Origin of the sequence: Mordavella massiliensis, from assembly GCF_016901695.1 — a bacterium.
GTDB lineage: Bacteria > Bacillota > Clostridia > Lachnospirales > Lachnospiraceae > Claveliimonas > Claveliimonas massiliensis_A.
The window spans coordinates 1-57,671 of record NZ_JACJKS010000013.1 but is presented as its reverse complement, the minus strand read 5'-3'; the positions used below and the strand labels follow the sequence as shown (position 1 = coordinate 57,671).

General features: G+C 52.5%; 53 protein-coding genes and 1 pseudogene (1 of these 54 running past the window's edge). 49 read left to right on the top strand and 5 right to left on the bottom strand.

Translation table 11 applies throughout. The features are described from left to right. From H6A20_RS09590 to H6A20_RS09505, 18 genes are all read left to right on the top strand, one after another. Window positions 1-827 carry the 3' portion of an amidohydrolase gene (locus H6A20_RS09590; RefSeq protein ID WP_204906905.1) on the top strand. It extends 823 nt beyond the left edge of the window, so 827 of the gene's 1,650 nt are visible here — the last part of the coding sequence; the start codon falls outside the window, past its left edge; its stop codon occupies window positions 825-827. 132 nt (window positions 828-959) lie between these two features. Beyond that, window positions 960-2,471, top strand: coding sequence for a polyphosphate:AMP phosphotransferase (gene pap, locus H6A20_RS09585; protein ID WP_204906904.1), 1,512 nt, complete (start codon window positions 960-962; stop codon window positions 2,469-2,471). 2 nt (window positions 2,472-2,473) lie between these two features. Then, window positions 2,474-3,481, top strand: a complete 1,008-nt coding sequence (locus H6A20_RS09580) for a deoxyguanosinetriphosphate triphosphohydrolase (protein WP_204906903.1) — start codon at window positions 2,474-2,476, stop codon at window positions 3,479-3,481. 123 nt (window positions 3,482-3,604) lie between these two features. Beyond that, entirely contained in the window at window positions 3,605-5,380 is a 1,776-nt protein-coding gene (gene dnaG / locus H6A20_RS09575) for a DNA primase (RefSeq protein WP_204906902.1), read from the top strand. 39 nt (window positions 5,381-5,419) lie between these two features. Further along, the gene (rpoD, locus tag H6A20_RS09570) at window positions 5,420-6,532 is read left to right on the top strand and encodes an RNA polymerase sigma factor RpoD (RefSeq protein ID WP_204906901.1); all 1,113 of its coding nucleotides are present in this window, start codon (window positions 5,420-5,422) and stop codon (window positions 6,530-6,532) included. A 13-nt stretch (window positions 6,533-6,545) separates the two neighbouring features. Beyond that, entirely contained in the window at window positions 6,546-7,250 is a 705-nt protein-coding gene (locus tag H6A20_RS09565; protein WP_204906900.1) for a tRNA (adenine(22)-N(1))-methyltransferase, read from the top strand. A gap of 6 nt (window positions 7,251-7,256) precedes the next feature. Further along, entirely contained in the window at window positions 7,257-8,045 is a 789-nt protein-coding gene (locus H6A20_RS09560) for a Nif3-like dinuclear metal center hexameric protein (protein WP_204906899.1), read from the top strand. Window positions 8,046-8,056: 11 nt separating this feature from the next. After that, a complete protein-coding gene (locus H6A20_RS09555; protein WP_204906898.1) occupies window positions 8,057-9,727 on the top strand; it encodes a nucleoside kinase in 1,671 nt (556 codons plus the stop codon). 143 nt (window positions 9,728-9,870) lie between these two features. Next, window positions 9,871-11,538, top strand: a complete 1,668-nt coding sequence (locus H6A20_RS09550; RefSeq protein ID WP_204906897.1) for a L,D-transpeptidase family protein — start codon at window positions 9,871-9,873, stop codon at window positions 11,536-11,538. 24 nt (window positions 11,539-11,562) lie between these two features. Then, window positions 11,563-12,711 (top strand): tRNA guanosine(34) transglycosylase Tgt, encoded by a 1,149-nt coding sequence (tgt, locus tag H6A20_RS09545; RefSeq protein ID WP_204906896.1) that lies wholly within the window; start codon window positions 11,563-11,565, stop codon window positions 12,709-12,711. A 77-nt stretch (window positions 12,712-12,788) separates the two neighbouring features. After that, window positions 12,789-13,094, top strand: coding sequence for a preprotein translocase subunit YajC (gene yajC / locus H6A20_RS09540; RefSeq protein WP_204906895.1), 306 nt, complete (start codon window positions 12,789-12,791; stop codon window positions 13,092-13,094). 172 nt (window positions 13,095-13,266) lie between these two features. Then, on the top strand, window positions 13,267-16,329 hold the full coding sequence (locus H6A20_RS09535; protein WP_204906894.1) for a glucosaminidase domain-containing protein: 3,063 nt from the start codon (window positions 13,267-13,269) through the stop codon (window positions 16,327-16,329). A 179-nt stretch (window positions 16,330-16,508) separates the two neighbouring features. Continuing rightward, entirely contained in the window at window positions 16,509-17,591 is a 1,083-nt protein-coding gene (gene leuB / locus H6A20_RS09530; protein ID WP_204906893.1) for a 3-isopropylmalate dehydrogenase, read from the top strand. Window positions 17,592-17,728: 137 nt separating this feature from the next. Beyond that, window positions 17,729-19,402 (top strand): dihydroxy-acid dehydratase, encoded by a 1,674-nt coding sequence (gene ilvD / locus H6A20_RS09525; protein WP_204906892.1) that lies wholly within the window; start codon window positions 17,729-17,731, stop codon window positions 19,400-19,402. 27 nt (window positions 19,403-19,429) lie between these two features. Then, window positions 19,430-21,112, top strand: coding sequence for a biosynthetic-type acetolactate synthase large subunit (ilvB, locus tag H6A20_RS09520; protein ID WP_204906891.1), 1,683 nt, complete (start codon window positions 19,430-19,432; stop codon window positions 21,110-21,112). Window positions 21,113-21,137: 25 nt separating this feature from the next. Beyond that, a complete protein-coding gene (gene serC, locus H6A20_RS09515) occupies window positions 21,138-22,220 on the top strand; it encodes a 3-phosphoserine/phosphohydroxythreonine transaminase (RefSeq protein WP_204906890.1) in 1,083 nt (360 codons plus the stop codon). Between the two features lie 2 nt (window positions 22,221-22,222). Then, complete coding sequence (locus tag H6A20_RS09510) at window positions 22,223-23,386, top strand: phosphoglycerate dehydrogenase (RefSeq protein ID WP_204906889.1); 1,164 nt, start codon at window positions 22,223-22,225, stop codon at window positions 23,384-23,386. Window positions 23,387-23,576: 190 nt separating this feature from the next. After that, window positions 23,577-25,067: a polysaccharide deacetylase family protein gene (locus tag H6A20_RS09505; protein ID WP_204906888.1), complete on the top strand. Its 1,491-nt coding sequence runs from the start codon at window positions 23,577-23,579 to the stop codon at window positions 25,065-25,067. 62 nt (window positions 25,068-25,129) lie between these two features. On the opposite strand, the gene H6A20_RS09500 is transcribed toward H6A20_RS09505, so the two are convergent. Beyond that, window positions 25,130-26,764: an ABC-F family ATP-binding cassette domain-containing protein gene (locus tag H6A20_RS09500; RefSeq protein WP_204906887.1), complete on the bottom strand. Its 1,635-nt coding sequence runs from the start codon at window positions 26,762-26,764 to the stop codon at window positions 25,130-25,132. Window positions 26,765-26,927: 163 nt separating this feature from the next. Between H6A20_RS09500 and H6A20_RS09495 the strand changes: the two genes are divergently transcribed. From H6A20_RS09495 to H6A20_RS09485, 3 genes are read left to right on the top strand one after another with little or no spacing between them, the layout of a single operon-like run. After that, window positions 26,928-27,785, top strand: a complete 858-nt coding sequence (locus H6A20_RS09495; RefSeq protein WP_204906886.1) for a patatin-like phospholipase family protein — start codon at window positions 26,928-26,930, stop codon at window positions 27,783-27,785. A gap of 16 nt (window positions 27,786-27,801) precedes the next feature. Next, entirely contained in the window at window positions 27,802-28,206 is a 405-nt protein-coding gene (locus H6A20_RS09490; protein ID WP_204906885.1) for a secondary thiamine-phosphate synthase enzyme YjbQ, read from the top strand. A 6-nt stretch (window positions 28,207-28,212) separates the two neighbouring features. Beyond that, window positions 28,213-28,779, top strand: coding sequence for an HD domain-containing protein (locus H6A20_RS09485; protein WP_204906884.1), 567 nt, complete (start codon window positions 28,213-28,215; stop codon window positions 28,777-28,779). Here H6A20_RS09485 and H6A20_RS09480 read toward each other — a convergent pair. Further along, entirely contained in the window at window positions 28,776-29,420 is a 645-nt protein-coding gene (locus tag H6A20_RS09480) for a GntR family transcriptional regulator (RefSeq protein WP_204906883.1), read from the bottom strand. The genes H6A20_RS09485 and H6A20_RS09480 overlap by 4 nt on opposite strands. 342 nt (window positions 29,421-29,762) lie before the next feature. Here H6A20_RS09480 and garR point away from each other — a divergent pair. The 6 genes and pseudogenes from garR to H6A20_RS09450 all read left to right on the top strand — a co-directional run. Next, window positions 29,763-30,683 (top strand): annotated as a pseudogene (garR, locus tag H6A20_RS09475) (2-hydroxy-3-oxopropionate reductase); the annotation flags it as partial. A 15-nt stretch (window positions 30,684-30,698) separates the two neighbouring features. Further along, on the top strand, window positions 30,699-32,123 hold the full coding sequence (locus H6A20_RS09470) for a four-carbon acid sugar kinase family protein (protein WP_204906881.1): 1,425 nt from the start codon (window positions 30,699-30,701) through the stop codon (window positions 32,121-32,123). 223 nt (window positions 32,124-32,346) lie between these two features. After that, complete coding sequence (locus tag H6A20_RS09465; protein WP_204906880.1) at window positions 32,347-33,651, top strand: four-carbon acid sugar kinase family protein; 1,305 nt, start codon at window positions 32,347-32,349, stop codon at window positions 33,649-33,651. A gap of 23 nt (window positions 33,652-33,674) precedes the next feature. Next, window positions 33,675-34,673 carry a 4-hydroxythreonine-4-phosphate dehydrogenase PdxA gene (gene pdxA / locus H6A20_RS09460; RefSeq protein ID WP_204906879.1) on the top strand — a complete coding sequence of 333 codons (999 nt, stop codon included), beginning with the start codon at window positions 33,675-33,677 and terminating at the stop codon, window positions 34,671-34,673. A gap of 40 nt (window positions 34,674-34,713) precedes the next feature. After that, a complete protein-coding gene (locus H6A20_RS09455) occupies window positions 34,714-36,117 on the top strand; it encodes a GntP family permease (protein WP_204906878.1) in 1,404 nt (467 codons plus the stop codon). A gap of 37 nt (window positions 36,118-36,154) precedes the next feature. After that, window positions 36,155-36,904, top strand: coding sequence for a DeoR/GlpR family DNA-binding transcription regulator (locus tag H6A20_RS09450; RefSeq protein WP_204906877.1), 750 nt, complete (start codon window positions 36,155-36,157; stop codon window positions 36,902-36,904). A 75-nt stretch (window positions 36,905-36,979) separates the two neighbouring features. Here H6A20_RS09450 and truA read toward each other — a convergent pair whose 3' ends face one another. Beyond that, window positions 36,980-37,717, bottom strand: coding sequence for a tRNA pseudouridine(38-40) synthase TruA (gene truA / locus H6A20_RS09445; RefSeq protein WP_204906876.1), 738 nt, complete (start codon window positions 37,715-37,717; stop codon window positions 36,980-36,982). A 129-nt stretch (window positions 37,718-37,846) separates the two neighbouring features. On the opposite strand from truA, the gene H6A20_RS09440 reads away from it, so the two are divergent. Beyond that, the gene (locus tag H6A20_RS09440) at window positions 37,847-38,311 is read left to right on the top strand and encodes an acyl-CoA thioesterase (RefSeq protein ID WP_204906875.1); all 465 of its coding nucleotides are present in this window, start codon (window positions 37,847-37,849) and stop codon (window positions 38,309-38,311) included. 39 nt (window positions 38,312-38,350) lie between these two features. Here H6A20_RS09440 and H6A20_RS09435 read toward each other — a convergent pair whose 3' ends face one another. Beyond that, on the bottom strand, window positions 38,351-38,644 hold the full coding sequence (locus H6A20_RS09435; protein WP_243426195.1) for a hypothetical protein: 294 nt from the start codon (window positions 38,642-38,644) through the stop codon (window positions 38,351-38,353). Between the two features lie 98 nt (window positions 38,645-38,742). Between H6A20_RS09435 and H6A20_RS09430 the strand changes: the two genes are divergently transcribed. After that, entirely contained in the window at window positions 38,743-38,907 is a 165-nt protein-coding gene (locus H6A20_RS09430; protein WP_204906874.1) for a hypothetical protein, read from the top strand. A 385-nt stretch (window positions 38,908-39,292) separates the two neighbouring features. On the opposite strand, the gene H6A20_RS09425 is transcribed toward H6A20_RS09430, so the two are convergent. Further along, entirely contained in the window at window positions 39,293-39,538 is a 246-nt protein-coding gene (locus tag H6A20_RS09425; protein ID WP_204906873.1) for a chorion class high-cysteine HCB protein 13, read from the bottom strand. A gap of 135 nt (window positions 39,539-39,673) precedes the next feature. On the opposite strand from H6A20_RS09425, the gene ylxM reads away from it, so the two are divergent. From ylxM to H6A20_RS09325, 20 genes are all read left to right on the top strand, one after another. Then, window positions 39,674-40,018 carry a YlxM family DNA-binding protein gene (ylxM, locus tag H6A20_RS09420; RefSeq protein WP_204906872.1) on the top strand — a complete coding sequence of 115 codons (345 nt, stop codon included), beginning with the start codon at window positions 39,674-39,676 and terminating at the stop codon, window positions 40,016-40,018. 49 nt (window positions 40,019-40,067) lie between these two features. Continuing rightward, window positions 40,068-41,429 carry a signal recognition particle protein gene (ffh, locus tag H6A20_RS09415; protein WP_204906871.1) on the top strand — a complete coding sequence of 454 codons (1,362 nt, stop codon included), beginning with the start codon at window positions 40,068-40,070 and terminating at the stop codon, window positions 41,427-41,429. Between the two features lie 59 nt (window positions 41,430-41,488). Further along, window positions 41,489-41,734 (top strand): 30S ribosomal protein S16, encoded by a 246-nt coding sequence (gene rpsP, locus H6A20_RS09410; protein ID WP_204906870.1) that lies wholly within the window; start codon window positions 41,489-41,491, stop codon window positions 41,732-41,734. A gap of 17 nt (window positions 41,735-41,751) precedes the next feature. Further along, window positions 41,752-41,982, top strand: coding sequence for a KH domain-containing protein (locus tag H6A20_RS09405; RefSeq protein WP_204906869.1), 231 nt, complete (start codon window positions 41,752-41,754; stop codon window positions 41,980-41,982). 128 nt (window positions 41,983-42,110) lie between these two features. Further along, complete coding sequence (rimM, locus tag H6A20_RS09400; protein WP_204906868.1) at window positions 42,111-42,623, top strand: ribosome maturation factor RimM; 513 nt, start codon at window positions 42,111-42,113, stop codon at window positions 42,621-42,623. Continuing rightward, window positions 42,623-43,387 (top strand): tRNA (guanosine(37)-N1)-methyltransferase TrmD, encoded by a 765-nt coding sequence (trmD, locus tag H6A20_RS09395; protein WP_204906867.1) that lies wholly within the window; start codon window positions 42,623-42,625, stop codon window positions 43,385-43,387. The genes rimM and trmD overlap by 1 nt, the downstream gene beginning before the upstream one ends. After that, on the top strand, window positions 43,380-44,030 hold the full coding sequence (locus tag H6A20_RS09390) for an SGNH/GDSL hydrolase family protein (protein WP_204906866.1): 651 nt from the start codon (window positions 43,380-43,382) through the stop codon (window positions 44,028-44,030). Before trmD ends, H6A20_RS09390 begins: the two co-directional genes overlap by 8 nt. A gap of 249 nt (window positions 44,031-44,279) precedes the next feature. Further along, window positions 44,280-44,786 (top strand): transcription termination/antitermination NusG family protein, encoded by a 507-nt coding sequence (locus H6A20_RS09385; protein WP_204906865.1) that lies wholly within the window; start codon window positions 44,280-44,282, stop codon window positions 44,784-44,786. 168 nt (window positions 44,787-44,954) lie between these two features. Next, on the top strand, window positions 44,955-45,479 hold the full coding sequence (locus H6A20_RS09380) for a transcription termination/antitermination NusG family protein (RefSeq protein WP_204906864.1): 525 nt from the start codon (window positions 44,955-44,957) through the stop codon (window positions 45,477-45,479). Window positions 45,480-45,713: 234 nt separating this feature from the next. Next, window positions 45,714-46,583 (top strand): sugar transferase, encoded by an 870-nt coding sequence (locus H6A20_RS09375; RefSeq protein ID WP_243426194.1) that lies wholly within the window; start codon window positions 45,714-45,716, stop codon window positions 46,581-46,583. Continuing rightward, a complete protein-coding gene (locus H6A20_RS09370) occupies window positions 46,580-47,473 on the top strand; it encodes an NAD-dependent epimerase/dehydratase family protein (protein WP_204906863.1) in 894 nt (297 codons plus the stop codon). Before H6A20_RS09375 ends, H6A20_RS09370 begins: the two co-directional genes overlap by 4 nt. A gap of 3 nt (window positions 47,474-47,476) precedes the next feature. After that, the gene (locus tag H6A20_RS09365; protein WP_204906862.1) at window positions 47,477-48,688 is read left to right on the top strand and encodes a glycosyltransferase family 4 protein; all 1,212 of its coding nucleotides are present in this window, start codon (window positions 47,477-47,479) and stop codon (window positions 48,686-48,688) included. A 1-nt stretch (window position 48,689) separates the two neighbouring features. Continuing rightward, complete coding sequence (locus H6A20_RS09360; RefSeq protein WP_204906861.1) at window positions 48,690-49,820, top strand: N-acetyl sugar amidotransferase; 1,131 nt, start codon at window positions 48,690-48,692, stop codon at window positions 49,818-49,820. Window positions 49,821-49,830: 10 nt separating this feature from the next. Next, a complete protein-coding gene (gene hisH, locus H6A20_RS09355) occupies window positions 49,831-50,445 on the top strand; it encodes an imidazole glycerol phosphate synthase subunit HisH (RefSeq protein WP_204906860.1) in 615 nt (204 codons plus the stop codon). A 2-nt stretch (window positions 50,446-50,447) separates the two neighbouring features. Continuing rightward, on the top strand, window positions 50,448-51,224 hold the full coding sequence (locus H6A20_RS09350; protein WP_204906859.1) for an AglZ/HisF2 family acetamidino modification protein: 777 nt from the start codon (window positions 50,448-50,450) through the stop codon (window positions 51,222-51,224). 216 nt (window positions 51,225-51,440) lie between these two features. Then, complete coding sequence (locus H6A20_RS09345) at window positions 51,441-52,268, top strand: glycosyltransferase (RefSeq protein ID WP_204906858.1); 828 nt, start codon at window positions 51,441-51,443, stop codon at window positions 52,266-52,268. Further along, window positions 52,258-53,358 (top strand): glycosyltransferase, encoded by a 1,101-nt coding sequence (locus H6A20_RS09340; RefSeq protein WP_204906857.1) that lies wholly within the window; start codon window positions 52,258-52,260, stop codon window positions 53,356-53,358. The genes H6A20_RS09345 and H6A20_RS09340 overlap by 11 nt, the downstream gene beginning before the upstream one ends. A gap of 10 nt (window positions 53,359-53,368) precedes the next feature. Further along, the gene (locus H6A20_RS09335) at window positions 53,369-54,616 is read left to right on the top strand and encodes a hypothetical protein (RefSeq protein ID WP_204906856.1); all 1,248 of its coding nucleotides are present in this window, start codon (window positions 53,369-53,371) and stop codon (window positions 54,614-54,616) included. A gap of 3 nt (window positions 54,617-54,619) precedes the next feature. Then, on the top strand, window positions 54,620-56,614 hold the full coding sequence (locus tag H6A20_RS09330) for a glycosyltransferase (protein WP_204906855.1): 1,995 nt from the start codon (window positions 54,620-54,622) through the stop codon (window positions 56,612-56,614). Between the two features lie 15 nt (window positions 56,615-56,629). Then, entirely contained in the window at window positions 56,630-57,577 is a 948-nt protein-coding gene (locus tag H6A20_RS09325; RefSeq protein ID WP_204906854.1) for a radical SAM protein, read from the top strand. The last annotated feature ends 94 nt before the right edge of the window (window positions 57,578-57,671 follow it).

The window sequence follows — 57,671 nt, the reverse complement described above, 5'->3', positions numbered from 1 at the left end:
TGATCCGGAAGTACCACGGGGACGGCTTCCGGTACGGCGGGGACGACCATCGCCTGCGCATCACCGGCATCAAGCTGCTGGACGACGGTTCCCTGGGAGCCAGGACGGCGGGGCTTCGCAGGCCGTACGCGGACGATCCGTCCACCTGCGGCCTGACCATCTTCACGGAGGAGGAGCTGGATCATCTGGTGGGGACAGCCCACGACCTGGGTTACCCGGTGCTGGTGCACGCTATCGGCGACCGGGCCATCGAGATGGTACTGGACGCGCTGGAGCGGGACAAGGCGAAGCGGCCGGGGGAGAAGTTCCGGGACGGCATCGTCCACGTGCAGATCACGGACGAGGCATTGCTGGACCGTTTCCGGCAGCAGGATGTGATGGCTCTCGTGCAGCCTGTCTTTATTGACTACGACATGCACATCGTCCGGGACAGGACCGGGGATATGGCAGATACGTCCTACGCCTGGAAGACGCTGGCCGACAAGGGTGTCCATGTGTCCTTCGGCACAGACTGCCCGGTGGAGTCCTGTGAGCCCATGCCAAATATCTACACGGCGGTGACCCGGAAGAACCTGACCGGCGCAGGCGTGATGGTCTACCGGCCGGAGGAGAAGATGACCGTGGAGCAGGCGGTCCGGGCCTACACGGTGGAGGGCGCCTACGCCTCCGGAGAGGAAGCCGTAAAGGGCAGGATCCGGGAGGGGATGCTGGCGGATTTCATCATGCCGGACCGGGACATCTTTGCCCTCGCGGATGAGGAAGAGCTGCGGGATGTGAAGATCCTTGCCACCTATGTGGGCGGGGAGAAAGTGTTTGAGAGAGAGTAAATAGCGGGGAACCGCCGTGATGTCAGTTTTTTCTGGCATGCGGCGGTTTTTTGCATAATATTATGTGCAATATGCGAAAAATGGTATATAATATAGGAAAAATATTCTGAAAACAGGAGGGAGGAAACAAGTATGTTGGAAAAACTGGATCTGACCAGGAAGATGGATAAAGAGGAATACAGGGCCAAGATGGACCGGCTGGAGGCCAGCCTGGGCAAGCTGCAGAGAAGGTGCAAAGAGCTGGACATCCCGGTGATGATCGCCTTTGAGGGATTCGGGGCATCAGGCAAGGGGCTGCAGATCGGGAAGCTGATCCAGGCGCTGGACCCGAGGGGCTTCCGGGTGTATGCCGTCAAGAGCGAGACGGAGGAGGAGCGCATGCATCCCTTCCTCTGGCGGTTCTGGACCAAGCTGCCGGAGAAAGGGCGCATCGCCATCTACGACACGAGCTGGTACAGGCGGGTTCTCATCGACCGCTTTGACGGGAAAGTAAAGAAGTCGGAACTGGCGGATGCATACGAGTCCATCCTCTCCTTTGAAGACCAGCTCACGGAGGACGGGATGGTCATCATCAAGCTCTTCCTGGCGATTGACAAAAAGGAACAGAAAAAGCGGTTTGAGAAGCTCCTTTCCTCGAAGGAGACGGCCTGGCGGGTGAGTGAGGATGACATCCGCAGAAACAAGGAGTTCGATGCGTACCGGGAGATGAACGAGGAGATGCTGGCCCGCACAGACACGGAAGCTGCTCCCTGGCACATCGTGGAGGCGACGGACAGGCGGTTTGCCACCGTGAAGATCTACTCGATCGTGGAGGAGATGCTGGAAAGACAGATCCGGAAGGCGGAGCAGGATGTGCCGGAGCAGAAGGAAGCGGCTCCCGACGCGGGCCTTGCAGGCACCAGGGAGCTGATGGAATCCATCCTTGGGAAGGCGGATCTCACACTGGCCTGCCCGCGGGACGAGTACGAGGAGGAGCTGAAGAAGCTGCAGAAACGGATCCAGGAACTCCACGGGGAGATCTACCGGCGCAGGATCCCGGTGGTGCTTGGCTTCGAGGGCTGGGACGCCGGCGGCAAGGGCGGCGCCATCAAGCGGCTGACGGCGAAGATGGACCCGCGGGGCTATGTGGTCCATCCCACCGCATCCCCCAATGCAGTAGAACGGCAGTACCATTATCTGTGGCGGTTCTGGAGGGATATGCCCAAGGCGGGACACGTCACCATCTTTGACCGGACCTGGTACGGCCGCGTCATGGTGGAGCGGATCGAGGGCTTCTGCACGGCGAACGAGTGGAGGCGGGCGTACCGGGAGATCAACGACATGGAGAGGACCCTCACGAGGGAGGGCGTCATTGTCCTGAAATTCTGGATGCAGATCGATAAAGACGAGCAGGAGAGGCGGTTCCGGGAGAGGCAGGAGAACCCGGAAAAACAGTGGAAGATCACGGATGAGGACTGGAGGAACCGGGAGAAGTGGGACCAGTATGAGACCGCCGTCAACGAGATGCTGATCCGCACGTCCACCGTCAATGCGCCCTGGATCGTGGTGGAGGGCAACGACAAATACTATGCGAGGCTGAAGGTGCTCCGGACCGTGGTGGACGCCATTGAGGAGCGGATCCGGGCCGATGGAAAGAAGGCATGATGATGAACATACGTGAAGAGCTGGAGGCGAGGGAGGAGGCCATCTTAAGCCCCTTCGCCTCCCTGAGCAGCCAGTCAAGAGGGAGGGTGAGGCCGGAGCCCCAGTGTGATATCCGCCCTGTCTTTCAGCGGGACAGAGACCGGATCCTCCACTGCAAGTCCTTCCGGCGGCTGAAGCAGAAGACGCAGGTATTCCTTCTCCCGAAGGGAGACCACTACCGCACCAGGCTGACCCACACCCTGGAGGTGTCCCAGAACGCCCGGACCATCGCCAAGGCCCTGCGGCTCAACGAGGACCTGGTGGAAGCCATCGCCCTCGGTCATGACCTGGGACATACGCCCTTCGGCCACGCCGGGGAGAGGGCTCTCGCCCAGGTATGCCCGGAGGGGTTCCGCCACAACGAGCAGAGTGTGCGGGTGGTGGAGATCCTGGAGAAACAGGGAAGGGGGCTGAACCTCACCTGGGAGGTGGTGGACGGGATCCGGAACCACCAGTCGAGCGGGACGCCCCACACGCTGGAGGGGCAGATCGTACAGCTCTCCGACAAGATCGCCTACATCAACCATGATATCGACGACGCCATCCGGGGCGGGATCCTGACCGAGGCGGACCTGCCGCGGGCGTACACGGATGTGCTGGGGCACACGACCCGCATGCGCCTGAACACCATGATCCATGACGTGGTGACCCACAGCATGGATCAGCCGCGGATCATCATGTCGGAACGCGTCCGGGAGGCCACCATGGGCCTGCGGCGGTTCCTTTTTGAAAACGTGTACCAGAACCCGGTGGCCAAGGGCGAGGAGACAAAGGCCATCGGCATGATCCAGAACCTCTACGCCTACTATCTGGACCACATGGATCAGATCCCCCGCCAGTACCTGGACATGACCAGGGAGGGGAAGGCGACGAAGGAGCGGGTGGTGTGCGATTACATAGCGGGCATGACGGATTCCTACGCTGTCAAGAAGTTCCAGGAATATTTTATTCCGGAATCCTGGAAAAATTAAAGGAAATCAGGAAGTTTTGTCGAATATAATTAATGCAGGCATTTTTCAGGGCACGCAGAAAATCTGCCGGAGGCGGGTTTCCTGCGTGTTCTGGTTCAGTAAAAAAGAGGATGGCGACAGCGGATGTATTACCCGGATGAAGTGATCGAAGAGGTCAGATCGAGAAACGATATCGTGGACGTGATCGGCAGCTATGTGAAGCTGCAGAAGAAGGGGAGCTCGTACTTCGGGCTCTGCCCGTTCCACAATGAGAAATCCCCCTCCTTTTCCGTGAGCAGGGACAAGCAGATGTACTACTGTTTCGGATGCGGGGCCGGCGGGAATGTATTTACATTTCTCATGGAATACGAGAACTTCTCCTTTGTGGAGGCGCTTAAGTTCCTGGCGGACCGGGCCGGCGTGCAGCTGCCCCAGGAGGAGTACTCCGCAGAAGCGAAGCGGAGGGCGGACCTTCGGACAAGCATTCTGGAGGTCAACAAACTGGCGGCCAAATACTTCTACGCCCAGCTGCGCTCCCCGCAGGGGAAGACGGCCTGGGACTATCTGCGCGGGAGACAGCTGGGGGAGGATACGATCCTTGCCTTCGGCCTGGGCTACGCCAACAAGTACAGCGACGACCTGTACCGCTATCTGAAGACAAAGGGATACACGGATGAACTTCTCGCCCAGGCGGGACTGATCTCCATCGATGAGAAGCACGGCCCCTACGACAAGTTCTGGAACCGGGTCATGTTTCCCATCATGGACGCCAACAGCAGGGTCATCGGCTTCGGCGGCAGGGTCATGGGAGACGGGAAGCCAAAGTATCTCAACTCGCCGGAGACGCCGGTCTTTGACAAGAGCCGGAACCTGTACGGCCTGCACCGGGCGCGCTCATCCCGGAAGCCCTACTTCCTGCTCTGCGAGGGATATATGGATGTGATCTCCCTGCACCAGGCGGGCTTTACGAATGCCGTGGCGTCTCTGGGCACTGCGCTCACCCCCGGGCATGCCTCCCTCATCAAGCGGTATGTGCAGGAAGTGTACCTGACATACGACAGCGACGAGGCGGGCACAAAGGCAGCCCTGCGGGCCGCGCCGATCCTTAGGGAGGCGGGCATCACAGCCCGGGTGATCCGGATGGATCCCTACAAGGACCCGGACGAGTTCATCAAGAACCTGGGGGCGGAGGCCTTTGAGGAGCGGATCCGGGAGGCCAGGAACAGCTTCCTGTTCGGCATTGAGATGCTGGAGCGGGACTACGACATGGGAAGCCCGGAGGGGAAGACGGCCTTTCTGAAAGAAGCGGCCAGACGTCTTCTCACCTTCGATGAAGAGATCGAGCGGAACAACTACATAGACGCCGTGGCGCGGACCTACGCCGTCAGCAGCCAGGATCTGAAGAAACTGGTGACCCGCATGGCGGTGGAGGGAGGACTTGCCAGACCTGCCAGCCGCCCGAGGACCTCGGCGGACCGGGAGAGGGAGAAGGAGGACGGGCACCTGAAGTCCCAGAAGATCCTGCTGACCTGGATGCTGGAGGGAGAGGACATCTTCCGGCAGATCAGACAGTATATCTCCCCTTCTGACTTCACAGAGGATCTGCTGCGCGCGGTGGCGGAGCAGCTTTTCGCCCAGTATGACAGCGGCGATGTAAACCCGGCGCGGATCATGAACCAGTTCACGGATGAGGAGGAGCACCGGCAGGTGGCAGCCCTCTTCAACACGAAGATCCGTGAGCTCTCCACGGCAAAGGAGCAGGAGAAGGCGCTGCGGGAGACGATCATCCGGGTGAAGGAGTACAGCCTCGAGGAGAAGGCCAGGCATCTGGCCCCCACGGACATCGCCGGGCTCCAGAAGCTGATGGAGGAGAAGCGGGCGCTGCAGGCCCCTGACAAACTGCATATTTCCATTAATTAAGGATAAAATATACACAAGCAATGAGAGGATGGACACTGCATGGACGAGAACATGGTAAAATTCGCAGAGAAACTGAATGACCTGAAGACCCTTGCCAAAAAGAAGAAGAATGTGCTGGAGATCCAGGAGATCAACGACTTCTTCTCCGACATGGAACTGAGTTCCGACCAGATGGAGAAGGTGTTTGAGTACCTGGAGGCCAACAACATAGACGTTCTGCGCATGGACGCGGAGGACGAGGGGCCGGACGACATGGATCTGCTCTTGTCGGATGAGGACGAGGTGGACATGGAGAAGATCGACCTGTCTGTTCCGGACGGCATCAGCATCGAGGATCCGGTGCGCATGTACTTAAAGGAGATCGGCAAGGTGCCGCTTCTGTCGGCGGACGAGGAAGTGGAGCTGGCCAAGCGGATGGCCGATGGGGACGAGGATGCCAAGAAGCGCCTTGCGGAGGCCAACCTGCGTCTCGTGGTCAGCATCGCCAAGCGGTATGTGGGAAGAGGCATGCTCTTCCTGGATCTGATCCAGGAAGGGAATCTGGGTCTCATCAAGGCAGTGGAGAAATTTGATTACGAGAAGGGATTCAAATTCAGCACCTACGCCACCTGGTGGATCCGCCAGGCCATCACCCGCGCGATCGCGGACCAGGCAAGGACGATCCGCATCCCGGTGCACATGGTGGAGACGATCAACAAGCTGATCCGCGTGTCCCGGCAGCTTTTGCAGGAGCTGGGGCGCGAGCCTACCCCGGAGGAGATCGCTGAGGAGCTGGACATGCCTGTGGAGCGGGTGCGTGAGATCCTGAAGATCTCCCAGGAGCCGGTGTCCCTGGAGACGCCCATCGGCGAGGAGGAGGACAGCCACCTGGGAGACTTTATCCAGGACGACAATGTCCCCGTACCCGCGGAGGCGGCGGCAGCCACCCTTCTGAAGGAGCAGTTGGACGAGGTGCTGGACACCCTGACAGACAGGGAGCAGAAGGTGCTCCGCCTGCGGTTCGGCATGAACGACGGCCGGGCGCGCACCCTGGAGGAAGTGGGCAAGGAGTTTGATGTGACGAGGGAGCGTATCCGCCAGATCGAGGCGAAGGCGCTCCGCAAGCTGCGCCACCCGAGCCGCAGCAGAAAACTGAGAGATTATCTGGATTAAGAAAGAGGCGCCTATGGAACTATCAAAGAGACTGTCTGCGGTTGCAGGTCTTGTGACAGAGGGCGCCTCTGTCGCGGATATCGGGACAGACCACGGCTACATACCTATTTACCTGGCAGGGAGGGACAGGCAGACAAAACTCCTTGCCATGGACGTGAATCCGGGCCCCCTCTCGCGGGCTGCCGCGCACATCCGGGAGGAAGGCCTCGGGGAGCGCATTGAGCTGCGCCTGTCGGACGGGCTCTCTGCATTAAAGCCCGGGGAGGTGCATACCATCATAGCAGCCGGCATGGGCGGGCCGCTGGTGATCCGCATCCTGGAAGCGCACCCGGAAGTCACAGCTTCGGTGCGGGAATTCGTGCTCCAGCCCCAGTCCGGGATCCGCCAGGTGCGCGCCTGGCTGGAGACGCACGGGTTCCTGATCGACCGGGAGGACATGGTGGAGGAGGACGGGAAATACTATCCCATGATGCGGGCGGTGCACGGGCAGGAGCCCCGGCCCTATGAAGAGACGGAGCTTCTGTACGGGAGAAAACTCCTGGAAGCACGCCATCCTGTGCTGCGGGCGTACCTGCTGCGGGAGGAGAGGATCCGGAAAGAGATCCTGGACGCCCTTGCGCAGGCCGGCACAGAGACGGCGGCCGGCAGAGTCCGGGAGATCGGGGAGGAGCTGCGCAGGGTCCGGGAAGCCCTGGCACGTCTGGAAGGAGAGGAGTGAAAACAGATGCTTTGCAGAGAGATCATGGAGATACTGGAGAGGGCATACCCCTGCGGCTATGCCCTGGACTGGGACAACGTCGGACTTCTTGTGGGGAGGGATGACAGGGAGGTAAAACGCATCTACATTGCGCTGGACGCGGATGACGACGCGGTGGACGCGGCGGTCAGGCTGGGCGCCGACATGCTGGTCACCCATCATCCCCTTCTCTTTTCCGGCCTGAAGAGGATTACCAACAGGGACTTTACCGGCGCCCGGATCTTAAAGCTGATCCGGCATGACATTTCCTGCTATGCCATGCACACCAACTACGATGTGGCGGGCATGGCGGAGCTTTCCGCCAGGATCCTGGGGCTTTCCGGCGGGGAAGCCCTGGAAGTGACGAGGGAAGGCGCAGGAGGAGAGCCCCCTGAGGGGATCGGCAGGGTGGCGGACCTGAAGGAGGCTGTGCCGCTTGACAGGATCTGCAGCCTGGTCAAAGACCGGTTCCATCTGGAACATGTCAAAGTGTTCGGGGATGGCGAAGAGCCGGTCAGGCGTGTCGCCATCTCTCCCGGCTCCGGGAAAAGCATGGTGAAGGCCGCCCTGGAGCAGGGGGCGGATGTGCTCATCACCGGGGATATCGACCACCACACCGGGATCGATGCGGTGGCGCAGCATCTGGCTGTGATCGACGCAGGCCATTACGGGATTGAGCATATTTTTATCGAAGATGTGAAGGAGTACCTGGAGGAGAGGCTGCCGGACGTGGAGGTCTGTGCGGCGCCCGTCCGGCATCCCTTCCGGATCGTGTAGAGGAGGACGCTATGGAGCAGAAGTGGTGCCGCGTGGAGGCGGACGGCGAGATGCGGGAGTATCCGGCGGGTACATCCTACCGCGTGATCGCGGCTGATTTTCAGAAATATCATGACAACGACATCGTGCTTGTATTTGCGGACGGCAAGCTGCAGGAACTCCACAAGACGCTGGAGAAGGACAGCGCGCTTGCCTTTGAGACGACGGGGGACGACATCGGCCACAAGACGTACAAGAGGAGTATGTGCCTCATGCTGGTAAAGGCGGTCTACGATGCAGCGGACCACACCGGCATCCGCAAAGTCCGGATCCACTATTCCCTGGGAGACGGGTATTACTGCACGGTGGACGCGGATTTCCCGGTGGACCAGGCGTTCCTGTCCCAGGTGGAGGAGCGGATGCGCGCCATGGTGGCGGAGGATATGCCCATCTGCAAGCGGACCATACATACGGACGACGCGGTGGCTCTCTTTCGGAAGCACGGCATGCACGACAAGGAGCGCCTGTTCGAGTACCGCCGTGTCTCCAAGGTAAACATTTACAGTATGAACGAGTTCGAGGACTACTACTATGGCTATATGGTCCCCTCCGCCGGGTACCTGCGGTATTTTGCCCTGTATCCCTACGACGACGGGTTCGTCATCCAGATGCCGGACCAGAGCGCGCCGCGCGCCCTGGCCCCCTTCCGGCCCCAGAGCAAGCTCTTTCACGTTATGAAAGAGTCCACAGCCTGGGGGGATATGCAGGGGATCGAGACAGTGGGCGCCCTCAACGACAGGATCACAAAGAGCGGGGACATGCGGGATGTGGTGCTGGTGCAGGAGGCGCTGCAGGAGAAGAAGATCGCCCAGATCGCGGAGCGGATCGCCGGACAGAAGGAGACGAAATTCGTCCTGATCGCGGGGCCTTCGTCTTCCGGAAAGACGACTTTTTCCCACCGGCTCTCCATCCAGCTGCGGGCGGCCGGCATGGTGCCCCATCCCATCTCCGTGGACAATTTCTTTGTGGAGCGGGAGGATACGCCGAAGGATGAGCACGGCAATTATAATTTTGAATGTCTGGAGGCCGTGGACACGGCGCTGTTTAACGACCAGATGAACCGGCTCCTGGCGGGGGAGGAGGTCGTCCTGCCCACCTTTAACTTCAAGACGGGGCATAAGGAATACGCCGGGGAGCCGACCAGGCTGGGGCCGGAGGACGTGCTTGTCATCGAGGGGATCCACTGCCTGAACCCAAGGATGACGCCTGCCCTGCCGGACGAAAACAAGTTCCGGATCTACATCAGCGCCCTGACGCAGCTCAACATCGACGAGCACAACCGGATCCCCACCACGGACGGACGCCTGATCCGCCGGCTGGTGCGGGACGCCAGGACGCGGGGGGCGTCGGCCAGGCGGACGATCGCCATGTGGCCCTCCGTGCGGCAGGGGGAGGAGGAAAACATTTTCCCCTACCAGGAGGAGGCGGACGTGATGTTCAACTCCGCCCTGATCTACGAGCTGGCGGTGCTGAAGCAGTATGTGGAGCCGCTCCTGTTCGGGATCGAGAGAGACTGCAGGGAATACCTGGAGGCCAAGAGGCTGCTGAAATTCCTGGACTATTTTGTGGGGATCGAGAGTTCCCTCGTGCCGGCCAACTCCCTTCTGCGGGAATTCATCGGGGGAGGCTGCTTCCGGATCTGACAAATGTTACATCCTGTTAAGAGATATTACGATTTCTTTTCAACAAAGGGAGCCTTGTTGACAAGCACCGGGGGGAACACTATAATGTTGTGGGTAAAAGTATAAATACAGGTATGAGTTTCAGTAACAGGGAGCATATTTCTATGAGTGATATGGATAAAAGCACGGAAGAAACCGGGCGTTCCCAGGAGGCAATCCTGGAGGAGGCGATGCGTGAGATGACGGAGGAACTGCAGGTTCCGGATGAGGCGGAAGAACCAGAACTGGAAGATCCGGACGGGCGCATGGAGATGCCGGATAAGCACGGGGATGTCCTCCGGCTTGACGATACGGAAGAGGACGTCTACGACGGAGAGGATGAAGAAGCGTATATGGACGGCGATGAGCCGGACGACGGCGAAGAAGGCGGGGCGAAGAAGAAAGGCCGCAGGAAGGCCCTGATCATCATCCTTGTCATCCTCGGTGTGCTTGCCCTGGCCTATGTGGGTACAGCGCTGTTTTTTACAAAGCATTTCCTGCCATATACAAAGATCAACGGAACAGATTTTTCTGCCAGGACAGTCGGCGAGGTAGAGCAATTCATGGAAGAGCAGGTGAGAGGGTATGAACTGACGCTGCAGGAGATCGACGGCGGAACCGAGTCGATCGTCGGTTCAGACATTGACCTTGCCTATGTCAGAGGCGACGAGCTGGAGAAGCTTTTGAAAGCACAGAATCCGTTTTTCTGGATCCGTGTTTTCTGGGACCGCCCGGACATCGAGGCGTCCGTAGGAGTAGAGTATGATGAGGCGAAGCTGGACGAGGTGATCGAAGGGCTTACCTGCATGAAGCCGGAGGCGCAGGTCCCCTCCCAGTCGGCAAAGCCTGTCTTTGAAAATACAGAATTTGTGATCCAGGAAGAGGTTGTTGGCACCCAGATCGACACGGAGACGTTCAGGAAGGCTGTCCACACGGCGGTCAGCGGGTTCCGGCCTGTGCTGGACATGGAAGCTGAGGATTGCTATCTGAAGCCGGCATTTACCGCAGAGTCGCCGGAAGTGGCTGCGGCGCGGGATGCGATGAACAGCTACCTGGGCGCGAACATTACGTACGACTTCAATCCCTACACGGAAGTGGTGGACGCGTCCGTCATTTCCCAGTGGGTGACCGTGGACGACAGCATGAATGTGACCTTCAACCAGGATGCGGTCCGCGGCTATATCCAGGAACTGGCGAACAAGTATGATACGTACGGCAAGACGAGGACCATTGTGACAAGCCTTGGAAATACGGTGGAGGTGTCCGGCGGATCCTACGGCTGGCAGATCGACCAGGAGGCGGAGTACAATGCCCTCACAGCCAACATCCAGAATGCGGAGACGGTCGCGCGGGAACCCCAGTACGCCAGACGGGCTGCCTCCCACGAGGGGAATGATTTCGGCAGCAGCTATGTGGAGATCGACCTGACCAACCAGCAGGTGTGGGTGTATGTGAACGGGCAGTGCGTGGTGCAGACGCCCTGCGTGACAGGGGATCCGACCCACGGAAACGGCACGCCCCAGGGCGTCTATCCGCTTGCGTACAAACAGATGAACACCACGCTCCGCGGGCCAAAGAAGCCGGACGGAACATACGAATGGGAGTCTCCGGTCACCTACTGGATGCCGTTTAACGGCGGGATCGGGCTGCACGACGCAAACTGGCGGTCAAGCTTCGGCGGGACCATCTATAACGGGAACGGTTCCCACGGCTGCGTGAACCTGCCTGTGTCAGTTGCAGGGAACGTATATAATAATATTGATGCCGGGACGCCGGTCGTATGTCATTATTAGAACGGATAAGGGATAAAGACAGATATGTATGAACTGATCAGAAAGGACGGAGCCGCCAGAAGAGGGCGGCTCCATACTGTACACGGGGTTATAGAAACTCCTGTTTTCATGAATGTGGGGACGGCTGCCGCCATCAAGGGAGCCGTGTCCACGGAGGATCTGGAGCGGATCGGCACGCAGGTGGAGCTTTCCAACACCTATCATCTCCACGTGCGGCCCGGCGACCAGGTGATCCGCGATCTGGGAGGCCTGCACAGATTCATGTCCTGGGACAGGCCGATCCTTACGGACTCCGGCGGGTTCCAGGTGTTTTCCCTGGCGGGGCTCCGCAGGATCCGGGAGGAGGGCGTGTATTTCCACTCCCACATTGACGGGAAGAAGATCTTCATGGGGCCGGAGGAGAGCATGCGGATCCAGTCCAACCTGGGCTCCACTATTGCCATGGCTTTTGACGAGTGCCCGTCCAGTGTGGCGGACAGGGACTACATCGAGAAGTCCGTGGCCCGGACGACGCGGTGGCTGGCCCGCTGCAAGGCGGAGATGGACCGGCTGAACGGCCTGCCGGACACGATCAACAGGCAGCAGCTCCTCTTCGGGATCAACCAGGGGGGCATCTGTGAGGATATCCGCATCCGGCACGCGCAGGAGATCGCGGCGCTGGATCTGGACGGCTATGCGGTGGGCGGACTGGCGGTCGGCGAGACCCATGAGGAGATGTACCGGATCCTGGACGCGGTCGTGCCGCATCTGCCGCAGGAAAAGCCGATCTATCTCATGGGCGTCGGCACGCCGGCCAATATACTGGAGGCAGTGGACCGGGGCGTGGATTTCTTCGACTGCGTGTATCCCAGCAGGAACGGTCGGCATGGCCATGTGTACACAAAGCAGGGGAAGCGGAACCTGTTCAACGCAAAGTATGAGCTGGACGACCGCCCCATTGAGGAGGGGTGCCAGTGCCCGGCCTGCCGCAGGTATTCCAGAGCCTACATCCGCCATCTCCTGAAAGCGAAGGAGATGCTCGGCATGCGCCTGTGCGTACTGCACAACCTCTACTTCTACAATCACCTCATGGAGGAGATCCGGCAGGCGATCGAGGCGGGAGAGTTCCAGGCGTACAAGAAGAGGACGCTGGAGGGCATGCAGGGCGGCGCCGACGCGCCGGCAGGAAAATAAAAAAACTCTTGATGAAAAGACAATTATTGTGTATCATTACAATAGTGTCAAAAAGAGAGATTTAGGAGGAATGATTTATGTACAGTTTGGCAGCAGGCAGTTTCTTAAACAGCCCGATCGGATTGATCCTTATATATGCCGTGATCATCATTGGTTTCTGGTTCATCCTCATGCGCCCGCAGAAGAAGGAGCAGAAGAGGATCGCGGCCATGATCGCGGACATGGAGGTGGGAGATACCGTTCTCACCACAAGCGGTTTCTACGGTGTGATCATCGACATCACAGACGATGATGTGATCGTGGAGTTCGGAAGCAACAAGAACTGCCGCATTCCCATGCAGAAGGCCGCCATCGCCCAGGTGGAGAAGGCGAACGCCGAGTAGGGAACTCCCTATGTGAAGAGCAGACAGAGCCGGAGAGATCCGGTTCTGTTTTTTATTGCAACTTTAGGCTGACAGGATGTTGCACGACCTGACATTTTGTGTTATGTTTAATCTGTATCAGTTTCTAATTTTATAAATAATTAATTAAGGGGAAGGAGGAAATCATTTTCAAATGAGAAAAAGCAAACTACTGATACTGCTGCTCTTCATGTGCATGGCGCTTGCGGGCATGCCGGCGATGGAGGGCAGGGCTGAGGATACACAGGGAGGGGAATCGTATCCGCAGCTACAGGATGAGAATCCGTACCGGACAGAGACTGTCACGGCTATGGATGAAAACGGAACGATCACGGAGGTGGAGCCGACAGACGGAAGCATGGAAGAGGAAGCCGGGGAAGAGAGCGGCATCTCTTTGTTTTCCACATTTGCCAGAGCGCTGACTGGCTCGCCGAAAGTGGTAAACTTTAACACAGGAAGAAGCGGAGTCATCTACTACACGGAGGACGGTACCGGCATATCCGGCTATACCAGCGGCAGCTACGGCGCGGACGCGGCGTATCTCGGATCCAGCGGCGACCGGGTGAAGTTCATGATGTCCGGCGTCGTCGGATGGGTGGATGAGTCGCAGGTAGAAGTCATCGATGTGGACAGGGCCGCGGTGATCAGCGGCTACGAAGTGGAGGGGGGAAGGCTCCTTCACGGGATCGTCTGCAATATGAAGACGCCCGGGTACAATACAAGGCTGGACAACGGACCGGCGCCGTCCTATCTGAGCGCAGGCACCAAATACTACAGCTATGACGGGCATTACTTCTACACGGATTACAGCGTGATGATCGCGGATTACCAGAACAACACGCGGGTTAATTCTGTAAATCCGGACAATCCGTACTACAACTATTACCAGTATCTGCCGCTCAGGAGCACGACCTCCTACAGCGCGGATACGCTGAATGCGCTGCTTGCCGGCAAGACGACTGCAAGCTCGCTGATGCGGGGCAGAGGGGGCGCTTTTGTGAACGCCCAGAATACATATGGTGTGAACGCCCTCCTGATGACGGGCGTGGCGGCCAATGAGAGCGCCTGGGGAACAAGCTCGATCGCGATGAATAAGAACAACCTGTTCGGACTGAATGCGGTGGATGAATCTCCCGGTACAAGCGCAAACACATTTGCAAGCCCGGAAGTCTGCATCAGCGATTTCGCCAATGCCTGGATGTCGAGGGGATACCTCAATCCGAACGACTCCCGGTACTACGGCGGCTTCCTCGGCAACAAGGCAAGCGGGATCAACGTGATGTACGCTTCAGACCCCTACTGGGGTGAGAAGGCGGCCAACGTGGCCTATGCCCTGGATAAGAATCAGGGCAGCCAGGACTATGGGCGCTATACGATCGGGATCAAGGACACCCTTGCTTCCAGCCATACGACAGTGAATGTGCGGGCCGGAAGCAGCACGACCACGTCCATCCTGTACTCCACAGGGAACGCGTCGAATTACGCAGTCCTTGTGAAGAACGCGGGCCCGGAAAACGGGTTTTACCTGATCCAGAGCGACGGGGTCCTGAACGATGCAAGGACAGGGATCGTACGCGGACAGGGGGCCTACAGTTTTGACAGCATGTATGCCTATATTTCTGCAGACTATGTCCGTGTCGTGAACCAGGGAACGGCATCGGAGCCGGCGCCTGCGCCGGAACCGGAGCCAGAGCCGGAACCGGCGGCGCTTACAGGCATTTCCATCACGGCGCAGCCGGCGAAGACTGCATACACGGAAGGGGAAGTGTTTGACCCGGCCGGCATGTCGGTCCAGGCGTCCTGGAGCGACGGTACAGTCACGGATGTGACAGGACAGGTCGGCTACCGCACGGAGCCGCTCACAGTGGATGTGACGGCAGTTGAGATCAGCTATACGAGCGGGGACGTGACAAAGACGGCGTCCCAGCCGGTGCAGGTAAAAGAGAAAGTCACGGTGACAGCCGTTCTGATCACGCCCACGGAGATCACAATGTATCCCGGCGAGGCAGCGACGTTCGGCGTCAGCGTCCAGGGAACGGGGGAGCCCTCCCAGTCCGTATCCTGGAGTGTGGACGGGGCGGCCGGCAGCCAGACTGCCATCGATGAGAACGGCAGGCTGACAGTCGGAGAGGATGAGACCGCGGCGCAGCTTACAGTAACAGCAACGTCTGTGGCGGATGGCACAAAGACGGCACAGGCAGTCGTCACGGTAGCCCAGAGGGAGCCGGAAGTGCCGGAGGAACCGGAGACGCCTTCCGATGAGCCGCTGCCGGAGGAACCGGCCGGAGACGGAACAGATTCCGGTACGGATGACACGGGCGCAGAGACGGTATATGAAGATGCCGAGCTGACAAGCGAGTCTTCCCAGATCACGGCGAATGGAACGTTTACAGCAGGCACATCCTTTAAGACGGAGGCAGTCAGCGAAGAGACTGATACATATGAAACGCTGACAAAAGCAGCCGAAGGGAAGCCGGTTCTCGGCGTGTATGAACTTTCACTGGAAAACGGGGAGATCAAGGCCGGCACAATGGTGCAGGTTACATTCCCTGTAGATCCTCAGTACAACGGGCAGGAAGTGCTTGTTTTCCATTATCTGGAGAAAGAGGACGGCCTCTGCCCGGTGCGCTATGAGTGTGTTGTGGAAAACGGCGCAGTGACTGTGGAGGTGGAGAGCTTTTCACCATTTACGATCGTGCTGAATACGGAGTCTGCGGACGGCAATGATCCGGATGCGGAGACACCGGACAACGGGCCGGCCGAGACGCCGGAGCAGCCGGACAATTCCATTCCGGAGCAGCCGGATAACTCCATTCCGGAGCAGCCGGATAACTCCATTCCGGTACAGCCGGGGAATTCCGGTCAGGCAGCCGTAGAGACGCCCGGAACGCAGAATCCGCCGGCATCCGATGACAACAGCGGAGACGGCGCCGGAGAGCCGGCAGGCGATGCCGGAAATGCCGGAAATGCCGGGACCGGAACAGGATCTGGTACAGAAGATGACCAGAAAGGCAATCCGGGCGGTCAGGGCAATCCGGCTGGACAGAGTTCTGCCGACGGCCAGAAGGGTGCCAATGGCCAGGATACCGTAAACGGCCAGGCAAAGGCAGCTCCCAGGACGGGGGATACGGCCTCGCCGGTCACCTGGATCCTGCTTGCAGTTGCGGCAGCAGCTGTGATCGTGATCGCGGTGATCTTAAAGAAGACCAGAAAGTAAGAGAGTGATTCAAAGGGTATTATCCTGAGAGGGGTAATGCCCTTTTTATTTCTGTAAACAGAGCGCAGAAAACAGAGGACGCTCTATTTTTTCGCGCTAAAGGGTTGAAACACGCATCAAAATGCGATATGATTATGAAATAGCGTAATCTGTTGTAAAAGTTAGGAAGGAAGAGGCATATGAACTTGAAGATCGGAGTAATCAAAGGGGACGGGATCGGGCCGGAGATCGTTACAGAGGCCATGAAAGTCCTGGATAAGACCGCAGCGGTGTACGGACATACCATACAGTATGAGCAGCTGCTGCTGGGAGGCGCTTCCATCGATGTACACGGCGTGCCGCTGACAGAGGATACGATCGCCAGGGCAAAGGCGTGCGACGCTGTCCTTATGGGATCCATCGGCGGGGATGCGAAGACTTCGCCGTGGTATAAGCTGGAGCCGGACAAGAGGCCGGAAGCGGGGCTTTTGAAGATCCGCAAGGCGCTGAACCTGTTTGCAAACCTGCGCCCGGCTGTTCTCTATGAGGAACTGAAAGGAGCCTGCCCGCTGAAGGAGGAGATCACAGAGGGCGGATTTGACATGATGATCATGCGGGAACTGACAGGCGGCCTGTATTTCGGAGAGAGGAAGACCGTAGAGGAAGGCGGGGTGCGCACAGCTTATGACTCCCTTACCTATAATGAAAACGAGATCCGGCGGATCGCAAAACGGGCCTTTGATATCGCCATGAAGCGCCGCAGAAAAGTGACCAGCGTAGACAAGGCGAATGTGCTTGATTCTTCCAGGCTCTGGAGAAGTGTCGTGGAGGAAGTAGCGAAGGATTACCCGGACGTGACAGTGGAAAACATGCTCGTAGACAACTGCGCCATGCAGCTTGTGAAAGACCCGAAGCAGTTCGATGTCATCCTGACAGAGAACATGTTCGGCGACATCCTTTCGGATGAGGCCAGCATGGTGACCGGCTCCATCGGGATGCTGGCCAGCGCAAGCCTGAATGAGACAAAGTTCGGCCTCTATGAGCCAAGCGGCGGTTCTGCTCCGGATATTGCAGGCAAAGGCATTGCAAACCCCATCGCCACGATCCTGTCCGCCGCTATGATGCTCCGGTTCAGCTTTGATCTGGACGCCGAGGCTGACGCCATCGAGAAGGCAGTAGCTGATGTCCTGAAAGAGGGATGGCGCACCATCGACATCATGTCCGCCGGAAAGAAGCAGGTGGGTACCAGCGAGATGGGCGACCTGATCTCGGCGCGGATATAGTTTGAATTGTAGATGTAATTGCAACAAAAGGACACCAGTTTTTTCATTCCGGACGTAACACTTTTTAAAAGTGTTACGTCCCCACTTACATGTATCCCTGTGTAATTGTATAAATTGTATATGGAGGTAAGACAATTATGAGAAGTGACAGTGTAAAGAAGGGAGCCCAGCAGGCCCCGCATCGTTCCTTGTTTAATGCTCTCGGACTGACGAAGGAGGAGCTGGACCGGCCGCTGATCGGCATCGTCAGCTCCTACAATGAGATCGTGCCGGGCCACATGAACCTTGATAAGGTTGTGGAGGCTGTAAAGCTCGGCGTGGCGATGGGAGGCGGAACGCCCATCGTGTTCCCGGCGATTGCAGTCTGTGACGGAATCGCCATGGGGCACATCGGCATGAAGTACTCTCTCGTGACAAGGGACCTGATCGCGGACTCTACAGAGGCCATGGCCATGGCGCATCAGTTCGACGGGCTGGTGATGGTGCCGAACTGCGATAAGAATGTGCCGGGTCTTCTGATGGCTGCGGCCAGGATCAACATCCCGACGATCTTCGTCAGCGGCGGTCCCATGATGGCCGGGCGCGTACAGGGGAAAAAAACCAGCCTTTCCAGTATGTTTGAGGCAGTGGGCGCCAACGCGGCCGGGCTTCTCTCGGACGAGGGGCTGCTTGAGTACGAAAACAAGACCTGCCCCACCTGCGGGTCCTGCTCCGGCATGTACACGGCAAACAGCATGAACTGCCTGACAGAGGTGCTTGGCATGGGCCTTCGCGGCAACGGCACGATCCCGGCTGTATATTCCGAGCGCATCCGCCTTGCCAAGCAGGCCGGCATGCAGGTGATGGAGCTTGTGAAGAAAAATATCTGCCCAAGGGATATCATGACGGAAGACGCGATCCTGAACGCCCTCACGGTCGACATGGCGCTTGGCTGCTCCACAAACAGCATGCTCCATCTGCCGGCAATCGCCCACGAGATCGGCATGGATTTTGAGATCGATTTTGCCAACGGGATCAGCGAGCGGACGCCGAACCTGTGCCACCTGGCGCCGGCCGGCCCCACGTACATAGAAGATCTGAACGAGGCAGGCGGCGTGTACGCCGTCATGTCCGAGCTGAATAAAAAAGGACTCCTTCACACGGACTGCATGACAGTGACAGGCAGGACAGTAGGTGAAAACATCGCAGGAGTCGTCAACAGAAATCCGGAAGTCATCCGCCCCATCGATAATCCGTACAGCCAGACTGGCGGACTTGCGGTCCTCAAAGGAAACCTGGCCCCGGACGGAAGCGTGGTGAAGCGCTCCGCCGTTGTGGACGAGATGCTTGTGCACGAGGGACCGGCCAGAGTGTTTGACTGCGAGGAGGACGCCATCGAGGCCATCAAGGGCGGCAGGATCGTGGCGGGCGACGTGGTCGTCATCCGGTACGTGGGCCCCAAGGGAGGCCCCGGCATGCCGGAGATGCTCAACCCCACATCCGCTATTGCAGGCATGGGGCTTGGCTCCAGCGTGGCCCTGATCACGGACGGCCGCTTCAGCGGTGCTTCCAGAGGCGCCTCCATCGGACATGTGTCGCCGGAGGCGGCGGTGGGCGGCCCCATCGCGCTGGTGGAAGAGGGAGACATCATCAAGATCAACATCCCGGCCCTGTCCATCGAGCTGGACGTGCCGGAGGATGTGCTGGCTAAGAGAAAAGAAGAATGGCAGCCGAGGCAGCCGAAGATCACAACGGGATACCTGGCAAGATACGCGGCGATGGTCACGTCCGGCAACCGCGGCGCCGTGCTGGAGATCCCGGGAACAAAATAGAGCAGAAGAGAAAAGGGGAAATGATGCATGCAGTTGACAGGCGCAGAAATAGTTGTTGAATGTTTAAAGGAGCAGGGCGTCGACACCGTGTTCGGCTATCCGGGCGGCGCCATCCTCAACGTATATGACGAGCTGTACAAACACAGCGACGAGATCCGGCATATCCTCACCTCCCACGAGCAGGGGGCGTCCCACGCGGCGGACGGGTATGCCAGGGCGACAGGCAAGGTGGGCGTGTGCTTTGCGACAAGCGGCCCGGGGGCGACCAATCTGGTGACCGGGATCGCCACAGCCTACATGGACTCCATCCCCATTGTGGCCATCACCTGCAATGTGGGGGTGTCCCTGCTGGGAAAAGACAGCTTCCAGGAGATCGACATCGCGGGCATCACCATGCCGATCACAAAGCATAACTATATTGTAAAGGATGTCACAAAGCTTGCGGACACCATCCGCAAGGCGTTTGTGATCGCGAAGAAGGGCCGCCCTGGCCCGGTGCTCATTGACATCCCGAAGGATGTCACAGGGGCAAAGACAGAGTACACGAGGGAGGAGCCGCAGAAAGTGGAGCCGTCCCGCGAGATTGACGAGACAGATCTGAATACGGCCCTGACCATGATCCGCGAATCCGAGCGCCCCTTTATCTGTGTGGGCGGCGGCGCCATCCTCTCCGACGCGTCAGAGGAACTGTACGAGTTTGTCAAAAAAGTCGACGCGCCGGTAGCCGACACCCTCATGGGACACGGCGCCTTCCCGGAGACAGATCCTCTCTATACCGGGATGGTGGGGATGCACGGCACAAAGACGGCGGATTACGGCGTGGATGAGTGCGACCTGCTGATCGTGGCCGGCGCCAGGTTCAGCGACCGCGTGACAGGGAATGTGAACGAATTTGCGAAAAACGCAAAGATCCTGCAGTTTGACGTGGACGCGGCGGAGATGAATAAAAACGTGCTGATCACCGAGGGCGTGATCGGGGATCTGAAAGTGATCCTTGAGAAGCTGAACGCCAGACTGGAGCAGCAGGACCACCGCCCGTGGATCGAAAAGATCGGGGACTATAAAGAGAAATATCCTCTCACGTACCCGGCCGAGGGCCTCTCCGGCCCCTGGGTGGTGGAGGAGATCTGCCGCCAGACAGAGGGCGACGCGCTGATCGTCACGGAAGTAGGGCAGCATCAGATGTGGGCAGCCCAGTTCTACCAGTTTACAAAACCCCGCACCTTCCTCTCTTCCGGAGGATTGGGGACCATGGGATACGGCCTGGGCGCCGCCATCGGAGCCAAGATGGGCCGCCCGGATAAGACCGTGGTCAACATCGCGGGGGACGGCTGCCTGCGCATGAATATGAACGAGATCGCGACGGCAGCCAGGAACAACATCCCGGTCATCGAGGTGGTCATCAACAACCATGTGCTCGGCATGGTGCGCCAGTGGCAGGATCTGTTTTACGGACAGCGCTACTCCCAGACCGTTTTAAATGACGCCGTGGATTTCGTGAAGCTGGCGGAGGCGATGGGCGCAGTGGGATACCGGGCGCAGACAAGGGAAGAGTTCAGGAAAGCGTTCGCCGAGGCGCTGACGCTGGGCAGGCCCGTCCTCATTGACTGCCAGATCGACAAGGACGAGAAGGTGTGGCCCATGGTGGCGCCGGGCGCGGCGATCCGCGATGCCTTTGACGAGGCGGATATGGAAAACAGAGCAAAGTAGAGACAGAATACGGAGGGATCAGAACATGAGCAGAGTGTACAATTTTTCAGCAGGGCCGGCTGTGCTGCCGGAGGAAGTTCTGCGCGAAGCAGCAGACGAGATGTTAGACTACAGGGGAACAGGCATGTCCGTGATGGAAATGAGTCACCGCTCAAAGGCGTTTGCCGGGATCATCGGGGAGGCGGAGGCGGATATCCGGGAGCTCATGGGCATACCGGACAATTACAAGGTCCTCTTCCTGCAGGGCGGCGCTTCCCAGCAGTTCGCCATGATCCCCATGAACCTGATGAAGAACAGGGTGGCGGACTACATCGTCACCGGCCAGTGGGCAAAAAAAGCGTACCAGGAGGCGCAGAAGTACGGGAAGGCGAACAAGATCGCCTCCTCCGAGGACCGGACCTTCTCCTATATCCCGGACTGCTCGGACCTGCCTGTGTCCCCGGACGCGGACTATGTGTATATCTGTGAGAACAACACCATATACGGCACAAAGTTCCGGACACTCCCCGACACAAAAGGCAAGCCGCTGGTGGCGGACGTGTCCTCCTGCTTCCTGTCCGAACCTGTGGACGTGACGAAATACGGCCTTATCTACGGCGGGGTGCAGAAGAATATCGGCCCGGCGGGCGTGGTGATCGTGATCATCCGGGAGGACCTGATCACGGACGACGTGCTTCCCGGCACGCCCACCATGCTGCAGTACAAAACCCATGCGGACGCAGGGTCCCTGTACAATACGCCCCCGGCCTACGGGATCTACATCTGCGGGAAAGTGTTCAAGTGGCTGAAAGCCCAGGGCGGCCTGCAGGCCATGAAGGAGAAAAATGAAAAGAAGGCGGCGATCCTTTACAGCTATCTGGATCAGAGCCGGCTGTTCAAGGGGACGGTCCGGCCAGAGGACCGTTCGCTTATGAACGTGCCCTTTGTGACAGGCGACAAAGACCTGGATGCGAAATTCGTGGAGGAGGCAAAAAAAGCCGGCCTGGAGAACCTGAAAGGCCACCGCACGGTCGGCGGCATGCGGGCCAGCATATACAATGCAATGCCCTGCGAGGGCGTGCAGGCACTTGTAGAGTTTATGGCAGAATTTGAAAAGGAGAACCTGTAGCTATGTTTCACTATTATTGCATGAATCCCATTTCCCAGGTTGGAATAGACAAGATGACAGATAAGTACGTGCCGGTCAGCGACCCGCAGAAGGCGGACGCGCTCCTCGTGCGCAGCGCCGACCTTCACGAGGCGCAGTTCGCGCCGGAGCTGAAGGCCATCGCCCGGGCGGGGGCCGGCGTGAACAACATTCCCCTGGAGCGGTGCGCCCAGGAGGGAATCGTCGTCTTCAACACGCCGGGAGCCAACGCCAACGGCGTGAAGGAGCTGGTGATCGCCGGCATGCTCCTGGCATCCCGGGACATCATCGGCGGCATCAACTGGGTGCAGGAGAACGAAGAGGACGGCAACATTGCCAAGGATACGGAGAAGGCCAAGAAAGCGTTCGCCGGCTGCGAACTGGAAGGGAAAAAGCTGGGCGTCATCGGCCTGGGGGCCATCGGCGGCCTGGTGGCCAACGCCGGCATCTATCTCGGCATGGAGGTCTACGGGTTCGATCCCTATGTGTCTGTAGACGCGGCCTGGCGCCTGTCCCGGAACATCCATCACGCCCAGACGGTGGATGAGCTCTACAAGAACTGTGATTACATTACCCTCCATGTGCCGGCGACGCCGGCCAACCGGGGAATGATCGACAGAAATTCCCTGGGACTGATGAAAAAAGGCGTGGTCGTGCTGAACTTTGCCAGGGATGTGCTGGTCAATGAGGAGGATATGATCGACGCGCTGGAGAGCGGCCAGGTGAAGCATTACGTGTCCGATTTCCCCACGCCGGTCATCGCCGGTGTGAAGGGGGCCATCGTGATCCCGCACCTGGGCGCGTCCACGGAGGAGTCGGAGGACAACTGCGCCGTGATGGCCGTGCGGCAGCTAATGGACTACCTGGAGTACGGCAACATCAAGAACTCCGTCAACTATCCGGACTGCGACATGGGAAAACCGGGGAACAACAAGCGGATCGTGCTGCTGCATTACAACAAGCCGAACATGCTTGGACAGTTCACGAAGATCCTGGCGGACGACAATATGAACATCGCCGATCTTTCCAATAAGAGCAAGGGCGCATACGCCTACACGATGATCGATATAGACTCGGATATCCCCGCAGACGTGGCAGACGATCTGCGGAAGATAGAAGGAGTCCTGCGGGTGAGGGTTCTGAACTAAGTTTAGGACCCTTCTTTGTTAAGAAATTATTACATAAAAGATAAGTAATATTACATCTTTTCCGTTGTAGTTGCAGATATACGCATGAGATGCTATCCTTATACTATATATTGACAAATTTTGCGCAATGCCGGCATAACTTGATGTGGTGCGACGAAAGAAAAGAACCGGTGTGTAATGAGAGGTATATATGACGAAAGGAAATGGATCCTACAGATCCGGGCCAAGGCCCGGATCTGTGAACGCCAGAAAACGGATGAGGCGAAAGCGGCAGATCCGCAGACGGCTCGTCGGCGCGCTCCTTCTCTTCCTGGTCGCCATGGCGGGCGTGCAGATCGTCCGGGCCGCGGTGAAGAGCAGGAACACGGACATCACCCTGCAGGCGGAGAATGCCTCCATCAAGCAGGGGGAGGCGGTGCCGGCGTTTCAGATGAAGGTCTCCTGTGACAAAGAGGAGAAGAAGCTGAAGAAGAAGGTGCTGGACAAGGAGAGCGGCTACACCCTCTGGGACCTGATCGAGGATCTGAAGGCGGGCGAGAACTGCACTTTCCAGTGCGACGCGGACGGTACGATGGATGGGAACTTCCCCATCTATACGAAGCTGGACGAGAGCCTGACTGCGAAGACAGAGAAAGGCGGCGACTGGCACGGCAGAGTGACATTCCATGTGAAGGAAGGGACGCTGACCGTTCAGAACCAGGTGGGCCAGTGGGACGGCGACAAGTTTAAAAAGTGGGACGATACATACGTGCAGAATGACTTTGTCACTGTAAAAGGCAAGACATACTACTTTGGCGAGGACAATGTGAAATCGACCGGCTGGCAGGAGATCGGCCTTTCCTGGTACTACTTTGACAAGAAGGGCGCCATGCAGACGGATCAGTGGAAGAAGAAGGGCGAGAGCAAAGCCTACCTGCAGGCGGACGGAAGGGCTGCGGCGGGCTGGCAGGAGCTGGACGGGAACACGTACTACTTCAACCAGTCCGGCGAGATGGTGACCGGCGAGCAGCACATCGGAACGCTCAGCTGCGTCTTCAGCGAGAAGGGCGTCCTTGAGTCCAAGGAGAGCAGCATCGATCCGGACAAGCCCATGATGGCCCTCACCTTCGACGACGGGCCGGGAGACCGGACGCAGGAGCTCCTTGACATGCTGGAGAAATACGACGCCCATGCCACATTCTTCATGCAGGGCGTGAACATCCCGGGCAGGGAGGACACGATCAAACAGATGCTGGAGGCGGACTGTGAGCTTGGCAACCACACGTACGACCATCCGGAGCTGACTAAGATCAGCGAATCCGAGATCCGCAGCCAGGTCGGCGACACCAACAATCTGGTCGAGGAGGCCTGCGGCCAGGGCGCGACTCTCGTGCGTCCGCCCTACGGCGCGGTCGACGATACAGTGAAGGCCAATGTGGGACAGCCCATGATCCTGTGGAACATCGACACCCTGGACTGGAAGGGCGACGCCCAGTCTGTCATCAACTGCGTGCAGCAGACAGCGGATGACGGGGACATCGTCCTCATGCACGACATCCACAGCTCGACAGTGGACGCGGCGCTGCAGCTCATCCCCTGGCTTGTGGATCAGGGATACCAGCTTGTGACTGTCACGGAGATGGCAGAGGCAAGAGGCATTACCATGCAGGCCGGCGAGACTTATACAGATTTCAATAAATAATAAAAACGAGAAGGCGGTACATCTGCCTTCTCGTTTTGCATTCTCATACAGAGGACTGGTATCTAGTTGTCCTCGTCGCTCATCACCGTGTAGGTCTGGCGTTTTCTTGCCATCTCATCGCTCTCCAGGTATTCGTCGTAAGTTGTGATCTTGTCGATGAGCTTTCCGCCAGGCACGATCTCCATGATCCGGTTTGCCGTTGTCTGCACGATCTGATGGTCCCGGCAGGAGAAGAGGATCACGCCCGGGAACTTGATCATGCCGTTATTGAGGGCTGTGATGGACTCCATGTCCAGGTGGTTGGTGGGCTCGTTCAGCAGAAGGACGTTGGATCCGGAGATCATCATCTTGGAGAGGAGGCAGCGCACCTTCTCGCCTCCGGAGAGCACCTTCACACGCTTCACGCCGTCGTCCCCGGAGAAGAGCATGCGTCCCAGGAAGCCGCGCACGTAGGTGGCGTCCTTCTCCTCCGAGTACTGGGTCAGCCATTCCACGATGGTGTAGTCGTTGTCAAACTCATCGCCGTAGTCCAGCGGGAAGTAGGCCTGCGTCGTCGTGACGCCCCACTTGTAAGTGCCCTCGTCCGGCTCCATCTCGCCCATGAGGATCTGGAAGAGCGTGTTCTTGGCCTGCTCGTTGCCGCCCACAAAGGCCACCTTGTCCTCCCGGTTCAGGGTGAAGGAGATATTGTCCAGCACCTTCTCCCCATCGATGGTCTTGGAGAGGCCGTCCACAGTGAGGACTTCGTTGCCGATCTCCCGGTTCGGGCGGAAATCGATGTAGGGATACTTCCGGCTGGAAGGCTGGATGTCGTCCAGCTGGATCTTTTCCAGGGCCCGCTTCCTCGAGGTGGCCTGTTTTGATTTGGAGGCGTTGGCGCTGAAGCGGGAGATGAATTCCTGCAGCTCTTTGATCTTTTCTTCCTTTTTCTTGTTGGCCTCCTTCATCTGGCGGATGAGGAGCTGGCTGGACTCGTACCAGAAATCATAGTTGCCGGCGTAGAGCTTGATCTTGCCGTAGTCGATGTCCGCGATCTGGGTGCAGACTTTGTTCAGGAAGTAGCGGTCGTGGGAGACCACGATCACCGTGTTCTCAAAGCCGATTAGGAATTCCTCCAGCCAGGCGATGGCGTCCAGGTCCAGGTGGTTGGTGGGCTCGTCAAGGAGCAGGATATCCGGGTTGCCGAACAGGGCCTGGGCCAGAAGCACCTTCACCTTCTCGGGACCGTTCAAGTCCTTCATCAGCCTGTAGTGCATCTCTGTCTCGATCCCGAGACCGTTTAAGAGGGAGGCGGCGTCCGACTCGGCCTCCCAGCCGTTCATGGTGGCGAATTCCGCCTCCAGCTCACTGGCCCTGATGCCGTCCTCGTCTGTGAAATCCTCTTTTGCGTAGAGAACTTCCTTCTCCTTCATGATCTCGTAGAGTCTGGCGTTTCCCATGATGACGGTGTCCAGGACCGGGAACTCATCATATTTAAAGTGATCCTGCTGCAGGAAGGAGAGCCGCTCTCCCGGGGTGATGACCACCTCGCCGCTTGTGGGCTCCAACTGCCCGGAGAGGATCTTGAGGAAGGTGGACTTGCCGGCCCCGTTGGCGCCGATGAGTCCGTAGCAGTTTCCTTCCGTAAACTTGATATTTACATCTTCAAACAGTGCTTTCTTTCCGACACGGAGTGTCACATTGCTTGTACTGATCATTGTCATCTTTCTCCTATCAGTTTCTTTTCAGGGTTTCATTGCATACGAAGTCTATCTTAGCAAAAAAAGGCGGAAATAGCAAGGAGAAAAGAGGGTTTTCATCCCCGTGAAATGCGTTTATAATAGCAGGTAAGGACAGCATGCAAGAAGGAGGATGAACGATATGATAAAGGCGACTATGGTACTGGAGGGCGGCGCGACGAGAGGCGTGTTTACTTCCGGCGTCCTCGATTACCTGATGGAGAAGGATTTCTATACATCCTATGTGATCGGGGTCTCTGCCGGGAGCTGCAACGCGGTGGACTATGTGTCGAAACAGCCCGGAAGGACAAGAGACTGCATGATCCAGAAGGACAAGGAATATAATTACTATTATGGATTTACAAAGTTTATAAAGGAGAAGAGCCTGCTGGACATGGATCTCGTCTTTGACAGGTTCCCGAACGAGATCTATCCCTTTGACTTCGACACCTATTTTGCGTCGGATATGGAGTGCGAGATCGTGACGACCAACTGTGTGACGGGCCGGGCGGAGTACATGACGGAGGACGAGGACAGGGACAGGCTCATGAAGCTGTGCCGGGCGTCCAGCAGTATGCCGCTCATCTCCCCCATGGTGAACATCGACGGGATCCCCTACCTGGACGGGGGCCTGGCGGACTCCATTCCGCTTCAGAGGGCCATGGAGATCGGCAACGGGAAGCCGGTCGTGGTGCTGACGAGAAATCCGGGCTACCGCAAGAAGATGCCGTCCAGGGCGGCGGTGCAGCTCTACCGGCGGGCGTATAAGAAGTATCCGAACCTGGTCCGCTGCATCATCAACCGGAATATCGTCTACAACCGGACCATGAAGCTTGTGGAGCAGCAGGAGGCGGAGGGAAAGATCTTTGTGATCCGGCCCCTCATTCCGACGGTATCCAGGCTGGAGAAGGACTACGACGCCCTGATGCATTTCTATGAGCACGGTTACCGGCTGATGAAGAAGGAATTCGATGCGCTTCAGAGATTTCTGGAGAAATAAAAGGAGGACAGAAGGTATGCATTTGTTTGAACATCACATTTCCACGCGGGGCTCCCAGCAGATGACCAAGGTGACGGGCATGGTGCGGGAAGACATTGAAAAGAGCGGCGCAAAGGACGGCATCGTGGTGGTCTTCTCCCCCCACACCACAGCGGGATTTACCATCAACGAGAACGCGGATCCGGATGTGGTGCGGGACATGCTCAAAGGATTTGAGAAGGTGTTCCCCACGGAGGCGGACTACTACCGCCATGCGGAGGGCAACTCCCACGCCCACATGAAGACGACGGTATTCGGCCCCTCCCAGACCCTGATCCTCAGCGGCGGGGAGCTGATCCTGGGGATCTGGCAGGACCTCTACTTCTGCGACTTTGACGGTCCCAGGAACAGGACCTTCTACGTGAAGATACTGGAGGGATAGACGCATATGGACGAGAAGATACTGCTCTCCTTCCTCCATCTGGCGGAGAAGCTCAAATGCAATACCCGCCACTCCTGGACAAGCAGCGGGCGCCATGAGAGCGTGGCGGAGCATACATACCGGCTGCTTGTCTTCGCCTGGCTTGTGAGAGACGAGTTCCCGGAGCTGGACATGGGCCGGGTCATGGAGCTGGCCCTCTTCCACGACATGGGGGAGGCGGTCACGGGCGATATCCCGGCTTTTGAGAAGACCGGGGAGGACGAGCGGACAGAAGAGGAGGCCCTGGAGCAGATCGCCTCGCTCCTGCCCGGGAAGCCGGGAGAAGCGCTGCGGGGCATTTTTCGGGAGATGGCGCAGAAGACCACGCCGGAGGCACGGCTTGTGAACGCCATGGACAAGCTGGAGGCCCTGATCCAGCACAACGAGGCAGATATTTCCACCTGGCTGCCCCTGGAGTACGAACTGCAGCTCACCTACGGGGAGAGGGAGACGAGGGACATCCCCTATATGGCGGCGCTGCGGGAGCGGGTGAACCGGGACTCGGTGGAGAAGATAAAAAAGGAGGACCACTAAAGGTCCTCCAGATTGATGCCCTTTGGCACATCCATGTGGCGCAGGGTGATATCGTAGATGTGGGCCGCATCCCCGGTCTCCATGGCCTCAAGGATGGCCAGGTGCTCCGAGCAGGTGTCCTCCATCCGCCCCGGGTGGGAGAGGGACATCCGGGCCAGCCGCTGCATCCGGTACATAAAGGTGTCAAAGATGGCGGAGAACTGCTCGTTCTCCAGATATCCGATCACCGCGGTGTGAAACTGAAAATCGTAGGTACAGAAATCCTGGATGGCCTGAGTGGTCTCCAGGATTTCCTGCATTTCATCCATAAGAAAATGGAGCTCCCGGAACAGTCTTTTCGCCTTCCGCGACGTGTGGGTGCGGGTGATCTCGGCCGTGCAGTAGCACTCCAGAGCGGAGCGCACCTGGAAGGTCTCCACCACATCCTGCCTGGTCAGGTGGTGGAGGCGGAACCCCTTGCTGGGGATGATGTCAATGTACCCCTCCTGCACCAGACGGTGGATGGCGTCCCGGAAAGGGGTGCGGGAGATACCGAGCTCCCGGGAGAGCTTTGTCTCCGAGTAGATCTCCTGGTAGGAGAGCTGATCTTCTGTGATCATTTTCTTTAAATGCTCGTAAGCCTGTTCGTTCAGTGTCATCATGGCGCAGGGCTCCTTTTTACGTTCGTTTATGTTTTGTCAAAGACAGGTGAAAATCTAAAAAAACCTGGTTCTATTGTACACTGTTTCCTGTATAAAATCCAATAGAAATCCGTGAAAAATCAACTTTTTATAGGCGGGGCGAAGCCGACTCCATCTGTTAATAAAATAACGGAGAACTCCCGCGCTTATGGGGATTTTCACCAATTTAAAGAACCGGAAATTGGCAAAAACAGAGAAAGAAATTTAAGGTATTGACCGGTATACCGGTATGTAGTAAAGTGGAGGCAGAAAGAACAAAAAGTAACAATGCAAGTCAGTAAAATGTAAAAAAGATGGGCGAAATGCCCAAAAGAAAACAGAAAGGAGAAAAAGGAAATGAAAACAGGATTTATCGGACTTGGCATCATGGGAAGACCCATGGCAAAGAACCTTCTGAAGGCAGGCGTGGAGCTTATGGTCTCCGACCTGAATAAAGAGGCAGTGGCGGACGTGGTGGCGGCCGGCGCCGAGGAGGGGACATACGCCCAGATCGGCGAGGCCTGCTCCGTCATCTTTATCATGGTGCCCAGCGGCGACATCACCAAATCCATCCTCTTTGGAGAGAACGGCGTGGCCTCCACAGTCAAGGCAGGAACCGTTGTGTGCGACATGAGCTCCGTCACACCGGTGGAGTCCAAAGAGTGCTTTGAGCGGCTGAAGGAGCAGGGCGTGGGCTTCGTGGACGCGCCGGTGTCCGGCGGGGAGCCGGGCGCTGTCAATGGCACGCTGGCGATCATGGCAGGCGGCGAGGAGAAAGATTTTGAGGCTCTCACAAAGTATTTTGACATCATGGGTTCCTCCGCACTCCTGATCGGCGGATCCGGCAGCGGCAGCGTGACCAAGCTGGCCAACCAGATCATCGTCAACAACACCATCGCAGTTGTGTCCGAGGCCTTTGTGCTGGCCGTGAAAGCGGGCGCAGATCCGGTGAAAGTATACAAGGCCATCCGTGGCGGCCTGGCGGGCAGCGCGGTGCTGGACGCCAAGATCCCCATGATCGTGGAGCGCAACTTTAAACCCGGCGGCCCCATCCGCATCAACCACAAGGACATCAGGAACGTGGTGAACACAGCCCACGCCATCGATGTGCCCATCCCCTACACGGCGCAGCTCTACGAGATCCTGCAGACCTTAAAGATCCACGGCCATATGGGAGACGATCACGGCGGCATCGTGCAGTATTTTGAGAAGCTGGCGGACGTGGAAGTAAAGAAAGCGGACTAGAAGGAGGAGAGGGAAATGGCGGTCAGCACAGATATTCTGACTTCTTTCAAACAGATAGACGAGGCCTATATTGACGGCCTTCTGCAAAAAGAGATCGAGGCGAATGACAAGAAGATCGTGGTCCTGGACGACGACCCCACCGGCGTACAGACAGTGCATGACATCTCCGTGTACACGAACTGGGACGCGGACAGCATCCGGGCCGGGTTTGAGGAGGAGAACAATCTCTTCTATGTCATGACGAACTCCCGGGGCTTCACGGCGCAGCAGACCACGAAGGCTCACCACGAGATCGCGGCGGCTGTGGATCAGGCGGCGAGAGAGACGGGGAGATCCTACATCTACATCAGCCGCAGCGACAGCACCCTGCGGGGACACTATCCGCTGGAGACAGAGCTTCTGAAGGCGGACTACGAGAAATACACCGGGAAGACCGTGGACGGCGAGATCCTCTGCCCCTTCTTCAAGGAGGGCGGACGGTTCACAGTGGACGACGTCCACTATGTGAAATACGGCGACGAGCTTGTGCCTGCCAACGAGACGGAGTTCGCGAAAGACAAGACCTTCGGCTACACGGCGGCCACCATGCCGGCCTATATCGAGGAGAAGACAAAGGGCGCGTACAAGGCGGGGGACGTCACCTGCATTTCCCTCGCAGATATCCACGACATGGCGGTGGATAAGATCGAGGCCCAGCTCCTTGCGGTGACGGGCTTTAACAAGATCATTGTCAACGCCGTGGACTACGCGGACATCAAGGTGTTCTGCGTGGCGCTCTACCGGGCCATGGCAAAGGGGAAGACCTTTATGATGCGCACAGCAGCCTCCATCGTGAAGGTGCTGGGGGGCGTGACAGACCAGCCCCTTCTCACAAGAGAGAAGATGGTGGTGAACGAGACGGACAACGGCGGCATCATCGTGGTGGGCTCCCACACAGAGAAGACGACCCGTCAGCTGGAGGCGCTCAAAGCCCGCAGCGACATCGAATTCATCGAGCTGGACGCCACCCTTGTGAAGGACGACGCGGCCTTTGCGGCGGAGGTGGACCGGTGCCTGCAGAGGGAGGAGGAGTGCATCCGCGCCGGCAGGACGGTGTGCTGCAGCACGACCCGCACCCTCATCACGGCGGACACAGGGGACAAGGAGGATGAGCTGCGCCTGTCGGTGAAGATCTCCGACGCGGTCCAGTCCCTGGTGGGACGGCTGACCGTCACGCCGGCCTTTGTGATCGCTAAGGGAGGCATCACCTCCAGCGATGTGGGGACGAAGGCGCTGGCTGTTAAGAAGGCCAACGTGCTGGGACAGATCCGGCCGGGCATCCCGGTGTGGCAGACCGGGGAGGAGAGCCGGTTCCCGGCTACGCCCTACGTGATCTTTCCGGGCAATGTGGGCGATGACTCCACCCTGCGGGAAGCGGTGGATGTACTGCTTGACAAGTAGACCTATTCTGCGGTTTCTGATATGGGGAGGCGGCCCGCATGGCGGCCTCCTTTTCTGTCGGACAGGTTCTGTCCGTTCCTCCTTGAAAAATAAACAAAAACAAACACATATATTTGTTAAATGTTTCTAAAAAGATTGACAAAAAATAGATTAAATTGACAAAAACGAACAGTAGAAGTACAATATGAACAGAAATAAACATATTCAAAAGGAGGAATGAGACATGCCAGAGTGTGTAGTGATCGCGGATGACCTGACAGGAGCCAATGCGACAGGTGTGCTTCTCAAAAAAATGAATTACACCGCCTACACGGTCATGAATGCGGAGCGGATCGAGCTGAGCACCCTCAAGGACTGCGACTGCGTTCTCTACCCGACGGACAGCCGGGGCGTCTCGCCTGAGATCGCCTACAACCGGGTGTACAACGTGTGCAGCATGCTGAGGAGCGACGACGTCAAAGTCTACTCCAAGCGGATCGACAGCACGCTGCGGGGCAACCTGGGCAGCGAGACGGACGCCATGCTGGACTGCCTGGGGGACGACTACGTGGCTGTGGTGGCGCCCTGCTTCCCCTCGTCGGGACGGATCGTCATCGGCGGGTACATGCTGGTGAACGGCCTGCCCCTGCACAAGACGGACATCGCCATCGATCCAAAGACGCCGGTGAAGATCTCGGAGGATGCGGTGCTCTTTGAGCAGCAGAGCAAGTACAAGGTGGCTTCCATCCTGATGAAGGATCTGATGCACGGCAAGCATTATCTCGCAGACCTGATGAAGAAGCATGTGGCGGAAGGCTGCAGGATCCTTGTCATCGACTGTGTGACCCAGGAGGATCTGGATCTCATCGCGGATGCGGTCATCACAAGCAAACTGAAGACCGTGGCCGTGGATCCGGGCGTCTTCACAGCGACCCTCTCCAGGAAGCTGATCACCCCGTCCGAGAAGAAAGAGAAGAGCCGCATCCTGGCGGTGGTGGGAAGCGTACATCCCAACACCACCAAGCAGATGGAGGAGCTGTGGCTCTCCCAGAGGACCCACAACGTTTTTGTCAACACGAAGGAACTTCTGGAGGACGAGGACAGGAGGGAGAAGGAGATCGCCCGGGTGACGGACGAGATCCTCAAAGAGTGCAAGCTGAACGTCATATCCACGGTGACAGGCGACGGCATCTACCCGGAGAACCGCATTGATTTCAAGCCTTACATGGAGAAGTACAACTGCTCCATGGATGAAGTTACCGGAAGGATCAATTCCGGATTTGCGGAGATCACCTACCGGATCTTCAAGGCGGAGCCGGAGTTCCGCGGGCTTTACACAAGCGGCGGAGACATCACGGTGTCTGTGTGCGAGCGGTTTGACACGGCGGGCCTCTCCCTCATGGACGAAGTGCTCCCGCTGGCCGCCTACGGGCAGTTCCTCAAAGGCGAGTTCGAGGGCGTGCACATTATCACAAAGGGAGGCAGCCAGGGGCAGAATGATGCCATCAACCGCTGCATCACCTACCTGAAAGAGAAACTTTATATTTAATAAAATAAGGAGGAGAGAAAAAAATGGGAAAACCGCTTATTGCAGTAACCATGGGCGATCCGGCAGGCGTCGGACCGGAGATCGTGGCCATGTCCCTTGCGTCCGCTGAAGTGACGGACGTGGCGGACTGCGTCGTTGTGGGAGACAAAAAAGTCATGGAGAACGCCATCCGCATCACGGGATCAGACCTGACAGTCAACGTGATCGGGAAGCCGGCGGACGGAAACTATGAGCCGGGCGTGCTCAACCTGATCGACTTAGACAACGTGGACATGGATCAGTTCGAGTTCGGAAAAGTCAGCGGCATGTGCGGAAAGGCAGCCTACGACTACATCGCAAAGAGCATTGAGCTGGCCAACGCAGGGGAGGTGGACGCCGTCTCCACGACGCCCATCAACAAGGAGGCCTTAAAGGCGGGCGAGATCCACTTCATCGGCCACACAGAGATCTTCGGCGCCCTCACCGGCACGGAGGATCCCCTGACCATGTTTGAGACGAACGGCATGCGCGTCTTCTTCCTGACAAGGCACGTGTCCCTTCGGCAGATGCTGGACATGATCAAGAAGGACCGCATCATCGACTACGTGGTCAGATGTACGGAGGCCCTGAAGCGTCTCGGCGTAAACGAGGGCACCATGGCCATCGCCGGCCTCAACCCCCACAGCGGCGAGCACGGGCTCTTCGGCTGGGAGGAAGTGGAGGAGATCATGCCGGCCATCGAGGAACTGAAAAAGATGGGCTACGACGTGGCCGGACCTGTCGGCGCGGACTCCGTGTTCCACCAGGCAGCCATCGGGAAATACAACAGCGTCCTGTCCCTGTATCACGACCAGGGCCACATCGCGACAAAGACGCTGGACTTTGAAAAAACCATCGCGATAACAAATGGAATGCCGATCCTTCGCACCTCAGTGGATCACGGCACTGCATTTGATATAGCGGGCACCGGAAAGGTGAGTGCCGTGAGCATGATCGAAGCCATCCGGCTGGCCGCAAAATACGCACCTCACTTTGTAAAATAAAGAGTAAAGAGGGATTTTCATCTAAAGGAGGGATTGTTTTATGATAGGAGGACTTGACGGCAACAGAATGCTGCTTGGACTTGCAATCGGTATCATCGTTCTTATTTTCCTTGTACTTAAGACAAAAGTACAGGCGTTCCTGGCCCTGATCGTATGTACGGTCATCGTGGGCGTTGTGGGCGGCATGCCCCTCTCCAACATCACGCTGGAAGACGGCAAGACCCTTGGTATTGTCAACTCCATCACAGGAGGTTTCGGAAGCACACTGGGAAGCATCGGTATCATCATCGGGTTCGGCGTCATGATGGGACAGATCTTCGAGGTGACGGGAGCGGCCAAGAGAATGGCCTTCACATTCCTGAAGCTGTTCGGAAAGAAGAGGGAGGAGGAAGCCCTGTGTCTGACCGGTTTCCTTGTGTCCATCCCGATCTTCTGTGACTCCGGTTTCGTTGTGCTTTCCCCCATCGCGAAAGCCATCTCCAGAGCGACGAAGAAGTCTGTGATCGGCCTTGGCGTTGCCCTGGCAGCCGGCCTTGTGATCACCCACTCCTTAGTGCCGCCGACACCGGGCCCCTTAGGTGTGTGCGGTATCTTCGGCATCGATGTGGGAACCTTCATCCTGCTCACGTTAGTTCTTGCCATTCCCATGGCAATTGGATGTATTGTATATGCTAAGAAAGTGCTGCCTAAGAAATTTTACCGCATCCCCAACGAGGACGGCGAGATCGTGGAAGTTCCCTATGAGGAGCCGGACTATGACAACGCATTCCACATGGCGGATGAGAAGATGCCCGGAACATTCGAGTCCTTTGCGCCTCTGTTCCTTCCCATCGTTCTCATCCTGATCAACACGGTTGCCACAGCTCTCGGCGCAACGACAGGCATCATGGAAGTGCTGATCTTCCTCGGCCAGCCCATCATCGCGGTAGGCCTCGGCCTGATCCTTGCCATCTTCACGCTTGGCAGAGACCTTGACAGACACACAGCCCTGACGGAGATGGAGAAGGGCATGCAGTCCGCCGGCATCATCATGCTCGTGACAGGCGGCGGCGGAGCGCTCGGACAGATCATCAAGGATTCCGGCCTCGGCACATACATGGCAGAAGGCCTGGCCCAGACAGCGATCCCGATCATCGTGCTCCCGCTCATCATCTCCACGCTGATGCGTTTTATCCAGGGTTCCGGAACAGTTGCCATGACGACAGCGGCAAGTATCTCCGCCCCCATCATCATCGCATCCGGCGTGAACCCGACACTGGGCGCCATCGCCTGCTGCGTCGGCTCCCTGTTCTTCAGCTACTTCAACGACAGCTATTTCTGGGTTGTAAACAGGACGCTGGGCGTGAGCGAGGCGAAAGACCAGTTGCAGGTATGGTCCGTAACATCTACGATCGCATGGGCCATCGGTGTTGTGGAAGTTCTCGTATTAAGCTTCTTCATGTAAACAAAACGTGATACTATGACCATGTGAGGTGGTTTCTATGCTGGCAGCGGAACGGCAGGCAAAGATCGTGGAGATCGTAAGACAGCAGGGGAGCGTCCAGGTCGACGACCTGGCGCAGAACCTGCGGGTGAGCGCCATGACCATACGGCGGGATCTGGAAAAACTGCAGGAGGACAATTTACTGGAGCGGTGCCATGGAGGTGCGGTGGCAAAGCAGGAGGTAACCTATGCAGACAAGAGTACCAGCCATATGGCTGAGAAGAAGAAACTGGCGGCGGCCTGCCGCTCCCTTGTCTCCGCGGGTGACAACATCTATCTGGACGCCGGGACGACGACCTACGAGATCGCCCGGGTGATCCAGGATATACCGGACATCATGGTCGTGACCAACGACCTGGAGATCGCCGGACTTTTGAAGAACAGTCCCGCAGAGCTGTTTCTGTGCGGCGGCAGGGTGCAGAAGAGCACCGGCAGTATGCTTGGGTATTACGCCACGCAGATGCTGGAAGATTTCCGGTTTGATGTGGGGTTCTTCGGAGCCGCGTCCATCAACCGGGATCTGGATGTGCTGACGCCCACCGTGGACAAGGCGTTTTTGAAGAGAACGGCGCAGGGGCGCTGCAGGAAGGCTTACCTTGTGGTGGATGAATCAAAGTTTGAAAAACAGGCAATGGCCAGGATCAATCATCTGTCAGATTACACGGCCGTGCTCACGACGAGGAAGCTGACGAAGGAAGAGCAGAGCAAAGCGAAGAAAGCCGACGTCCGCATCATTCCGGTATATTAGATCACGGTAAATATGAAAAAAAGCGGGCCGCCGCAGGAGCAGGGATGCTTCCTGTGGCGGCCCTTTTCTGACTGCTTACTCGTAGCGCACTTCCTGCAGATACATCCCCTTTGGGTCGCAGGGCGCGCTGGCTGCCTGGGCGCCGTCAAAGACGGCTGTGATGTCCTCCGGCCGGCGCGTGCCGAACCCAATGTCGAGCAGGGTGCCCACGATGGATCTCTGCATGTTGTGGAGGAAATCGTCCGCGTGCAGCGTGATCTGCATCTCCTCCCCGTCGTCGTAGATGTCGATCCGGTAGATCTCCCGCTCGGTGGACTTGTTGTGCTTCACCGTGGAGAAATTCCGGAAGTCGTGGCGGCCGGTCAGCAGGCGGGCGGCCTGGCGCATGGCGTCCATGTCCGGTCTGCGGAAGCAGTGGAAGGTGTACTTAAAGTCAAAGACGCTGGGCACATCGCTGATGGTGGCCCGGTAGATGTAGACTTTGGACCTGGCGTTCAGTTGGGCGTGGAAGCGCTCCGGCACGTCCTCGACGGAGACTACGGCGATATCCATGGGCAGATACCGGTTCAGGTAGTGCTGGATCTCGTAATCCTTCATCTGCGTATTTGTCCTGAAATTCGCCACCTGTCCGTAGGCGTGGACCCCCACTTCGGTGCGGGCGCCGCAGAACAGCTCCACATCCTCGTCTGTCATCCGCCGGATGACTTCCAGGATCTTGTTTGAAATGGTGTTGGTGGATTCGCCTTTCCCGAGACGGGACCAGCCCTGGTAGCGGCTGCCGTCATACTCTATCGTCAGTTTGATGTTTCGCATGGTCTTACCTCCGGATCTATATAAACAACAAAATTTCTGTTCAAATCAGTTTTAGTATAGCAGATAATCTGTTATACTGTCCAGTGAACGAAACAGGAACCTAGAATCAGAAGACAGGAGAAGCAAGACATGACAGACAGCAGAAAAGTATCCGAATCCTTATCCGAGACCGTCCACATCGTGAGACCGAACCATCTGAACGCGGCCGGCCGCCTTTTCGGAGGCGTGCTCATGCAGTGGATGGACGAGCTGGCCGGACTGGTGGCCAAGCGGCATACACGGAAGAATGTGATCACCGCCTGCGTGGATAACTTAAGCTTCCTGCGGGGCGCCTACCAGAAGGATGTGATCGTGATCACGGGGAAAGTCACCTATGTGGGAAATACTTCCATGGAAGTGAAGGTGGACTCCTGCGTGGAGGACCTGGACCGGAACCGCACGCTCATCAACCGGGCCTACTTTACCATGGTGGCCCTGGACGACAACGACCATCCCACCAGGGTGCCCCGGCTGGAGCTGGAGACCGACGAGGAGCGGGAAGACTGGGAGAACGCGAAAAAGCGCCGGGAAATGCGCAGGCATTACGACCTGTAGCAGGACGGTATAAAAAGGAGAGTTCCGGATGGGGAACTCTCATTTTTTGTCCGCCTGCCTGCGCATCTGCGCCGTCACAAGGCTGACCATGCTGTCGATCTGCCGCTTCTCCTCATCGGAGCGGCCCTCCTTTAAGATCTCCAGGATGAGGGACGTCTCCTGGGGTGTGAAGCGGATCCCCCTGCGGCCTGCGGAGGTGATCAGCGTCATCATGGCCGCCGCCAGGGCGTTTCCGCTCTTGCCTGCCGTCCGCGCCGCCGCGGTCCGGATCAGCTCCACCTTCACCGGATCCATGTCCTTCATTGCCGGGTGGTTCATCCATTCCTGCGCCATCTTTGCACCATTCCTTTCCCATCGGTTCCTTGTCCGGTCCGCCGCTTCCGAAGCTGCTTCCGAAGCCGCTGTCATCCGGGAAGCCGCCGCCCTGGAACATGTGCATCATCTGCAGGATCTCCGTCATATCCGGCCCGCCGGACGCCTGCCGGGAGGCAGAACCGGGATCCCCGGCGCCGGGCGGCGCCATGTCCTGCATCATCTCCATCATGCTCATGGCGGACAGGATCATATCCACTGTGTCCGCCTGCCCGCCCAGATAGGGCCGCAGATCCTGCAGGATCTCAGATGCGGCAGGAGGCGTGGAGGCGAAGGCCCCTTCCGGGTCCGCGCCCTCCCGGAAGTCTTGGAAGACGCTGAAGTAGCGGACCGCGCGCTGCAGCTCCGTAAAGCGGATGAAGAAGGCAAGCATCCGCTGGGCGGAAGGCGGGGTATAGGGGAGGAGAAGCTTGAGCATCTGCAGCTCCCCGGAGGAAGTAAGAGAGTCAAAGGGTGTCATGGGGAGCGGCTTTCCTGGATCCATCATACCCACCTGTGTGCAGCGTTGTAACTATTTATATGGAATAAGACCGTATCTTATGACAGACTGCGCCCGGCGGATGCATATATCCACCGGGCGCAGCAGGCGGGATCCGCCGGTCCGTGCGTCTAGCAGCAGCCGTTTCCTCCGAAACCGCCGCAGCAGCACAGGAGAAGGATGATCCACAGGCAGTTGTCATTGCCGCCGCAGCCGCATCCGCAGCCATAGCCGCCGTCACGGCCGAAGCCGCCGCAGCAGCACAGGAGAAGGATGATCCACAGGCAGCTGTTTCCTCCAAAGCCGCTGCCGCATCCGCAGCCGGAGCGCACGCCGGAGTCGCATCCGCATCCGCAGTTTGCTGATAAATCGCTCATATGATTGCCTCCACAGATATTGTTTACAGTACATCATATGCGGGTGAGTAAAATGTGTGAGGAAGTATCATGCTGTCAAGAAAAAACACTTGACAGCCCGGGAACTTTGTTATATGATAACACAGGTGATTTGAGATGGATGATTTTTTCAGGCAGACACTGCTATATGATTTTTACGGCGAACTTCTGACCAGTCACCAGAAAGAGATCTACGAACAGTTCGTCCTGGAGGACCTGTCCTTAAGCGAGATCGCCGCCTCGGCCGGCATCAGCCGCCAGGGGGTCCACGATCTTGTGAAGCGGTGCAGCCACACGCTGCAGGGCTACGAAGACAAGCTCCACCTGGTGGAGAAGTTCCTCGCCATCCGGGAGAAGGTCAAGGAGATCGACCGGGAGCTGGACCGGCAGGAGACGCGGGAAAACCGGGAGATGATCGAGGGGATCCGCAGGATATCCCGGGATATCCTGGAAGAACTGTAAGATATAAAGGCAGACATATTCGCAATTGAGATAGAAGAGGAGCTTACAGATGGCTTTTGACAGTCTGACAGAAAAACTGCAGAACGTATTCCGGAACCTGCGCAGCAAGGGCCGGCTCACCGAGGACGACGTCAAAGAGGCCATGAAGGAGATCAAGCGGGCCCTTCTGGCAGCGGACGTCAACTTCAAGGTCGTGAAAGGCTTCATTAAGAATGTACAGGAGCGGGCCATCGGGCAGGACGTGATGAACGGACTGAACCCGGGGCAGATGGTCGTCAAGATCGTCAACGAGGAGCTGACCGCCCTCATGGGATCTGAGACGACAGAGATCAGGCTCCAGCCCGGCAGCGCCATTACCGTCATCATGATGGCGGGACTGCAGGGAGCCGGTAAGACAACCACCACCGCCAAGCTGGCGGGAAAATATAAACTGAAGGGCAAAAAGCCCCTCCTTGTGGCCTGCGACGTGTACCGTCCGGCTGCCATTAAGCAGCTGCAGGTCAACGGGGAAAAGCAGGGCGTGGAGGTCTTCTCCATGGGAGACAGCCACAGGCCCGCGGACATCGCCAGGGCGGCTCTTGAGCACGCCCGCAAGAACGGCAACAACCTGGTGATCCTGGATACAGCAGGACGTCTTCACATCGACGAGGACATGATGGCGGAGCTTCAGGAGATCAAGGAGGCCGTGGAAGTCCACCAGACGATCCTGGTGATCGACGCCATGACCGGACAGGATGCGGTCAACGTGGCGGAGGAATTTGATCATAAGATCGGCATAGACGGCGTCATCGTCACCAAGCTGGACGGCGACACGCGGGGCGGCGCGGCCCTGTCTGTCAAGGCAGTGACCGGCAAGCCGATCCTCTACGTCGGCATGGGCGAGAAGCTCTCGGATCTGGAGCAGTTCTATCCGGACCGGATGGCGTCCCGGATCCTGGGCATGGGCGATGTGCTGACCCTCATCGAGAAGGCGGGAGCCGAGATCGACGAGGATAAGGCGCGGGAGATGAGCCGCAAGCTGAAGAAGAATCAGTTTGATTTCGACGACTTCCTGGAGAGCACCCAGCAGATGAAGAAGCTGGGCGGCCTCTCCGGCATCATGGGTATGCTCCCCGGCATGGGCGCCATGGGCGGCCTGGGCGGGAAGAAGGGCATGAAGATAGATGACAGCCAGGCCGAGGAGGCCGAAAAAAAGATCGCGCGCATGGAGGCCATGATCTATTCCATGACCCCCGAAGAGCGCAGGGATCCGGATCTTCTGAATCCGTCCAGAAAGCACCGCATCGCCAGAGGCGCGGGCGTGGACATCAGCGAGGTAAACCGCATGGTCAAGCAGTTTAACGAGATGAAAAAGATGATGAAGATGATGGGAAAAGGTGGTAAAAAGGGAAAATTCAGATTACCTTTTTAACCCGCATGCGGGAAAACCTGCATGTGATAGATCAAGAAAAAATGTGGAGGTGAAACAAAATGGCAGTAAAGATCAGATTAAAGAGAATGGGACAGAAGAAGGCTCCTTTCTATAGAATTGTAGTAGCTGACTCCAGATCCCCGAGAGATGGCAGGTTCATCGAGGAAATCGGAACATACGATCCGAACCAGGACCCGAGCGTCTTCAAAGTAGACGAGGAGGCCGCTAAGAAGTGGCTGAACAACGGTGCGCAGCCGACAGAGGTAGTAGGAAAGATTTTCAAGGCAGCCGGCATTGAAAAATAATTCCGGGAGGTGCACATATGAGAGAATTGGTGGAAGTCATCGTCAAGGCACTTGTAGATGATCCCGAGAGCGTTGTTGTGACAGAGAAGGAGGAAGGGCGCACCACGGTTGTGGAAGTCCATGTGGCCGACTCAGACATGGGTAAGGTCATCGGCAAACAGGGGCGCATCGCCAAAGCCATCCGCGCTGTTGTAAAAGCAGCAGCCTCAAAAGAAGACAGGAAAGTGGTAGTTGATATCGCTGACTAGTCCGGTAAATACCAGGTCCGGGGAGGATAAAGACAGATCTGTCGGGAACTTCCCGGGCCTCTTTTATCAGATGGGAGGAAGACTCCCGGCCGGGTCTTGAACAGATATGAGACAGTAAGGAGAAGCCTATGGAAAAACAGTTGCAGGCGGGCGTGATCACATCCACCCACGGCATCCGGGGCGAGGTGAAGGTGTATCCCACCACAGACGATCCGCAGCGTTTCAAAGAACTGAAAAAAGTCTATCTTGATACAGGAAAAGAACAGATCCCCCTGGAGATCGAGCAGGTGAAATTCTTCAAGCAGTTCGCCATCCTCAAGTTCAAGGGGATCGACAATATAAACGACATTGAAAAATACAGGGGCAAAAGCCTCCTCATCGACCGGGAGGACGCGTCCCCCCTGGCGCAGGACGAGTATTACATCGGGGACATCATCGGCATGGACGTGTATACGGACGATCCGGCGGAGCATTTCGGCGTCCTTAAGGATGTGATGGAGACAGGGGCCAACGACGTCTACATCATTGACTCGGACCGTCACGGCGAGGTCCTCATCCCGGCCATTCGCCAGTGCATCCTCTCCGTGGATGTGGAGAAAAACGAAATGCGGATCCATCTGATGGAGGGACTTTTGCCATGATGCATTTTCATATACTGACACTGTTTCCCGAGATGGTGATGAGCGGCCTGGAGACGAGCATCACAGGCCGGGCCATCAAGAACGGCCTCCTCTCCATCGAGGCGGTCAACATCCGGGACTATGCCTTCAATAAACACAACAGCGTGGACGACTATCCCTACGGCGGCGGCGCAGGCATGCTGATGCAGGCGGAGCCGGTGTACCTGGCCTACCGATCCGTCGAGGAGCAGATCGCCGGCCGCAGGGCCGGCGGGGAGGAGAAGAAGCCCCGGGTCGTCTACCTCTCCCCCCAGGGGCGGACCTTCAGCCAGGAGATGGCGCAGGAGCTGGCCCTCGAGGAGGATCTGGTGCTCCTGTGCGGCCACTACGAGGGGATCGACGAGAGGGTGCTGGAAGAGATCGTGACGGACTACGTGTCCATCGGGGACTATGTGCTCACCGGCGGCGAACTGCCCGCCATGGTCATGGTGGACGCCATCTCCCGGCTTGTGCCGGGGGTCCTTCACAACGACGTGTCCGCGGAGTTTGAGAGCTTCCAGGACAACCTCCTGGAGTACCCTCAGTACTCCCGCCCGGAAGTGTGGCATGACAAGCAGGTGCCGCCCGTCCTTCTGTCCGGCCACCACGCCAACATTGAGAAGTGGCGGCGGGAGCAGTCCGTCATCCGCACGGCAAAGAGAAGGCCGGATCTCCTGGAAAAAGCGCAGCTCACAGAAGAGGAGAAGCGGCTGGCCCGGGAGGTGACGGGAGAAGAAGATGCGTGACAGCATACTTGTCTTTCTGGGCGACAGCATCACAGACGCAGGTCACAGCTTCCAGGCGCCGGACTCCAAAGGGCGCAGGCTTGGGCACGGGTACGTCTCGCAGATAGCCCGGATGCTGGAGGAGCGCTGCCCGGAAGAGCAGATCCGGATCTACAACGGCGGCCACGACGGCTTCACCGTCCGGGGTCTTTTGCGGATGCTTGAGGAGGACTGCCTGCAGCATGAGCCGGATGTGGTGACGGTCCTTATCGGCAGCAACGACGCGGCCGTCTGCATGAACACAGGGAAAACGCCGGAGACCCTTGGATTTGAAGCGGATTACCGGCATCTGCTTGCCCGGATCCGGCGGGAGACGAAGGCCCGCATCCTCTGTATGGGGCCTTTTCTCTTCCCCCGGCCGGAGGAGTACCGCAGGTGGATCCCGGTGGTCCGTAGGATAGAGCAGATGGAGCGGGAGACGGCGGAAGCGTACAAAGCCCGGTTTATCCCCCTCCACGAAGCGCTGAACCGCGCGGCAGAAGAGGCCGGGTATGACAGGATCACGCCGGACGGGATTCATCTGACAGAGGAAGGAGCCGGGATCGTCGCCTGGGAATGGATGAACAAAGCGGCTCATAAAATAAAAATTTCGCAGAATACGTAATTCTGCGAACCGAATATATTATAGCTCAGACATACCTATACTTCAAGATTTTCTTCTAAAATGGGAAATAAAAACCTGTTTTTATGACTTTTTATAACATTTCTTGTTTTCAGCGCCCGAATCCGTTCGGGCGTCTTTTTGACAACTCTAAATATTCCGTTTAAATCTCAGAATTTTTCTATATCTTGTGCCCGTATCTGCTTTTTTCGCAGAATTACGTATTCTGCGAAAACCATGAGGAGTGGTCATATGTGGTATGTACTGAAGTGTCAGCCGGGCAAAGCGGAAGAGATCATGGAATCCTGTCGGAAGAATATCTCCGGCCAGGTATTGCATGATGTTTTTACGTTTACGTACGACCGGATGAAGCGGTACGAGGGAAGCTGGCATACAGAGACCAGCCCCATGTTCCCGGACTGCCTCTTTCTGGAGACCAAAGATCCGGCGGCCCTGCACAGGGAACTGCGTCCATACCTGGCCTGCATGCAGGCTGATACGGAGGACAGAATGCTGACAGAAGTACGGCCGGAGGAGGAAGCGTTTCTGCGAAAGGCAGGAGGAAGGAACCACCACCTGAAGATGTCCACGGGCTACATCCGGAACGGGATCACACACATCACGGACGGGCCCCTTGTGGGAATGGAGCGGCGAATCCGCAGGATCGACCGCCACAAACGGCTGGCCAGCATCGAGATGCCCATGCCTGGCATGGAAAAACCGGTGCAGGCAGGTCTGGAGATCACATCCAAGAATTAGGGATCACTCCCGGGACAAATACAAAGATCAGAACGGTTTTCTGCGGTCAGTGCTGTGGAAGACGGGGATGTTTGTAATATCCGTATGCGCGTCAGTCCGGAGCTTTTTTATTTTTTTAAAAATCTGCGGATATGGCGAAGCATACCCAAAAGGAGTCAGATAATACGTATGTGGTATGTGATACAGACAAGGACGGGCGATGAGGAAAAACTTGCCCATATGATCAGAGAACTGGTTCCCCGTGACCAATATACAGAATGCTTCTATATAAAGATGGAGAGTGCAAGAAAGTCGGAAGACAGATGGGAAATCTATCTTTGCCCTATGTTTCCCGGCTATCTTTTTGTAGATACAGACACTCCCAAGGACATGTATTTTGATCTGAAAAAGGTGCCGAAGCTCACAAAACTTCTGAAGGAGGAGGGGGAGATATTCCTTCCAGTGTCAGAGGAAGAGCAGAAGTTCCTGGAGGATATCCAGAGCGAGGGGCACATAGTGAGAAGATCGCTTGTGCAGGTAGATGATGAAAAACAGATCATCAGCGCTGAGGGAGCCGTGGGGCGGTATCTGAAAAACGTGGTCAGACAGAGAGTGAGGAAACGGTATGTTCTCATAGAAAGAGAGCTGCTGGGGGAAAAGAGAACAATAAAATTCGGTATCAGACTGGAAGAAGATCAGCTAATGGACGTTTGAAAAAACTGTTCATTGGCTTTTTTCGTATAAGAACGTATTAAGAAAAAGGGACAAGTTGCCCATAAAATTAGCCAATGGCAAATGAAGGGAAAAAGAGAAATGGAGAAATTCCAAAATAAAGTGTGGCTATCCAGTCCTACGATGCACGGACCGGAGCTGGAATATATAACAGAAGCCTACAAGACAAATTGGATGTCTACTGTACACAAAAAATTAAAAGGAGCATAGGAAGTCATGTCTATTAACAAAAAGCGAAGCAAGAAATTCATAGGAATTAGTGCATCGATTATAGGTGTTGTGTTTATAGGCATGAGTTTTCTTGCCAGAAAGAAGAAGCCATCTTCCATTTATGAGGATGATAAAAACCAGAAAAATCCGTTTGAGGGTAAGAAAGTCGTCCTTATTGAAGATGAGAATGATACAGAGAATGCAGATGGCATAAAAGGGCATCTGGAGGTAGTAGGGGATTCAGAGTATAAGCCGGGATTTTATGAGAAGAGAATTAAGAGGGCGATAGATGTAGTTTTGTCATTCGGAGGCCTTGTAATTCTTTCTCCTGTCTTTGCTGTGATTGCTCTAGCTATTAAGATAGAAGACCCAGGTCCCGTTCTGTTTACACAGAAACGAGTAGGCCAAAACAAGAGATATTTTAAATTACATAAGTTCAGAAGCATGAAGATGTGTACACCCCATGATGTGCCTACACATCAGTTGGAAAATCCTGAGCAGTACATAACAAGGGTTGGAAAATTCCTAAGAGCACACAGTTTGGATGAGCTTCCGCAGATTTGGGATATCTTCATTGGAAATATGTCGGTGATAGGCCCCAGGCCAGGCCTATGGAATCAGGATCTTCTGACAGCTGAGAGAGATAAATATGGCGCTAATGATGTAAAACCTGGACTTACCGGATGGGCGCAGATTAATGGCCGAGATGAGCTGGAAATCGAGGAAAAGGCAAAGCTGGACGGCGAATATGTGTCAAGGATGGGACTTTGGATGGATATTAAGTGCTTTCTGGGGAGCGTTCATGTGTTTGGGAAAGACGAGTGCGTGGTCGAAGGCGGAACAGGAGAGATGAAGAAACAAGGAGTCGAGAAATGAAAAAAGTGTTGATTACAGGAGCCGGAAGCTATATCGGGACTTCCTTTGTGAAATGGGTGAAGGAGAAGCATCCCGGGGAATTTGGGACGAAAGAGATGGATATGGTAGACGGAAGCTGGAGGGGAAAAGATTTTTCCGGGTATGATACGGTGTTCCATGTGGCGGGGCTGGCTCATGCAGATGTGGGAAAGGTTTCTGAGGAGACAAAACAATTCTATTACAAAATTAACAGAGATCTGGCGATAGAGACGGCAGAAAAAGCGAAGGCGGAAGGCGTAAAGCAATTCGTGTTTATGAGCAGTATGATCATCTATGGTGAGAGCGCAGGAGTTGGGATAAGGAAGGTTATTACAAGAGAAACTAAACCGCACCCGGCAAATTTCTACGGAGACAGTAAGTGGCAGGCAGATAAAGGAATACGAAAGCTGCAGGATGAAAACTTTCATGTGGCAGTTGTGCGGCCGCCTATGATCTATGGCAAAGGAAGCAAGGGAAATTATCCGACTCTGGCTAAACTGGCGAAAAGACTTCCAGTGTTTCCTGATATAAAAAATGAGAGAAGCATGCTGCACATTGACAATCTTTGCGAGTTCCTATCGCTTCTTATGGAGAGTGGAGAGGGTGGAATTTATTTCCCTCAGAATAAAAGCTATGTCAGGACAAGCCGGATGGTGCAGATGATCGGAGAAGTAAGCGGACATAAGATAAGACTTACGAAACTATTAAATCCGGCAGTCAGAATTGCGGGAAAGATACCGGGAAAGCTCTCAGGTCTTGCAAATAAAGCATTTGGAAATCTAGTGTATGAGAAAGCAATGAGCCAGTGCTTTGAGGGGAAATACCAGGTCAGAGGATTAAAAGATACGATAAAGAGGACTGAGGGAGAGTAAACAATGGAACGAAAGAGCCATATATTGGTGGTCAGTCAGTATTTTTATCCGGAAAATTTCAGAATTAATGATATTTGTAAAGAATGGGTAAAAAGAGGCCATAAGGTGACGGTCGTTACAGGGATACCAAACTATCCGGAAGGGGAATTTTACAGCGGATACGGATATTTTAAGAAACGCACAGAAAGATGGGAAGGAATGACAATCATACGGATACCGCTGATTCCAAGAGGAAAGAGTGCAGTAGGTATGGTGGCAAATTATATGTCATTTGTAGTATCAGCTTTTTTGTGGACGAGGCTTACAAAGTTAAAGGCGGATTATGTATTTACTTTTGAAGTATCTCCTATGACGCAGGCTCTTCTCGGCGTGTGGTATAAAAAGCGGTTTAAAGTCCCTAATTATCTGTATGTGCAGGATTTATGGCCGGAAAATGTTGAGACGGTGACAGGGATACGTAGTCCTCTAATTATAAAACCGATTCGGAGAATGGTGAACTATATCTATGAAAACTGTGATCAGATCTTTGCAACCTCACCATCATTTGTCGAAGAAATACAAAAATGGGTGGATGCAAAAGAGAAGGTCCATTATTGGCCGCAGTATGCGGAAGACTTCTATAAGCCGGTAGAGAAAAGAAAAAGAAAAAACGGAGGTAAATTCCGGATCGCTTTCACCGGGAATATCGGTTACGCCCAGGGATTGGAGATTTTACCAAAAACTGCGGAACTGTTAAAGCAGGGTAATATGGATGTAGAGTTTGTGATCGTGGGAGATGGACGATATAGGGAAGAATTTGAAAAAGCGATAAAAGAAGGCCGGGTAGACGATATGTTCGTAATGATGGGGAGAAAGCCAGCAGAGGAAATACCGGAAATACTGGGAACATGCGATGCGGCATTCTTGTCATTTAAAGCAGATCCGCTGTTCTATAAGACCATACCAGCGAAACTGCAGTCGTATATGGCATGTGGAATGCCGATTATTGCGGCGGCAGAGGGGGAGACGAGAAGGATAATAGAAGAGGCTGAGTGTGGAGTATGTAGTGATATTGGGGATCAATTGACTTTATCACAGGAAATAAAAAAAATTGTTGAGGAACAGGATGAATTGGAAATGTATCAGAAGAATTCACAGAACTATTGTCAGGCAAAGTTTTGCAAAAAGAATCTGATTGATTTTATAGACATATTTTTTACAGGAAAGGGAAAGTAAGATGAGAGAGTATCAAAGATGTACGAATTGTGTTATGGATACAACAGATTCCAAAATTGTGTTTGATGAAAAAGGAATGTGTGATCACTGTCACAATTTTTATGAAAATATAAAACCTAATTGGCATCCTGATGAACAAGGGAAAAAGCAACTTGATGAAATTGTAGAAAAGATAAAACGAGAGGGGAAAGGGAAAAAATACGACTGCATAATAGGTCTTAGTGGAGGGGTAGACAGTTCCTATCTTGCATATTATGCAGTAAAAAAACTGGGATTAAGGCCGTTGCTTTTCGCATGTGATACAGGATGGAATTTAAATGTGGCTGTACAGAATGTGGAAAAAATTACAAAAGGTCTGGATATGCCTCTTTATACAGAAATTGTAAATTGGAATGAAATGCGAGATTTACAGCTCGCTTTTTTTAAAGCACAAGTTCCATATCAGGACATTCCTCAGGATCATGTGATTTTTGCCGCATTATATAATCATGCAACCAAGAATGGAATCAAATATGTTTTAACAGGTGGAAATAATTCAACAGAATGTGTAAGAGAACCAAATGAGTGGGTTTATCAGAATGATATTCGAATGATTAAAGATATTCATAAAAAATATGGCACAGTCCCTCTTAAGACTTTACCTATGTGTGGAATGTTTAAGGCTCATCTTTACTATAAGTACGTAAAAGGAATGAAGGTGGTGAAACCTTTAGATTTAATTCCTTATACAAAAGCAGATGCGATTGCTACATTGCAGAGAGAGTTTGGGTGGGAACCATATGCCAACAAGCATTTTGAGAGCGTTTTCACAAGATTTTATGAAGGATACTGGTTAATAAAAAAATTCGGATATGATAAAAGAAAATGTCATTTTTCCAGTTTGATTTTAACAGGTCAGCTGTCCAGAGATGAGGCACTTCATACATTGGAACAACCGCCATATGATGAAAAAGCAGCGATGGAAGATTTGGAATATGTGGCTAAAAAGCTGGGTTTGACAAAAGATGAATTTTTAGAAATTATGGATCAGCCGAATCGTACTTATCAAGATTATAAAAATACATCCAAAATGATTGCATTTGCGGTCAAGATGGCACGCTTAGTTGGATTAGAAAAAAGACAATATAGATAGGGAGATAACTTTGATTGCAATAATAGACAGTGGAATGGGTAATGTAGGATCAATTGCTAATATGCTGAAAAAGATTGGGGCAGAAGCTGTTATTACCAACAAAAAGGAAGAACTTCACGAAGCAGAAAAAATAATATTGCCAGGTGTAGGAACGTTCGATCATGGTATGGAATGTCTGAGGGAAGCAGGTCTTCCGGATATTATCAGAAGTGAGACATTGGAGAATAAGAAACCATTGTTAGGGATATGTCTCGGAATGCAACTGCTCGGAAAAAGAAGCGATGAAGGAAAGTCTGAGGGATTGAACTTAATTGATTTTGAGACAAAGGCTTTCAATATTCCCAAAGAAATGCCTTTGAAAATTCCTCATATGGGATGGGATGTTGTTGAGTTTACACAGAAGGATAAAATTCTGGAGGGAATTACAGGTCAGCAAAGATATTATTTCGTACATTCTTATCATGCTGTTTGTACAAATAAGGAAAACATATTAATGAAATGCGATTATGGATATGAATTTGCAGCTGCTGTGAAAAATGGAAATGTATATGGCACTCAGTTCCATCCTGAAAAAAGTCACAGGTTTGGGATGAGATTGTTAGAAAACTTTGTTAGGAGAGTGTAAGAATGTATCATCGTCCAAGATTGATCCCATGTCTGTCAATCATAAATCAGGATTTAGTAAAGACAATTAAATTTAAGAATCCACGATATCTGGGAGATCCGATAAATGCCGTAAAGATATTTAATGATAAAGGTGTAGATGAATTGTGTATACTGGATATCACTGCGTCTAAAGAAGGTCGGGGACCTCAAATGGAATATCTTCAAGATATTGCTTCAGAAGCATTTATGCCATTGAGCTATGGAGGAGGAATTACGACTATAGATCAAATGCAGAAGTTATTTCATATGGGCTATGAAAAAGTTGTAGTTAATACGGCATTTTATCAAAATCCAAAGTTGATTACTGAGGCCGCTAATCTGGCTGGAAGTCAAAGCATAGTTGTATCTATAGATGTTAAAAATGAAATATTAGGAAGAAAGAGCTGTTACAGTACAGATGGAACAGTAAAGATGGGAAAAGACCCGGTTGAGATGGCAAAGAAAGCGGAAGATCTAGGTGCGGGCGAAATACTGTTAAATTCAATCACCAACGATGGAATGATGGAAGGATATGACTTGAAGCTTGTCAGAGCAGTGTCAGAATCAGTAAACATACCTGTGATTGCATGTGGAGGAGCGGGATCAATTCTTGACTTTAAGAAAGTTTTGCAGGAAGGGAAAGCGCATGCGGCCGCTGCGGGGAGTTTGTTTGTGTACTATGGAAGTGAGAAGGCTGTGCTAATAAATGTGCCGGAGGAAGAGGAGCTCTTAAAAGAAAAAATATATAAGGATTTATAACGATGCAGAAAGGAATTTTATATGTAATTAACTAAGCTCTATTTTGTATATAGAAAATAAAGATTTAAATAGTATTTTATATTTTTTGGATATCTGGAAAGAGAACAGAATACAGGATACATAATATGAAACAAATTTTATTGCTACGGATTAAAGAATCATATGAAACAAATTTGTTATCAATATGAAAAACGATCAAATGGAGATAGTAAATATATGGTAAAATTTGAAATAGTAAATATAATTATTTGTTATAATAATGGACAAGAAGTTATTGAATATATTGATAGTATGAAAAATCATATATTTATTGAAAAAGTATGTTTTGTTATAACAATGAATTCTTGGACAGAAAATGACAAAGTAATAATTGATGACTATTTGGAAAAAACGAAGCTGTCAGTTGTTGTCTGTGATCCGAAAAGCAATATAGGATATATGAATGGTTTACTTTATGGATACAGATATTTTAGGAAAAAGTATGAAGAACCTAAATTTGTGATAATGAGTAATACAGATATAATGATTTCTGATAAGTTGTATTATAAGAATTTGCTTGAAGAAGAATATGAAGAGAATGTTGGATGCATAGGTCCGTCCATATTTGTTAAGGGAAAAAATACTTACGATAATCCGGTATGCGAAAAAAGACGAACAATTCAGGAAATGAATAGTATTATTAGAAAATTTACCATGCCGATATTTAGAGAGATATATGTGTATTTATCAACTATAAAAGGTTATTTTGTTAAAAACATAAAAACTGAAAGTAGATATGTTTATGAAGTTCATGGTTGCTATTTTATATTAACGGGTAAATTTGCTGATAAGATAAAAAATTTAGAATATGGTGTCTTGATGTATAGTGAAGAATCTTATATAGCTGAGTTAATATACAGATTGGGTATGCAAACCTTCTATGATTCAAGTCTTGAAATAATACATTTAGAACACTCTACAACTAAGTTTGTAAAATGTTCAAAAATTGCAAAATATATACAGGAATCTATGGTGTATATACGGGAGGAATTCTATGAAAAATAGTGCGATTTTTCTATGTGATGTGATCCCAAAGCAAAATGAGGGAATATATAAAAAGGTATATGCTCAAGCAAAAGAAATCGCAAAGAAATATGGAACTTGTCATTTTATAGCAAAATCAGAAAATGGATGTTATCATTCTGTTATTAGCTCAGAGAACATAAAAGAAATATATGAAACTGCAGATATTTATAATATCTCAAACGATGTTATTAGAAAAGAAAATGTGCAGTTTATATATGTAAGACATATGTTACCCTCTCATAGACACATTTGCTTTATTAAATTTTGTAAGAAAAAAGCAATTAAGTTATATTATGAAATACCTACATATCCATATTTTGGCGAACAAATTAAAAGTAGCACTCATAAATTGAGGACACTTTTACGCATTTCATTAGATGCAGTTACTTGGCCATTTATATACCAATATTTGAACAAACTAATAGTAATAAGGAGCAATTCTAAAGTCAAAATATATCAAAAAATGAAATTATCAGTGAATGGAGTGGTCACTAATGATATATCTGATAATATTCATGGGATTACAAGAGGTAATGAAATTCATTTTGCTATTGTAGGAACATTATACTATTACCATGGGATAGACCGATTTATCAAGGGGATGAAAGAATATCAAGATAGAAATGGAAAATATCAAGTTTATTTACATATTGTTGGAGAAAGCCCTGAAATTTATAAATTAAGAAATATAGTGGAAAAGCATAATATTAAAAATGTTTACTTCCACGGCTATAAGTCAACCGATGAATTAAATGAAATGTTTAACAAAATAGATGTAGGAATTGGATGTTTAGCTTTATATAGACGAAATGCGGATATAGATACAACGTTAAAAATTATTGAGTATATGTGTAGAGGAATTCCAGTTTTGACCAGTGGATTATTACCGGTTAAAAGAACCGAATTAGAAAAGACAGCAATATTTATCTCTAATAATAATTCGGTAATAAATATTGAAGAAGTATGCAATACATATATAAAAATCTCCATTGATGAAAAGAAGAAACTTAGTGAAATAGCTCGCAAAATTTTTGATTGGTCATTTATCATGGAAAGAAATTTGCAATAGGAGAACGATAATGATTAGCAGTAAAACTATAAAACGGAATATATGTGTGATGCCTATTCTTTTTATCTTTTCGATGATGTTTTCTGTTACAGTGGCAGGGGTAAATACTCGATATGCTGTTTATATGATATGGTTAATAGTAAGCCTTTTAAGACAACCAAGACTTACTATAAATAATAAAATTATGTTATTTCCTATCACGTTGCTTATATTGATATTGTATACTACTTTTATTATGAGTGTGAATAATACTGACAATACTTTTGAAGTAATGCGATTTTGCAGAGGTTTATTAACGTATCTAATAATTTTTATATTTATATCCTCGGGGAAATATAATAAACAGCAAATAATGGATTCCTTATTAATTGTGATATGGTTACATTCAATTGTAATCATTCTTGGAGTGATTTTTCCGATTGTAAAGGATATTGTCATGCCAATTAGCCAATACTCAAAAGAATTTTTAAGTATGAGATCAAGCGGATTCTTGTCGGGATTTGACGATGCAGGATTTCTGTGCAATGTCGGTCTAATAATGGATTATTTACGAAGAAGAAGCTATTTATCACGAAATGTTGGAGTTACAACAGTTATTTTTGCTTTAGCGGCAGCTTTGACTTCAAGATTTAATATGCTTTGTATGGCAATGATTATTTTATATATTATGATTAAAGAGTTAAGATCTGGAGGAATAGCTTCGAAGTTAATGATAACCATAATCGGAATAATGGCATTAGGATTTGGAATCGTATTTTGGATTCTTACGACAAATGTAAATATTGATCTCAAAAATCAGTTGCTTGCAGATTATCCGGCACTAGATGCTTTATATACAACTAGTTTAGGATCTTATACGGATTATGGAGTATACAATAAAGTTATAGGAAAACATTTGTCATTGAATGGATTAGATATTTTTAATATTTTTTTTGGAGCCGGATATAGAACAGGCCATTCAGATATTGGATATATAAAAACAATTTATTCAATTGGAATAGTTGGTATACTAATTGAAATAGCAGCTTATTATATCGCAATAAGAAATGTGTTGAATGTTTCGACTCGCAGAAAAATAAAGAATAATCAGGATACACTATTCTTTGTTGCTTCAACTTTATTTATGTTTCTTATGGAAGCAAAAAATTCTTTAATATTTTCAAGTACAACCTTTGAGATGATGTCGATTATTTATTTATGTATTATGATAAAAACGAAGAATATCAATAAATTGAAATTTAATACTGTGAGGAATTAGGATATGAATCCATTAATAAGCGTTATTATCCCTGTATATAATGTGGAAAAATACTTGGAAAAATGTGTGGATAGTGTAATTACACAAACCTATAAAAATTTTGAAGTAATACTAGTTGATGATGGATCTACTGATAAAAGTGGGGAAATATGTGATTTCTTTTCGGAAAAATATGAATATATAAGAACAATTCATAAAACAAATGGAGGTTTGGCAGATTCGCGTAATACTGGATTGGAGGAGGCTAAAGGTGAATATGTATATTTTTTAGATAGCGATGACTGGATCGAAAAATATGCTCTGGAGGTCTTGGTTAGGCAAGCATGTATTGAAAATCTTGATGTATTACTGTTTGATTCACGTGTCGTTGATGAAAATGGAAAAGATATTTTAGATAAAAGCCATTATATGAGGTATTATCGACTTGGGGATTATAGAGGAATATATAGTGGACAAGAGATGTTCGCAAAAATGATTAGAAATAAAGAACATTATTCATCAGTTCCATTGCTTTTCATAAAAAGGAAGGCGATAAAGATTTTGTTTGAAAATATTCTTCATGAAGATGAACTGTTTACTATTCAATTATTATATTCTTCGAAAAGAGTAGGATATTGTCCAGAAATATTGTATGTTCGTCGCATGAGATATGGTTCTATTATGACCATTCCAAAAACACCAATGCATTATTTGGGAATGCTTGGCGTGATTCGTGGAATATTATCCATACCAAATTGTGATAAAAATTGTATTCGGTATTGTTGTACTATGTATCAATGTTCAATTCTTATTTACAATCAATTATCAAACAATGATAGAATTAAGATTGTTGATGAAAAGAAAAAAATATTAATCTATTTTAAAAAAAATAATTATTACGACAGTAATAGGCTTAAGATGTTATGTTTATTTTCATTTTTATATCCTTCCTATAATCATATTTTTAATGAACCAAATCAAACAATACTTTCCTATTATTTAAATAAAGTTGTTTTGTTAAGACGTTATTCACTCATATTAGATCAACTTGAGCATATTGATGGTAAAAGATATTTTATTTTAGGAACTCCTATACATGGTAACTTAGGAGATCATGCTATAGCTATAGCACAAAGAAAAATGCTTGAAAAAATTGATCCAGATGCACCTATTATTGAAATTAATATGTCCGTATATCGGACGCTAAAAAAGAAATTAGAAAAACATATTTGTGAAAAAGATATTCTTGTTATTCCAGGAGGCGGTTGGCTGGGAAATCAATGGTATCATAATCAATTAATGGTTGAAGATGTTATTAAAAGATTTAAAAATAATAAAATTATTGTTTTACCACAAACAATCTATTTTGAAAATGAAAAGAATATAGAAACGCAACATCAAATTACACAAGCAAAAAGGATATTTTCTACACATAAAAGATTATTATTTTTTTTGAGAGATATGAGATCGAATAGTTTTGTGAAAAATGTTTTACACATAAATTCATTTTATGCCCCAGATTTAGTTCTATCTTTAGAATTCAAAAAAGATAATATACCAAGAGAAGATGTTCTATTATGTTTGCGAAATGATCAAGAAAAAGTATTAGATAGTAACCAGACAGAACAATTAATTCAGTGGATATACGACAAGTTTGAAAATGTAAAAAATACTACGACTGTAATAGGAGATGTTTCTGAGAAAGAAAGAAAAATAGCTGTATATAAGAAATTAAGAGAATTTTCAAGAGGTAAGATTATTATCACTGATAGACTTCATGCGATGCTTTTTGCTGCTTTATCAGGAACGCCTTGCGTGGCTTTTGATAATTCTTCTATGAAGGTGACAGGAGTATATGAGTGGATCAAACATTTAGAATATATAAAGGTAGTTGATACAATTGATCAAGCAAAAAAGCTAATAGAAAAATTGGTATATTCTAAAAAAACATTTAAATATGTACCTCCATCATTTAGTGAAATGGAAAAAACAATTGATAGCTTTGTATTTGAAAAATAGAGGAGATTATATGTAATGGATAAGATAAAAAGAATAGTATTGGTAAACATTCCAACAGGAAAGTGTAATTTCAAATGCCCGTATTGTTATATATCTCAAGTAGATGCATGGGCTGCAAATGAAGAGCAAAATTTTCCAAGTAATCAAATTATTTCAAAAGCCTTTTCGCAGGAGCGTTTAGGCGGAATATGTTATGTGAATTTATGTTCACGTGGTGAAACATTGATTTACCCACAGGTTATTGCATGTCTAAAATCAATTTTGGCACAGGGACATTATGTTGAGGTCGTTACAAACGGTACAATTACTCAAAGATTTAAAGAAATATCTACTTTTTCGAGTGAATTGTTGAGTAGATTATCGTTCAAATTTTCATTCCATTATACAGAACTTAAGAGATTAAACATGATGGATATATTTTTTAATAATGTTAATATGATGAAGGAATCAGGAGCATCTTTCGCTGTTGAACTGACCCCTGTAGATGAAGAAGAAAAGTATATTGATGATATAAAGAATATCTGTATGGAAAATTTGGGCGCATGGTGTCATGTGACAATGGCTCGAGATGATAGAAAGAAAGAAATACCAGTATTGTCAACGCATAGTAAGGAAGAATATGTAAAAATATGGTCACAATTTGATTCAGGAATGATCGAATTTAAAAGTAAGGTTTTTCAACAGAAAAGAAAAGAATTTTGCTACGCTGGTGATTGGTTCATTTATGTTAATCTTTTTACTGGTGATATACAGAAATGCTACTCATCTCCAATATATGGAAATCTGTATGATTTTAGCAAAAAAATACCATTTAGAGCTATTGGAGTATGCCCGATTTCTCATTGCTATAATTCACATATGCTTATGACTTGGGGATTAATTCCATCCATCGAAACGCCGACATATAGTTTTATTCGCAACAGAAAATGTATTGATGGTAGTGAATGGGGTTCTTCTACATAACCTGGTGACAAAGAGACGCAAAGCCTTGTAAATATTGAAAGAATGAGGATTTTGAGATGGATACTTCTTAAAAAAGTGTATAGTAAACAGACCT

What these genes read in the sequence shown, in the direction of transcription:
- pap (WP_204906904.1), top strand. Translation starts at nt 960, where the DNA reads ATGTTGGAAAAACTGGATCTGACCAGGAAGATGGATAAAGAGGAATAC.
- H6A20_RS09580 (WP_204906903.1), top strand. Translation starts at nt 2,474, where the DNA reads ATGAACATACGTGAAGAGCTGGAGGCGAGGGAGGAGGCCATCTTAAGC.
- dnaG (WP_204906902.1), top strand. Translation starts at nt 3,605, where the DNA reads ATGTATTACCCGGATGAAGTGATCGAAGAGGTCAGATCGAGAAACGAT.
- rpoD (WP_204906901.1), top strand. Translation starts at nt 5,420, where the DNA reads ATGGACGAGAACATGGTAAAATTCGCAGAGAAACTGAATGACCTGAAG.
- H6A20_RS09565 (WP_204906900.1), top strand. Translation starts at nt 6,546, where the DNA reads ATGGAACTATCAAAGAGACTGTCTGCGGTTGCAGGTCTTGTGACAGAG.
- H6A20_RS09560 (WP_204906899.1), top strand. Translation starts at nt 7,257, where the DNA reads ATGCTTTGCAGAGAGATCATGGAGATACTGGAGAGGGCATACCCCTGC.
- H6A20_RS09555 (WP_204906898.1), top strand. Translation starts at nt 8,057, where the DNA reads ATGGAGCAGAAGTGGTGCCGCGTGGAGGCGGACGGCGAGATGCGGGAG.
- H6A20_RS09550 (WP_204906897.1), top strand. Translation starts at nt 9,871, where the DNA reads ATGAGTGATATGGATAAAAGCACGGAAGAAACCGGGCGTTCCCAGGAG.
- tgt (WP_204906896.1), top strand. Translation starts at nt 11,563, where the DNA reads ATGTATGAACTGATCAGAAAGGACGGAGCCGCCAGAAGAGGGCGGCTC.
- yajC (WP_204906895.1), top strand. Translation starts at nt 12,789, where the DNA reads ATGTACAGTTTGGCAGCAGGCAGTTTCTTAAACAGCCCGATCGGATTG.
- H6A20_RS09535 (WP_204906894.1), top strand. Translation starts at nt 13,267, where the DNA reads ATGAGAAAAAGCAAACTACTGATACTGCTGCTCTTCATGTGCATGGCG.
- leuB (WP_204906893.1), top strand. Translation starts at nt 16,509, where the DNA reads ATGAACTTGAAGATCGGAGTAATCAAAGGGGACGGGATCGGGCCGGAG.
- ilvD (WP_204906892.1), top strand. Translation starts at nt 17,729, where the DNA reads ATGAGAAGTGACAGTGTAAAGAAGGGAGCCCAGCAGGCCCCGCATCGT.
- ilvB (WP_204906891.1), top strand. Translation starts at nt 19,430, where the DNA reads ATGCAGTTGACAGGCGCAGAAATAGTTGTTGAATGTTTAAAGGAGCAG.
- serC (WP_204906890.1), top strand. Translation starts at nt 21,138, where the DNA reads ATGAGCAGAGTGTACAATTTTTCAGCAGGGCCGGCTGTGCTGCCGGAG.
- H6A20_RS09510 (WP_204906889.1), top strand. Translation starts at nt 22,223, where the DNA reads ATGTTTCACTATTATTGCATGAATCCCATTTCCCAGGTTGGAATAGAC.
- H6A20_RS09505 (WP_204906888.1), top strand. Translation starts at nt 23,577, where the DNA reads ATGACGAAAGGAAATGGATCCTACAGATCCGGGCCAAGGCCCGGATCT.
- H6A20_RS09500 (WP_204906887.1), bottom strand. Translation starts at nt 26,764, where the DNA reads ATGATCAGTACAAGCAATGTGACACTCCGTGTCGGAAAGAAAGCACTG.
- H6A20_RS09495 (WP_204906886.1), top strand. Translation starts at nt 26,928, where the DNA reads ATGATAAAGGCGACTATGGTACTGGAGGGCGGCGCGACGAGAGGCGTG.
- H6A20_RS09490 (WP_204906885.1), top strand. Translation starts at nt 27,802, where the DNA reads ATGCATTTGTTTGAACATCACATTTCCACGCGGGGCTCCCAGCAGATG.
- H6A20_RS09485 (WP_204906884.1), top strand. Translation starts at nt 28,213, where the DNA reads ATGGACGAGAAGATACTGCTCTCCTTCCTCCATCTGGCGGAGAAGCTC.
- H6A20_RS09480 (WP_204906883.1), bottom strand. Translation starts at nt 29,420, where the DNA reads ATGATGACACTGAACGAACAGGCTTACGAGCATTTAAAGAAAATGATC.
- H6A20_RS09470 (WP_204906881.1), top strand. Translation starts at nt 30,699, where the DNA reads ATGGCGGTCAGCACAGATATTCTGACTTCTTTCAAACAGATAGACGAG.
- H6A20_RS09465 (WP_204906880.1), top strand. Translation starts at nt 32,347, where the DNA reads ATGCCAGAGTGTGTAGTGATCGCGGATGACCTGACAGGAGCCAATGCG.
- pdxA (WP_204906879.1), top strand. Translation starts at nt 33,675, where the DNA reads ATGGGAAAACCGCTTATTGCAGTAACCATGGGCGATCCGGCAGGCGTC.
- H6A20_RS09455 (WP_204906878.1), top strand. Translation starts at nt 34,714, where the DNA reads ATGATAGGAGGACTTGACGGCAACAGAATGCTGCTTGGACTTGCAATC.
- H6A20_RS09450 (WP_204906877.1), top strand. Translation starts at nt 36,155, where the DNA reads ATGCTGGCAGCGGAACGGCAGGCAAAGATCGTGGAGATCGTAAGACAG.
- truA (WP_204906876.1), bottom strand. Translation starts at nt 37,717, where the DNA reads ATGCGAAACATCAAACTGACGATAGAGTATGACGGCAGCCGCTACCAG.
- H6A20_RS09440 (WP_204906875.1), top strand. Translation starts at nt 37,847, where the DNA reads ATGACAGACAGCAGAAAAGTATCCGAATCCTTATCCGAGACCGTCCAC.
- H6A20_RS09435 (WP_243426195.1), bottom strand. Translation starts at nt 38,644, where the DNA reads ATGGCGCAGGAATGGATGAACCACCCGGCAATGAAGGACATGGATCCG.
- H6A20_RS09430 (WP_204906874.1), top strand. Translation starts at nt 38,743, where the DNA reads ATGTGCATCATCTGCAGGATCTCCGTCATATCCGGCCCGCCGGACGCC.
- H6A20_RS09425 (WP_204906873.1), bottom strand. Translation starts at nt 39,538, where the DNA reads ATGAGCGATTTATCAGCAAACTGCGGATGCGGATGCGACTCCGGCGTG.
- ylxM (WP_204906872.1), top strand. Translation starts at nt 39,674, where the DNA reads ATGGATGATTTTTTCAGGCAGACACTGCTATATGATTTTTACGGCGAA.
- ffh (WP_204906871.1), top strand. Translation starts at nt 40,068, where the DNA reads ATGGCTTTTGACAGTCTGACAGAAAAACTGCAGAACGTATTCCGGAAC.
- rpsP (WP_204906870.1), top strand. Translation starts at nt 41,489, where the DNA reads ATGGCAGTAAAGATCAGATTAAAGAGAATGGGACAGAAGAAGGCTCCT.
- H6A20_RS09405 (WP_204906869.1), top strand. Translation starts at nt 41,752, where the DNA reads ATGAGAGAATTGGTGGAAGTCATCGTCAAGGCACTTGTAGATGATCCC.
- rimM (WP_204906868.1), top strand. Translation starts at nt 42,111, where the DNA reads ATGGAAAAACAGTTGCAGGCGGGCGTGATCACATCCACCCACGGCATC.
- trmD (WP_204906867.1), top strand. Translation starts at nt 42,623, where the DNA reads ATGCATTTTCATATACTGACACTGTTTCCCGAGATGGTGATGAGCGGC.
- H6A20_RS09390 (WP_204906866.1), top strand. Translation starts at nt 43,380, where the DNA reads ATGCGTGACAGCATACTTGTCTTTCTGGGCGACAGCATCACAGACGCA.
- H6A20_RS09385 (WP_204906865.1), top strand. Translation starts at nt 44,280, where the DNA reads ATGTGGTATGTACTGAAGTGTCAGCCGGGCAAAGCGGAAGAGATCATG.
- H6A20_RS09380 (WP_204906864.1), top strand. Translation starts at nt 44,955, where the DNA reads ATGTGGTATGTGATACAGACAAGGACGGGCGATGAGGAAAAACTTGCC.
- H6A20_RS09375 (WP_243426194.1), top strand. Translation starts at nt 45,714, where the DNA reads ATGTCTATTAACAAAAAGCGAAGCAAGAAATTCATAGGAATTAGTGCA.
- H6A20_RS09370 (WP_204906863.1), top strand. Translation starts at nt 46,580, where the DNA reads ATGAAAAAAGTGTTGATTACAGGAGCCGGAAGCTATATCGGGACTTCC.
- H6A20_RS09365 (WP_204906862.1), top strand. Translation starts at nt 47,477, where the DNA reads ATGGAACGAAAGAGCCATATATTGGTGGTCAGTCAGTATTTTTATCCG.
- H6A20_RS09360 (WP_204906861.1), top strand. Translation starts at nt 48,690, where the DNA reads ATGAGAGAGTATCAAAGATGTACGAATTGTGTTATGGATACAACAGAT.
- H6A20_RS09350 (WP_204906859.1), top strand. Translation starts at nt 50,448, where the DNA reads ATGTATCATCGTCCAAGATTGATCCCATGTCTGTCAATCATAAATCAG.
- H6A20_RS09345 (WP_204906858.1), top strand. Translation starts at nt 51,441, where the DNA reads ATGGTAAAATTTGAAATAGTAAATATAATTATTTGTTATAATAATGGA.
- H6A20_RS09340 (WP_204906857.1), top strand. Translation starts at nt 52,258, where the DNA reads ATGAAAAATAGTGCGATTTTTCTATGTGATGTGATCCCAAAGCAAAAT.
- H6A20_RS09335 (WP_204906856.1), top strand. Translation starts at nt 53,369, where the DNA reads ATGATTAGCAGTAAAACTATAAAACGGAATATATGTGTGATGCCTATT.
- H6A20_RS09330 (WP_204906855.1), top strand. Translation starts at nt 54,620, where the DNA reads ATGAATCCATTAATAAGCGTTATTATCCCTGTATATAATGTGGAAAAA.
- H6A20_RS09325 (WP_204906854.1), top strand. Translation starts at nt 56,630, where the DNA reads ATGGATAAGATAAAAAGAATAGTATTGGTAAACATTCCAACAGGAAAG.